We start from the raw sequence: 46,168 nt of genomic DNA, 5'->3' as shown, positions 1-46,168 counted from the left end.
TAAAGTAATCGGGCTTATGTCACAGCCCCATTTCCCACTCCCGTTTGTCTCACTCTCTCATAGTTTAGCGTTGCTGTTTGTCTTTTTGAACAGCCTGTTTGAAGGCCTGGTAGTCCATGCTGACTTGTTTAACGTACTGCAATGACCAGTTGGCCAGCCCTTCATCAAGAACTTTTTGGTGCTTGATGTAGCCGCGGATCATCGGCGAGGTCGGACTTTGGGAATGAGCCATGGCGAGCAGGAGGGCGCAGACCTGACAGTAGAGTTGGAAACTATCCAGGTCCAGCTTGCTGACGTTGATTGATTCCTTCATGTCACGGAATTGGCGAACGTAATAGCTGCGGCCGCCAAAACGGGTACTTGCCAGGAAGGGATCCGAACTCGATTGCAGGACCCGCTGGGCGGTGACGATTCGGCGCCCAGCCCGGATTCCATTGTGAATTGCTTCTTGAACCTGCAAGCTGAGGAGGTTGTAACGAAGGGGAAGGGCCTCCTTGACTTGGAGGACGATGTGGCTGCCGTCCAGCCCGGTCAGCATGATTAAGTAGCAGCGGGTCCCAAAGCTGCCAACTCCGACACTGTAACGGATAATATCGGAAATATGGAAGTTGGCAAGGAGAACTCGGACGTCTTCGCGGGCGTTTTGCCGGTAGAAATTATAGCCTGCCACCACTTGCTGGTAGAGGAGGGGACCGAGATGTTTGGCCCGCGGCGGGTTATCCTTGAAGACCAGCTGGCCGAGTTCGTTGGTGGTCCCCATCTTTTGGACGATTTCTTCGGAGTTACTGTGCTGGCTCTTCTTCATAATTTTCTCGAGCCGGTAATTCATTTCCGCGTTGCCATCACCGAGGGCGTTGATGGTATTGACCATGTCGTTGATTTCAAAGGAAGAATAAAAAATTTCGGAGAGGGTCATCCGGTTGGCCCGTTTAATAGCGTGCCGGTAGGTCTTGGTCGTTAGCTTGAGCAGTTCCTTGAGGGCGTCGCGGTTAAAGCCGTTTTCTTCCCCGACCAGTTCGGCGCTGACCAGGAGGCGTTTCAGGTCACTCTCCCAGTTGCCGATTCGGGACTCGTCAAAGTCGTTGAGGCCAAAGAGCAGTTGTCGTTCCGGTGAGGCATAGAAACCAAAGTTATTGACGTGGGCGTCCCCACTGATGACGATGGGGATGTTGCTCTGGTGCTGCTCTTTTAAATCGCGTTCCATCAATTCCGCGGTGCCCCGAAAAAAGGCAAACTGGCTTGCCAGCATCCGTTGGTGACGCAGGGGCAGCAGTTCGGGAATCATTTTAGATTCGGTCATCTGGATGGCTACGACCGGATCCCGGTCGACGGGGACGAAGGTACTCAGGTCCTGGCTGGTCACCTTTTGCTGGATGTTGCGGCCGGTGCGCTCCAGTTCCTGCTTACTCTGGTGGAGCTGCAGCCGTTTTAAGTCAAAAATATCTAAATTAGGATTAGTCATGGGTAGACTTCCTTTCCGTACTTGCGTTGGTGCTAGTAATTCTCATTTTAGCATTTTCGTTAAGTTGGTAAACAATATTTGTTTTGATAATGGTTATCTGCCACAATAAGAGTAACTATGGAAAAGGAGCTGGTAATGGTGATTATTGCAGTAGATGATTTGCTCGCCCAACACCTGCACGTTAACACGCGGGCACGGTTCAAGGGCCAGCTGGGTAATGCACAAAACTGGTCGGTCCGAGTGACGGGTGACTTCATGATTGTTATGAATAACCAACTGGCCCTGCCTGTAATTGTGCGCCACCCCCAGCGCTTTAATGATTCCCGGTCATTCATGGCGGCGTTTAAGCGCCAATTCCTCGCCCTGCTGGAGCTTTCACCGATTCCGCACGCAAAAATCAGCCTGATTCGCAACGCTCAGTTTGCCACCGTGAGCTTTGAAAGGGGCGTCAACACGGCGGCGGCCCGCTACCTCCAGAATTACGCTGACCTGCTAAACGACCATCAGGGGACGATCGACTGGAGCAAGCAGCCTAGCAATGCCGAACTCGCTTTACAGCTAGCGGAGGAGACCTGGAAGAAGGACCCGGTATCGGGAGAAAAGCTGCCAATCATGGACTTCTTTGAAGACTACGCGATGATGAACTTTCACTTGCCAGCCCATCCCGACTTTAACGAGCATAACCGCACCTACCTCTACCGCTCCTCATCCTTAAACGATATTATGAACGCGGTGGCAGTCAACCAGCAGTTCTTGACGGACTACCGCCGCCTGCTCGACCGCCACGGCAAGAGTGACCAGATTATTGACAGGGATGTTGACGTGGCCGCGGACTACTGTTCATTTTGTGAGGCGAACGGGATCTCGCCCCTGGATGACTTGGCCTTACCGTATTATTACCTCCTCCACTACGATGAACGGCAAGATGAAAACATTTCTGACACGGCCTTGAAGGGCATTGCGACCGGCTTGCGCGAGTTTGCTCGTTTTATGCGGGCGCAGCAGCTGTTTAGTGATGATGACTTCAGCCAGTTTAACCAGGCGGTGGCTCAGGGTTGGGACGCCCTCCATTCTCAGCAGCGGACCTACCACTTGCAACAGCTGCTGCGCCGGATTCAGTTGCAGTTTGACCGGCAACGGCAGAACGTGCGACGGCCCCTTGATGTAGCCCGGCAAACCTTCCGCGTGCGGGTCGAGCTAGCCGATTATTCTCCGCAAATGTGGCGGGAATTTGAGGTTAGCGGAGATACCCGCCTCGACAAGTTGTGTTTTCAAGTACTCACGCTCTTTAATGTCCGGGGCAACCACCTCTTTGACCTCTGGGCGGGGACAACTGGCTACCAGCTACCGCTTTTGGACAGCGGCTATGAGGAGACGGCCAGCCTGACAAAGCACTGGCTTGGCGAATTTAAGGCGGGTGACCAGCTGACCCTTAACTACGACTTTGGTGATTCCTGGAAATTTATCATCCGGCTGGTGGCAACCTCCGGCGTACCCCGCCGTTCTAATGGTGACCGGGCAAAACTTCTGGCGGGCTTTGGCCGGGGAATCATTGAGGATATTGGCGGCCCGACTGGTTTGACACAAGCTGCCAAGGATGATTTGACACTCAACCAGCCCCTCGATATTGCCGCGGTTCAGGAACGCTGGGGAGCGGCAATTACAAGCCTGCAGCGGCACTACGAATAGGAAAAGAAACTTAACACGACGCGTCAGTGGGGTACAATGAACTTAATTCGATGATGAAAGAGAGCGTTGTAGATGACAGAACAAAACGAAACGATTCCGAAAACGATGCGGGCGTGGGCGGTCACTACTCCGGGGCCAGTCGATGGCGACCGGGCCCCGCTTAAACTGGTGGAAAAGCCCGTCCCGACACCTGGCCGGGGGGAAGTGCTGGTCAAGGTCTTGACCTGTGGGGTCTGTCATACCGACCTCCACGTCACGGAGGGGGACCTGCCAGTTCACCGTAAACACGTGACGCCAGGGCATGAAATCGTGGGGCGGGTCGTTGCCCGGGGGCCGGAAACCCAACGCTTTGCCCTTGGTGAACGGATTGGGATTCCGTGGTTTCGGCATGCCTGCGGGGTCTGCAAGTTCTGCCGGTCTGGTCACGAAAACCTGTGCTCCCACTCCGTTTACACCGGCTGGGATCATGACGGCGGCTATGCCGAGTACGTGACCGTTCCGGAAGGCTTTGCCTACCGGATTCCGGCGCGTTTCGATTCCTTAACCGCGGCGCCGCTATTGTGCGCGGGCATCATTGGCTACCGGGCCTTCGAACGGGCGAACGTTACTGCAGGTGGGCGCTTGGGCCTGTATGGTTTTGGCGGGTCCGCACACATTACGGCCCAAATTGCCCTGGCCCAGGGGATTGAAGTCCACGTCTTTACCCGCGGTAAGGATGCCCAGAAGTTTGCACTTGAGCTAGGCTGTGCCTCGGCGCAGGGGGCCTATGACCCGTCACCAGTGCCACTGGATTCCGCAATTATGTTTGCCCCCGTTGGCGAGATGGTCCTGCCGGCGTTAGCGAGCCTTGTTCCCGGGGGAACCCTGGCCGGTATTCACATGTCGGATGTACCAACGCTGAATTACCAGGACTACCTTTTTCACGAAAAGACGTTGACCAGTGTGGAAAGCAACACGCGGCGGGACGGAGAGGAATTTTTGACCCTGGCGGACCGGCTCGACATTGAACCAGCCGTGACGGAGTACCCGTTTGAGCAGGCGGACCAGGCCCTCCGCCACGTTAAGGGTGGCAACATCAAGGGTGCCTGCGTGCTCCGGGTTAGCAAAGAATAACGATGTTTGCTAAGATAGTGATTATTAATAAGAGAAATGAGGAATAGACATGGATTATCCACAACTTGATTTAACCAAGGCGGAGGGGCCCCAGGCAACAATCAAGACTAGCTTAGGGGAGGTCAAAGTGCAGCTCTTTGCTAAGCTGGCACCGAAGACCGTTAAGAACTTTGTTGAACTTGCCAAGAAGGGCTACTACAACGGGGTGCTTTTCCACCGGGTGATTCCCGACTTTATGATTCAGGGCGGGGATCCTACTGGTACTGGCCGTGGTGGTGAAAGCATCTATGGCAAGGCCTTCGAAGACGAGTTCAGCGACCAGCTCTTCAACTTTAACGGTGCCTTGTCCATGGCTAACGCCGGCCCGAACACGAACGGCAGCCAATTTTTCATCGTGTCCGCCAGCCGGGTACCCGCAAATATGCTGGAACAGATGAAGATGGTTGGTTACCCGCAGGAGATAATTGACCACTACAAGGAAAAGGGTGGCACGCCATGGCTGGACCACCGGCACACCGTCTTTGGTCAGGTGATTTCCGGGATGGAGATCGTCGAAAAAATTAGCAAGGTCGACCGGGATGGCATGGATAAGCCAAAGGAAGACGTTGTGATGAATGAAATTACAATTGAAGAATAGTTAAGAAGGGGCTGGGAATTAACTCAACCTCTTTAATATTTTAAAGTTAGTAATGCCTCAGCGCAGTAGCTGGCTGGCAATTCAAACGCTGCTACATCAGCATTTGACCAACCCCAAATAGGCTTGCTGCGCGGCGTAGCCATAATGGCTCTTATTAGTCATTACGTGCTTATTTCGCCTGTTCCGTCAATAGCTGCCAGAGTTTTTGCTGGTCGGCTGAGAGAACCTCGGTTTCCCGGGTCGCTAGTGAAAGTCTGAAAGTCGGCTGGTCGTCATCGGTGATCGCGAGGACAACAACATCGTCACTCGGGACAATCGCCAGCTGGGTCAGAAATGAAATTCCCAGATTTTCGGCCACCATCGCCTTGATCACGTGGATGTCGGGTGTGCGGAAAAGAACCTTCGGGCGAAAATGGGCATTATGGCACATCTGCTTGAAAGCCTGTTCGTGGAAAAATTCGCTTCCTGGGACGATAAAACGTTCATTTTTAAGAGCAGCAAAAGAGACCTTCTTTTGACGGGCCAGCGGGTGGTTCTTGCCGACGATGACCTTAAAAGGATAGTGGGCAAATTCCTGGGTGTGCAGGCGGGCCTGGTGGAGGGCTTCCAGAGAGCCGAGGAGGGCAATGTCCAGCTGACCCTGTTCCAGCATCCGCAACAGCTCCTTGGAGCCGTGTTCATAGGTGTCGAGGTGGGACATCAGCTTGGCCCGCATCAGCATCGGGGTGAGCGGGGGAAAGTAGTAGTTGCCGATAATTGGCGGCAGGCCAAAGCGAATCCGGGTCGACTGGGTCCGAGCGATTTCTTCCCGGGCCACCCGGAGTTCGTTAAGGATGACCGTAACGTGGTTGGCAAACTGCTGGCCCGCTGGTGTGATGTGCAGCTGCTTATGAACGTGGTCCCGGATGAAAAAGGCACTGCCAAAGTCCTTTTCTAAGCGCTGAATGGCCATCGTGATTGTCGGCTGGCTGACTTGGAAGTGAGCAGCAACCTGGGAAAAATTTTGGTATTCGACTAATTTTTGGTAGTATTCAAGATCCTTGATCTTCATAAATAAATCCCCCTAGATCAGTAATCGAAGCCTGGTATATCAACTTTATTGATAGTGTAACATAAGTTTGACTATAAATTAGTGGCCCTCTTATGATGGGAATCGTTAATTGCATAAGAAGAAAGATTAGAGAGGGATAGTGACACTATGATGCGTAAGGGAATGCAAATCTTAAATGACCCCTTTAAGAATAAGGGAACGGCGTTTACGATGGCGGAACGCCGAGAGCTGGGGTTGCTGGGCCTGTTGCCAACCCACGTGCGGACAATCGAAGAACAGGCGGCAGAAACCTACGCTTTGTACCAGTCTAAAACGTCGGGAATTGAAAAACGCCACCTGCTGATGGAAATTTTCAATACCAACCGGACCTTGTTTTTCTACCTGATGAAGCAGCACATTACCGAATTCATGCCGATTGTTTATGACCCGGTAATTGCCGAGTCCATCGAACAGTACGATGAGCGTTACCTGCGGCCTCAGGATGCCGCCTACCTGGATGTCAACCATCCGGAGGACATTGCCACGGAGCTGGCCGCTGCTGCGGACGGTCGTGATATTCGCCTGATTGTGGTCACCGATGCGGAGGGAATCCTGGGAATTGGTGACTGGGGAGTCAACGGGGTCGATATTTCGGTCGGGAAGCTGATGGTCTACACCGCGGCCACTGGCATTGACCCGGCCCAGGTCCTGCCGGTATCGATTGACGCAGGGACTGACAACCAGCAGCTGCTGGATGATCCTAACTACCTTGGCAACCGCCAGCACCGGGTTCGTGGCGACCGGTACTTTGCCTTTATCGATCGCTTCGTCGAAGAAGTTGAGAAACTCTTCCCCAAGAGCCTGCTCCACTTCGAAGATTTCGGTCGGGGCACCGCGGCCCAGATCCTCGATAAGTACCAGGGCCAGATTTTAACCTTTAATGATGATATTCAGGGTACCGGGATCATTTCCCTCGCCGGGGTCCTGGGTGCCATGAACATCTCTAAGGAAAAGCTGACCGACCAGATCTTCCTGACCTTTGGCGCCGGAACTGCCGGTATGGGAATCGCTAAAATGTTGTACGAGGAACTGATTCGGCAGGGGATGGAGCCCGCGGAAGCGAAGAAGCGCTTCTACCTGGTTGATAAACAGGGGCTCCTCTTCGAAGACACACCGGGTTTGACCCCGAAGCAAAAACCGTTTACCCGTCAGCGGGCCGAATTTGCAAATGCGGATGAGCTGACTGACCTGCTTTCCGTAGTTCAGGCGGTGCACCCAACGGTCATGATTGGCACCTCGACCCAGCCGGGAGCCTTCAATGAAGCAGTCGTCAAGGAGATGGCGGCCCATACTAAGCGACCAGTAATTTTCCCACTATCCAACCCCACTAAGCTGGCCGAAGCCAAGGCGGCCGACCTGCTAAAGTGGACTGGAGGCCGGGCCCTGGTTGCCACCGGAATTCCGGCGGGGACGATTAATTATGACGGCGTAGATTACCACATTGGTCAGGCCAATAACGCCCTGATTTACCCGGGAGTTGGCTTTGGCGCCCTGGCCGCCCAAGCCAAGCTGTTGAATGATGAGATGATTGCAGCCGCCGCGCACGCCCTGAGTGGCATTGTCGACCCTGACCAGCCGGGGGCCGCCGTCCTTCCGCCGGTGGAGAAGCTAGCGGACTTCTCGAAGCGGGTTGCCATCACGGTTGCCCAGTCGGCAATCGACCAGGACTTGGCCGGTGAGGGAATCACAGACGCCCAAACGGCTGTGGAGAAAATGACCTGGGAAGCAAAGTATTAAATATGCCGTCACCTGATTAGCTATTTAATAAGCACTTGCAAGCAAACTGTTAATCTAGCTTGTGAAAATGAGCTTAATTGTGAAAATGCTCCAGCAACTTTTTGAAGTTAAGGGGCATTTTTTGTTTTTAAAACCTTGTGAAAAAATCACACCACCCAAATGAAAAGGCTATCACACCGGGGCAGGCGCCTAATTCCATAAGTGAAATTTATAAAATGTTAAAGGTTTGACTATTGCAGTGGCGATGAGTTAGGATAATGGCGTAATGATGTGTAACATTTCACAAGTTGTTATTGCAAGATAATCCATTGGAGGTTTTTATTATGTCTGATTACCGAACAGAAGAAGATACTTTAGGCCCAGTTAAAATCCCCGCAAGTGCATTATGGGGACCGCAAACGGAACGGAGCCGCAATAATTTCCCAACTGGTCAGTACATGCCGTTAGCAATTATTCGTGCTTTACTGAACATTAAGAAGGCAGCGGCCCAGGCGAACATGGAAACCAATGCAATTTCTGCTGACAAGGGTAACTTAATCGTGAAGGCAATCGATGAATTGCTTGCGTTAAGCGATGAAGACCTGCGCAAGGACTTCCCATTGAAGGTTTACCAGACTGGTTCTGGGACGCAGACCAACATGAACACTAATGAAGTCGTGGCCCACAAGGCTCACGAAATCAACCCGGACATCGAAATTTTGCCAAACGATGATGTCAACAAGGGGCAGAGTTCAAACGATACTTTCCCAACCGCGATGAACGTGGTGGCTTTGGAAGCCTTAGACAACCTGAAGCCAGCGGTTCAACACCTGATTGACGAATTGAAGATCAAACAGGACAAGTACTGGAAGACGGTTAAGGTTGGCCGGACCCACCTGCAAGATGCCGTGCCGTTGACGTTCGGTCAAGAAGTTTCTGGCTACGTTTCCGCACTAGAACACGACTTGGACTACATCAAGACTTTGGAACCAACCCTGAACGAATTAGCCATTGGTGGGACTGCCGTTGGTACTGGCTTGAATGCCGCCGAAGGGATGCCAGAAAAGATTGCTGAAAAGCTGTCTGAAGTTTACGGCTTGAAGCTGACTGCCAAGAGTAATAAGTTCTACGGCTTAGCTAACCACTCTGGACTGGATGTAGTCCACGGTGCTTTGAAGACTTTAGCCGCTGACATGTTCAAGATTGCCCAGGATATTCGGTTCTTGGCTTCTGGTCCCCGGGCTGGTTATGATGAATTAAACATTCCAGCTAACGAACCAGGCTCATCCATCATGCCAGGGAAGGTTAACCCAACCCAGGCGGAAGCCGTTACGATGGCAGCTATTCGGGTCTTCGGTAACGATACCGTGGTTACGATGGCTTCATCCCAAGGTAACTTTGAAATGAACGTTTACAAGCCCGTCCTGATCGACGCCTTCCTGGAATCGGCGGACCTCTTGGCCGGAACCATCACTGGCTTTGCTGACCGCTGTGTTGCTGGCATGACCGTTAACGAAAAGCGGATGGCCGAACTGGTTGACAATTCGCTGATGACGGTTACCGCACTGTCACCACACATTGGTTACCACGACAGCGCCAAGATTGCCCAAGCCGCTGACAAGGCTGGCAGCACGTTGAAGGAAGCAGCCCTGAAGTCCGGCAAGGTGACTGAAGAACAGTACGACGAATGGATGGATATGCTGAAGATGACTAACGTTGATCGTGAAGACTAATTAAAAAGGAGATCAATTAATAATGGCAGAAAAGTTTCAACCATTATCAGTTAGCAAGCTGGATGACAGCTATGATGCTGTCATCATTGGTTCTGGTGGAACCGGGCTGGCCGCTGCTATTCAGGCCCACGAGCTGGGCATGAAGGTGGCCGTGCTGGAAAAAGAAGAGGAACTGGGTGGGAACACCAACCGGGCCTCTTCCGGGATGAACGCCGCCGAGACCAACGTTCAGCTACACCACGGTGTGATTGACAACGTCGGTGACTTCTACCGTGAAACCTACAAGGATGGTGGCCGGCTCAACGATAAAGACATGCTGGGCTACTTCGTCTACCATACCGCGCCGGCAATCGACTGGTTAGCTGACCACGACATCAAGCTGGATGACATCACCGTTACCGGGGGAATGTCCAAGAAGCGGACCCACCGGCCAGCAAGTATGGCGCCGATTGGTGGCTTTCTGGTCAACAGCCTCCTCGGTGTTGTAGCCAAGGAAGATATTCCGGTCTTTAACCGCACCAAGGTCATTAAGCTCTTACAAGACGCGGAAGGCCGGGTTAACGGCGTTGAAGTCAAGTCTGGCGACCTTACGAAGCAGGTCAGTGCCAAGGCAGTGATTCTGGCAACCGGGGGCTTCGGTGCTTCTAAGGAATACATCGAACGCTTCCGCCCCGACCTCAAGGACTACAAGACGACCAACCAACCGGGGGCTACCGGTGACGGCCTGAAATTGGCCGAAAGTGTTGGTGCTGAGCTGATGCAGATGAACCTGGTTCAGGTTCACCCAACCGTTCAGCAGGACAACCCCCATGTCTACCTGATTGGGGAAGCTGTTCGTGGTGAAGGGGCTATCCTGGTTAACGCAGACGGGCAGCGGTTCGTGAATGAGCTGAATACCCGGAAGATCGTTTCCAACGCCATCACAGCCCTGCCAGAGCACAGTGCTTACCTGATTTTCGACCAGGGCATCCGTGACCGGGCCAAGGCCATTGAGTTCTACGACAAAGTAGGTCTGGTTGTTCATGGTGATACGGTTGAGGATTTGGCTGAGAAGCTGAACATGGATCCGGCAACCTTGAAGCAGACGGTTACGACCTGGAACCAGGCCGTGGAAAACCATGATGACGCCGAGTTCCACCGGACGACTGGGATGGACCGGGGCATCACCAAGCCGGGCTTCTTTGCCATCCACATTGCCCCAGCTATCCACTACACGATGGGTGGAATCCACGTTACGCCGAAGACTCAGGTTCTCGATGGCAACGGGGATATCATCCAGGGGCTCTTTGCCGCGGGTGAAGTTGCTGGTGGCCTGCACGGTAACAACCGGGTCGGCGGGAATTCCATCGCCGAAACGATTGTCTTTGGCCGGCAGGCTGGGCAGCAGGTTACCCTCTACGCCCGCAGCCTCAAGTAGGCTTGAAATTTGACCGGGACCGTGGCTGGTGCCGGTGATAAGCAATTATTTTTAACCTTATTCAGGGAGGAATTCGATATGATTAAACGTCGCCACAAGGTTCTCCTAGTCGGTGATGGTGCGGTTGGTTCGTCATTTGCATACTCGCTGCTGCAAACGACGCAGGAAGTTGATGAATTGGTGATTGTCGACCTTAACAAGGACAAGGCGGACGGGGATGCCATGGACCTGCAAGACATTACCCCTTTGGAGGCACCAACGATTATTCGTTCCGGCGAATACGCTGACGCTGCCGACGCGGATGTGGCCGTAATTACCGCTGGGGTACCCCGGAAGCCGGGCGAAACCCGGTTGGACCTGGTTAACAAGAATGCCAAAATCTTGTCGACAATTGTTCAACCAATCGTCGACAGCGGTTTCCACGGCATTTTCGTGGTTTCCAGCAACCCGGTTGATATTTTGACAACTCTGACTCAGCGGATGTCTGGGTTCCCTAAGAACCGGGTCATCGGGACGGGAACGTCACTGGATAGTACCCGCTTAAACGTGATTTTGGCAGAAAAACTGAACGTACCGGTAAGCGAGATCGACGCCCACATCATGGGCGAGCACGGGGATACATCCTTTGCAGCCTTTGATGAAGCTACGGTCAACGGCCAGCCGCTTAAAGAAGTTGCCAATTTCACCGCAACTAATTACGCTGGAATCGAGGAAATGGTGAAGGAGCGGGGCGGTAAGATTATCGCACGCAAGGGTGCCACCTTTTACGGCGTCGCCAAGTGCCTGGCCTACATCGTGAAGGCTATCTTGGAAAACCGCAACGTGACCCTGCCAATCTCCGCACCCTTAAATGGTGAATACGGTGTTTCTGACCTCTACCTGGGGGTTCCAGCGGTCATTAACACTAGCGGAATCGTGAAGGTTATCGAACATGACCTTTCAGAAGAAGAGAGTAAGAAGATGGCTCATTCGGCTGCCAAGATGAAGGAAGTTCTTGACGGCGTAGAGCTGTAACTTGATTAGAGGAAAGACTTAATATAAAGAGGAATTGAAAGATGGAATTATCAAAGTTCAAAACTAAGGCCTGGGCCTGGACACTTGCCATTGGTTTAATCCTGTGGTTCTGTGGTCCAATTCGGCCGGATGGCGTTTCATTAGCTGCTTGGCACATGTTTGCCATTTTCGTTGCCACAATCGTCGGCTGTATCACCCAGCCGCTGCCAATTGCCGGGACGACCCTAGTCGGTTTCACGGTGATGGTGCTGGTAGGTCTGGCACCAATGAAGGGGGCCCTGACCGCCTTCAGTAACTCATCTGCTTGGCTGATTGCAATGGCCTTCATGCTCTCCCGGGGCTTCATCAAGACCGGCCTGGGACGCCGGATTGCCCTGGTATTCGTCCGGAGCTTCGGTCACCGGAGTTTGGGGTTAGCGTACTCCATCATGGGGATCGACCTGGTTACTTCACCAGCCATCCCATCCAACACGGCGCGTGCCGGTGGGGTTGTTTACCCAATCGTGAAGTCACTGGCAGAAACTTACGGATCTGACCCCAAGAAGGGCACACGGAAGAAGATTGGTTCATTCCTGGTCTTCTCTGAATTCCACAGTAACCTGATTACTTCTGCAACGTTCATGACGGCCATGGCACCAAACCTAGTTATCGTGGCCCTGGCAAAGACCCTGCACATCAACATTACCTGGTTGGGCTGGTTCGTTGCCGGTGTTGTTCCAAGTGTTATCTGTCTGCTTGCTACTCCATACATTATCTACAAGATGTACCCGCCTGAGGTTAAGGAAACGCCTAACGCGAAGGAATGGGCTAACGAAGAGTTAGACAAGATGGGCAAGATGAAGATTTCTGAAAAGCTGATGGGCTTGATTTTCATCCTGACCCTGGTTCTCTGGATGTTAACTAGTTTCATCCCAGCAATTGACGCCACCTTCGTCGCCTTCTTGGCAATTTCCCTGCTGTTGATTACCGGTGTCCTGGACACAAAGGACCTGCTGCACGAAACTGGTGCTTGGAACGTTCTGATCTGGCTGTCTGTCCTGGTATACATGGCTGGTCAACTGTCAGAATTAGGCTTCATCAAGTGGTTCTCTAGTTCTAGTGGATGAAGGTTATTGGCCTCTGGTAATAACTTAATTGAATAGTTTGCTACTGAAAGAGTTGGATTGGTAAGTTGCCTTTTTGAATCATTCACTAGTAATCAAAAAAGAGGCTGAAAATTAACTCAGCCTCTTCAATATTTTAAAGTTAGTAATGCCTCAGCGCAGTAGCTGGCTGGCAGTTCAAACGCTGATAAATCAGCATTTGACCAACCTAGCCATCCTTGCGGAGGTGGGACGACGAACTAGACAAGCTAGTTCTGTCCCACTCTCTTTTAAATCCTAAATTCCGAGGGCGTCGGTAATCCGCAAGGCAACTGACTCGGTCAGAATCATGTCGGTGAAGAGCTTCCCCTCCAAAGCACCTCGGGCCGCTTGGAACTTTGATTTTCGCTGGACGATGGCAAGCCGTCGGGGCACCCGCATGATTTGGTCGAGGGGGATGGAAAGGGTTTTGTCATTTTCCGGCGACACCAGGAACCGGCCGTGAAGGTCATAGGGCCGTCCAAACGCGACACCGGCAATCTTACCCAGGTCGACTCCGGGGAAAATCCGGTCAGTGTTCTCCGCCCAGGCGGGAATACTGTTGATGGACTGGCGGGTGCCGAGCCCACAAATGATAATATCCATCCGGCGGGCCGCCGTAAACGCCGCGGTGAATGCCGGCTCCTGGTAAAGGGCCGTCCGTGCCTGGTCATTAATGATGTACAGTGGACCGGGAATCGTCTGGTAGGGAACATCGTACTTGGCCGCGGCCTTTTGGACCATCCGCATCGACGCTGCCGAGGAGTGGTAGCGCATGTTTTCGCCCATAAACTGGGTAAAGGTCAGCTGGCTGGCGGTCTGCTTGTTGAAGTGGTCGAGCATGGCGTAGATAGTCTCGCCCCAGGTCAGCCCGACCGTATGGCAGTCCCTAATCAGTGACTGGACCTGGTTGGCCGCGAAGGTCGCGATGATTTGGTCGCGGTCTTGGGGATTCGTCGGGTCCTTGATGACGATGAGGTTTTTAATCTTGAAGTGCTGCTGGAGGGTGCGTTCTAGTTTAGCGTTGCGGTCGTAATCTGTGTGGATGTTGATGCTGACAATCCCCGAGGCCAGCGCTTCATCCAGGTATTTCATAATGAGATAGCGGCTGAGGTGGTACTTTTTGGAAATATCACTGATGGCCATCTTACTGAGGTAGTAGTCCTGCGCTAAGGTTGCCAGGAGCTGGTTGTGTTCTGCGTCCATGAATCCTTCACCTGCTTTGTGGAAAGTCTATTACAGTTGATTATAGCATTTAATTTCACTCGGGTTCTTTTCAAATATTTAAAAACATTCGCTTATATTTACAATATTTAAAAAAGATAGTAAACTAGGCCTAGTGGTTGGAGGATGTTAATGATGAAAGACGAAGAAGTATTATCACTTCATGCAAAACACCACGGTGTGCTTGCCATCTCACCGGAGTTTGCGGTCCACAACAAGCAGGAATTAGGCGAGGCTTACACGCCAGGCGTGGCGATTATTTCTAAGCTGATTGAACGTTATCCGGAGTTAAAGGATAAGTACACAATGAGCGGCAAGCTGGTCGCCCTGGTCACGGATGGCTCCGCAGTGCTCGGCCTGGGAAACATCGGCCCGGCCGGCGGCTTGCCAATCGTGGAAGGAAAGGCCCTCTTATACAAGGATTTGTCCGGGGTAAATGCCCTGCCACTGACCGTCGAGCAGGTTTCACCAGATGAAGTGGTTAGTACCTTGAAGAACATGCAGGAGTCCTTTGCCGGCTTCCACCTCGAAGACATTGCGGCCCCCCGCTGCTTTGAAATTGAGGAAAAACTGGCGAAGGAAGTTAATATTCCCGTCTACCACGATGACCAGGAGGGGACGGCCATCGTAGTTCTAGCCGGTTTGATCAACGCCGCCAAGGTGGTTGGCAAGCAGCTGACCGACTTGAAGGTTGTCATCAACGGGGTGGGGGCCTCAGGGGTTGCGACCGCCCGCCTTCTCTTCGCAGCTGGTATCAAGAACATCACCTTCGTCGACATTGATGGTCCGGTTCACGCTGATAGTAAGAACTATAACCACTACCAGACGGACCTGGTTAAGCAGAGCAGTGACGAGACTGCTTATGCTGACCTGGACGAAGCCGTTCGCGACCGGGACGTCTTTATTGGCCTGTCCGACGCCGACGTTTTAAGCGCCGACCAGGTTAAGAAGATGGCAGATAACCCGATTATCTTTGCCTTGGCCAACCCGAAGCCGGAAATTGACCCGGCCGTGGCCCACGAAGCGGGGGTTCAGGTGATGGCAACTGGTTCGAGCCAGTACCCGAACCAGGTCAACAACATCTTGGTCTTCCCGGGCCTCTACAAGGGCCTGCTGGCAACCGATCTGAACAAGGTGGACTTTGGCCTGGAGAAGGCGATTGCCCAAGGGATTGCCAGTCTTGTACCCGAACCGACGGCCGACCGTTTTGTCCCCGGCGTCTTTGATGACGGGGTCGTGGATACGGTGGCCCAAGCGGTCAAGGATTACGCGGCGAGCAAGAAGTAACTAGAGGAGGAGCGACCATGCAGGTTCGTGAAATCAACATTCACATCAAGCGGAACTTTGCCAAGTGGCAGGCGTTCTTAAAAAAGACGGGAATCACGGAGTTTTCACCAAAGGAAACCCAGCAGGTTGAGCGAACCTTCGTCTGGGAGGAGGACGGCGAGATTATGGCGACCGGCTCGATTGCCGGCAACGTCCTGAAATACATCGCTGTCTGTTCCAAGGTCAAGGGCCATGGGGAAACCTTTAATGAGCTGGTCAGCAAGCTGGTCAACGAGGCGGCAACAATGGGCCGCTTCCACCTCTTCGTCTTTACCAAGCCTCAGTACGTCCAGAGCTTCGGCTACGTTGGTTTTCACGCCCTGGCGGTGGTTGACGACGGGGCCATCATGGAGAATGGGACCCCGGACGTTCACGACTACATCCAGGACCTGCCGCACTTTGCCGACCAGGACGATAGTCAAATTGCTGGTATCGTGATGAATGCCAACCCCTTTACCAACGGCCACCGCTACTTGGTGGAGCAGGCTAGCAAAGAAAACGACCACGTCTACGTTTTCGTGGTCAGCCAGGAGGCCTCGCTCTTTACCGCTGCGGAGCGTTACCAGCTAGTCCAAGCGGGGTGCGCCGACCTGGACAACGTGACGGTGGTTCCTGGCGGGGACTACATGGTTTCCTACGCCACGTTCCCGGCCTATTTCCTTAAAGACGACCAAAACGTGGCCCACTTTCAGGCCGCTTTGGACGCCACCCTCTTTAAGGAGCAAATTGCCGCGCCGTTAAACATTACGCGGCGTTACGTTGGCAGCGAGCCGTTCTCGCCGACAACTGATATTTATAACCAAGAATTAACTAGGGTTCTACCACCTGAGGTTGAGGTCAAAATCCTGGATCGGGCTGCTAATGCTAGTCAGGACGTGATTTCAGCCACGAAGGTACGAGCAGCGATTGCTAACGATGAATTAGCGGTGGTGCAAGATTACGTTCCACAAACGACGCTCTCATTTATTCAAAATCACTGGTCTGATCTCAGAGCACGCATTAAGGAAGGAAGTTTAGAATAATGGATATTAAGAAGACTGCACTTGCAGGAACTTTGGAATCATCCGATATCCAAATCACCCTGAGCAAGGGCGACAACGGAATCAATATCGACCTAGATTCCTCAGTGGAGGAGCTGTACGGCGACCAAATTCGCAAGGTCATCACTGAGACTTTGAACGCCTACGGAATTGACAACGCGAACGTCAAGGCCGTTGACAAAGGAGCCCTGGACTGTGTTGTGAAGGCACGGACCATGGCAGCCGCACAACGGGCTCTGGAAACTACGGATCAACCAGACTGGGAGGTATTTTAATAATGGAAGAACGTTTACGTCGGACCATGATGTTTGTTCCGGGGAACAACGCCGGAATGGTTAAGGATGCTGGTATTTACGGTGCGGACTCCATTATGTTCGACCTGGAAGACTCTGTTTCCATGTCGGAAAAGGATGCTGCCCGGATGCTGGTTTACGAAGCATTACAAACCCAAGACTACGGCGACTCTGAGTTGGTTGTCCGGGTCAACGGGATTGACACGCCATACTTCAAGAATGATGTTTACGCCATGGTTAAGGCCGGCATCGAAGTTGTGCGGTTGCCAAAGGTTGAATCCGCTCAAATGATGCTCGACCTGGTCAAGGTAGTGGAAGAAGCCGAAAAGAAGTTCGGCCGCGAACCTGGCTCAACCCATGTCATGGCCGCCATTGAAAGCGCGAAGGGTGTTCTAAACGCCCCAGAAATCGCCGCAAGTACCGACCGGATGATTGGTCTGGCCCTGTCTGCCGAAGACTACACGACTGACATGAAGACCCACCGTTACCCAGACGGCGCCGAACTAGAATTTGCGCGGAACATGATTCTCCACGCCGCCCGGGCTGCTGGAATTGCCGCCTTCGATACCGTCTTCACCAACATGAACGACGTGGAAGGCTTCCAGCGGGAAACTGAACACATCCACGAACTTGGCTTTGACGGCAAGTCCCTTGTTAACCCACGGCAAATTGACTGGGTTAACAAGGTTTACGAGCCAACCAAGAAAGAAATCGAAAACGCGTTGGACGTGGAAGCAGCCATTGAAGAAGCCCACCAGAAGGGTTCCGGTGTTATTTCCATGAACGGTCAAATGGTTGACCGCCCCGTTGTCCTGCGTGCACAACGGGTAATTCGCTTAGCTAAGGCTTCCAACCTGATCAATGAGGAGGGTGAATACATTGAAAAATAGTGTCGGTCGTGAAATCTCAGACGAAATCTTAAACTCAACTAACTACAAGCCATTTGAAACTACCGAAATTGGCCACCCAACGGTTCACTACACGGGCCACGATGTTCGCGTAACCAAGGGTGACGACAAGCTGGTCGACTCCTTAGACCAAGTCATCAAGGACAACCTGAAGGACGGGATGACGATTTCATTCCACCACCACTTCCGGAATGGTGACTATGTCTTCAACATGGTTATGGATAAGATCATTAAGATGGGCTACAAGGACCTGACCCTGGCGCCATCTTCTTTGACCGGTGTAATGAACGATAAGGTGGTTGAAGCCATCAAGGCCGGCACCATCACTAACATTACCAGCTCCGGAATGCGGGGCAGCCTGGGTGAAGCCGTTTCTCACGGTTTGTTGAAGAACCCGGTTATCTTCCGTTCCCACGGTAACCGTGCGCGTTCCATCGAAAATGGCAACATCAAGATTGACGTGGCTTTCCTGGGTGTTCCGAACTCCGACCGGATGGGGAACGCTAACGGGATGGAAGGTGACTCCGCCCTTGGTTCCCTTGGTTACGCCCTGGTGGATGCCCAATACGCTAACAAGGTGGTTCTCCTGACTGACACCATTGCCGACTACCCGAACACGCCTGCTTCCATCAAGCAGACCCAGGTTGACTACGTGGTTAAGGTTGACAAGGTTGGGGACCCTGACCGGATCGGTAGTGGGGCTACCCGGTTCACTAAGGACCCGAAGGAATTGAAGATTGCCAAGATGGTTAACGATGTCATCGTTAACTCACCTTACTTCAAGAACGGCTTCTCCTTCCAGACTGGTACTGGTGGTGCTTCACTGGCCGTTACCCGTTACCTGCGTCAATCTATGCTGGACAATGACGTTACGGCTGCCTTCACTTGTGGGGGAACGACTTCACCAATCGTCAAGCTGCTTGAAGAAGGCCTGGTTAAGAAGGTTATGGACGTCCAAGACTTTGACAAGGGTGCCGCTTCCAGCATGAAGTCCAACCCTGGTCAAATCGAAATTGACGGTTCCTGGTACGCCGACCCTGACAACAAGGGTGCCATGGTTGACCAACTGGATGTTGCCATCCTGTCTGCCCTGGAAATCGACACCAAGTTCAACGTTAACGTGCTGACTGGTTCCAACGGGGTTATCCGGGGTGCCGTTGGTGGTCACCAGGATGCTGGTACCGCTAAGATGACGATCATCTCCGCTCCACTGACCCGGGGCCGGATTGCCACCGTTGTTCCCGCCGTTAACTCCATCACTACGCCAGGCTCATCCATTGACGTCCTGGTTACTGAAGTCGGGGTAGCCGTTAACCCAGCACGGAAGGACCTCATTGAAGCCTTCAAGAAGGCTCCAAGCATTCCGCTGGTTTCAATCGAAGAACTGCAAAAGCGGGCAGAAGGAATCGTTGGCAAGCCAAAGTCAATCGAATACACTGACCGGACTGTGGCCCTGGTTGAATACCGTGACGGAACTTTGATTGACGAAGTAAAGCAGATTAAAGACTAATTTTAAGAATTGATAAAACGGGTGAGGTTACATGGAATCCCACCCGTTTTATAATACATATAGTAGAACACGCAAACGTGAAAGGAGCCTACAATGACAAGTATTTTTGCAACGGGCCAGCCCCAGGATATTCCAGCGGTGTTGGCAAATAAGGACCGTCGAGCGGCCCTCCAGCAACGGCTGGTAGCGGCCCACCCCGCCATGACGGTGGTGGCGGCCAAACTTAATATTCCGGGACCCATCAAAAATAACCGGGCCATTCAGCGCTTCTTCACGACGGAACTGCTGGCTTTGGAACGGGATTGGCTCACCACGGGTCAGCTCTTTTACCAGGATACGGAGTGGCTGGACGCCGGAACCGGTCCCGAGCGCTTCTACCTGGTCAAGGCAACTCCCCAGGACGTGAAGGCACAGACGACCCGCTTCGAGGAGGGACAGGCAAGCCACCGCCTCTTTGACTTGGATGTTCTGGTGCAGCGGGCTGGACAGGTCGTCCCGCTTTCACGGGCGGACAGTGGCCAGCCGGCGCGGCGGTGCTTTGTCTGTGGGCGGCCGGCAAAGGAGTGCGGGCGGTCCCGGCGGCATACGGTGGCGGAACTGCAGGCGGCGGTAAGCAGCTTGATTAGCGCGGCGCTGGCCGTCGAACAGCGGCGCCGGGTGCGTGACCGCCTAGTGGCCTTTGCCCAGCAATCACTCTTGTACGAAGTAGTGGCATGGCCCAAGCCGGGCCTGGTGGATCCGGTGGAACACAGCGCTCATCCTGACATGAGCGTCTTTACCTTTATCAATAGCTCCCTGAGTTTCCGCCGCTACCTGGAACAGGCCGCGAAACTGGGCCTGAGCGAACACCCGGCCGACTACCCGCTGATGTTTAAGGAACTCCGTGAATTTGGCAAGCGGGCCGAACAGGCAATGTTTGCGGCGACAAACGGCGTGAATACCCATAAGGGCGCTGTCTTTTCCCTTGGTATTATGACCTTGGCGGTGGCAGATAGCTGGCGGCGGAACGGTCGCGTCGATCTGGCAGACATCCAAGCAACGGTCAAACAGCTCCTCGTTGGCTTGGTTCAGGATGACTTGCAAAAACAAGCGGCAGTGGACCAGCAGACGGCCGGGGAACTCCAGTACCGCCAGTACGGTTTGACGGGGATTCGGGGCGAGGCCCAGGCCGGCTACCCAACGGTATTTGACCATGGCTTACCGGCGATGCTTGCTACCGCTGGCGAGTGGAACCGGCGGATTATCCAGACGATGCTTGCCCTTGCCCGCTACACCGAGGACTCCACCCTGGTGAAACGAGCCGGCGACCCAGCCATTTTGGAATGGAAAAACACCCAGGTGGACGCATGTCTGGCGGCGGGCGGGGTTACGACTGCGGCGGGCCGGGCAAAGTTGGCCCAGCTGGAGCAGGAGTTTACTGCTAAGCACCTGAGCCTTGGCGGAACCGCCGACCTGCTGATTGTGACGATCTTTTTGACCCTAGTAAAGGAGGGACTGGCTGATGGACTTTCAGACTAGCGATGGCGTCCAGTTAAATTACCAAGTTCAAGGTACTGGGCAGCCGGTCGTCCTCATCCATGGTTTCGGTGGCTACCAGCAAATTTGGTGTCTTCAGGTACCCGAGCTGCTGGCAAACGGTTACCAGGTGGTGAGTTATGACCAGCGCAACCATGGTGCGTCGGGACACACTGCTGGCCTGGCTTCAGTGGACCGGCTGATTGCTGACCTCCATGAATTGCTAGTTGGCTTGAACATCGAACGGCCGTTTCTGATCGGGCACTCGATGGGGGCGGCAGAAATATACGGCTTCCTCCAGCATTATCCGGATTTTCCGGTCCGGGGGGCAATCGCGATTGACCAGTCGCCCAAGATGCTAAATACAGCCAAATGGCCCTATGGCTACATGGACATCACCCGGGCATCCTACCGGCTCAAGCTCAAGGAGCATGGCAATGTCCGGGAAACGTTGAACGGGGTACCCAAGCAGGTCTTGAACCAACTGGCTCCAGAAAAGGAAATGTTTCCCTTTGTGCGGGCTGACAACTTGCCCTTACTATACGACCACGCAAAGAAGGATTGGCGAACGGCGGTTGAAGCTGCCTCGACTCCGCTTCTCCTGGTGACGGCTAACCAGAGTCCTTACTTTGACGGTCGCTTTGCCGAGATGATGGCGGCGGCTAATCCGGAGTACGTCAGCCACCAGGCGGTTGACCAGTCCGGCCACGTGGTGATGGCGGAGCAGGCCGGGACCTTTAATAAGCTGATGATGGAATTTTTGAAGGAACACTAATAAAAGGCACAGATTCGGTTGCGAGTCTGTGCCTTTTATACTTTTGAATTCTTTTATACTTCTTTATACTTTTTGCCCAGGAGCTGGCTCACACTTCCATTAACGTGTTCACCAGCACAGGGCTAGTGTCTAGGTACAGACGCTTGGCCGACGCGTGCCGCGCCAACGTACAAAGATAGTAATGCAGCAGCGCAGTAGCTGGCTGGCAGGTCAAGCACTGATTCACCAGTGCTTGACCACCCCCGCAAGGCTTGCTACGCGGCGTAGCAAGCCTTGCGGGGGTGGTAAGACGAACTAGCAAGCTAGTTCTGTACCACTCCCACTTCCTACTTAATAAACTGCACCTGTTCACTAATCTTCTTGATCTGTTCTTCCTTGCGCCGGTTGAACTCGGCCTTCTTGGCGTCAAAGAAGTTGTCGCCATTCGTGTCAATCGTGACAATCAGGGGACCGAAGTCTTTGACCTTGCATACCCAGAGCGTTTCCGGCATCCCCAGATCAGTCCACTTGGCGTCAACAATTTTTTCTACGTGCTTGGCAGCGTAGACGGCGTTTCCGGCTGGGTAAACTAGCTGGAGGGCCTTGTCATTCTTGCAGGCCCGCGCGGTTCCCGGCCCCATGCTGCCCTTACCAATGATTAGGCGGACGCCGGTCTTGTGAACGAACTCTTCTTCAAACATTTCCATCCGCATAGAGGTCGTGGGACCGACGGCAACCATCTCGTACTGGTCGTTAGGCAAGTATTTGATGATCGGCCCGGCGTGGAGGATTGCCTTGTCCTCGACGTCCACGGGCATCGCCAGCCCCTCCTTGACGACCCGCCGGTGACCGTCATCCCGGCAGGTAACCATTGTCCCGGTGAGGTAGACAATGTCGCCAATCCGAATGTCTTTAATATCGTCAGCGGAAATTGGTGTGGTTAAATGATAGGTCTTCATTTTATAGTTCAACTCCCTTGTTCATTGGTAGTTCGTAGTTTAAATCTTGGTCGAGCTTGATTAAGCCCCGCCGGTGGGACCAGCAACCGGTGCTGACCCCAACCCCAATTACCGATGGGTGGCGGGCGGTATTAATGATGTTGACGCCCATAACGGATTTCTTGCCGCCGAAGCCCTGGGGACCCAGGCCAATCGCATTAATCCCGTCTTCCAGCAGGTGTTCCATCTTGGCAGCCCGCTTATTGGTGCTGTATGAGTCAACCCGCCGGAGCAGGGCCAGCTTGGAGTTCATCGCGGCGGTTTCAACGGAGGTCCCAATTCCGACCCCGACGAGCAGTGGCGGGCAGGCATTAACCCCGTAGGTTGTCATCCGGTCCATGACAAACCGAGTGACCCCTTCGTAACCTTCGCCGGGCATTAAGACTTTAGCGACCCCAGGCAGGGTGCAGCCCCCACCGGCCATGTAAGGGTAAATTTCAATGTCGGAACTGTGGGGAACCAACTGGGTGAAAATCCCTGGGATCCCATCCCCAATGTTGATGTTGGTGTTGTATTCATCAAAGGTCTGAACGGCGTTGGTCCGCAGTGGGGCAATTTTGGTTGCCTGGTAGGTCGCATCAACCAGGATTTCGTTCAGTTCGTCAATCAGTGGAAACTTGGTGCCGACCTTGACGAAGAATTGCAGGGTCCCGGTATCCTGGCAACTCGGCACGTCCGCTTCGGCCGCCAGCCGCTGGTTCTCCATCATCGTGTCGTAAACGATCTTTTGGAGTGGATCGACCTCAATCTTAGAATACTCAACTAATTTTTTGGTAACGTCATCGGGGAGCCGGTGGCTAAAGATATCAAGGTATTTAACCAGCAGATCGCGCAGCTGGGCGCCCTTCTTGCTTAGCGTTGGTTCGGTATAGGTGTACTGCATAAGAATTCCCTCCTTAATTTCAGTTCCCATTATGTGCCAGCCGCCACAAACTAGCTATGCAGTCGTTAATGAATTTGGGGCGGTGCAAATGCGGACGGGCGGGAAACTAGAGCCGTCTTGGCAACCCCGGAGGATAAAAAAGGCCTAGCAGCCTGACCGTGAACCAGTCAACCGCTAGGCCGGGAAGATTTAATTGTTAATTGAACGGGTCAATAACTTGGTAGGTCATTTTTTATCATCGAGTAGCTTTTGTAATTCGGCCTTGAGTTGGTGATAGCGCAGGCCATCCTGCTTGAAGGTGCAATCGTCACAGGACGGAACAGCTGCTTCTCTGGGCTTGGGGGCCAAAAGCTGGCGGAGTTCCTGCTTAGCGGCCGCGGCTTGCTCCGCGGAAAGGGCCTGCTGGAAGCGGACGTCGACCGTTTTGAGCTGGGGCGAAAACTTGGCCTGGTAGGCAGAGGGGGTAATTCCAAAGTGCTTTTTGAAGGCGAGGTTGAAGGACTTGATCTCGGTAAAGCCGTTGGCGAGGGCAATCGTACTAATCTTAGCCGAAGAAGTATTTAATTCACTGAGGGCGTGCTGGAGCCGTTCGCGGGTCAGGTATTCATAGAAGCCAATCCCGAAGTGCTGTTTGAAACTCTTGGAAAAGTAAGGCTTGGAGTAGCCAACTTGGTCAGCGAGCTGACCAAGGCTAAGGGGTTCTTGGTAGTGGAGCTGGATTTCCTTCGCTAGCTGGGTAAACTGGGCGCTGCGCTGCTGGTGGGGCAGGTGATCATGAGCAGCTGGAACAAAAAAGTGGTCATACAATAAGCCGGTGAGCGCGAATGCGGCACTGTTTTTCTCAAAGGGGTTAGCTGCCAGGTCCATCCGGGCGATCGCCTGCCGTAGCTGCGAATAAAGGGGATGGTGGGGCACCAGCGCGGAGTTTAGGCGGAATTCGCCCCGGTTTAGCTGGACTCCCTGCTCCTGGTAAAAGCGGGGGTCAATGTGGGTGCGGATTGCCACCGTGTTAGGAACTGCCGCCAGAGTAGCGTGCCCCTGGTTGGCGTTCACCAGGATTAAATCATGGGGCGCCAGTTGGAACTGGTAGCCCTCGACGTTGATAGTTAACCGCCCCTGGATTACCATCAACAGTTCGCAGCTGGGATGCCAGTTGTAGTGATAGTTACCGATCGCATAGATCAGCTGGTCGAAGTAGTCAGAAATTGGTTGGGATAGGGCCATACCCGCGGGCCTCCTTTCACCTTAATTATAAGCCACTCCACCCCCTGACGGCAAATTATGATTTTTCCTTTTCTTTTCCAGCGCTTTTGGCGTAAGATTGTTAGCGTAAAGGGGATGAGAACAATGAATACCCGTGATCTCCAGTACTTTGTGGCACTGGTTAAATATAAAAACTATACCCAGGTGGCCAAGCTGTTTAAAGTTTCCCAACCGACGATCACCCAGTCGATCCAACGGCTGGAACGTGAATTCAATACCCAGCTGATTCGAAAGGACCGGGTCCACCGGGACGAGATGGTCACCCGCAGCGGGATGATGCTTTTCGAAAATGCCAAGCTGATTAACAAGAAAATCGACCTGGCCCACCAGGAAATTAGCCGGGCCAATAAGCGGCAGATTCGCTTTGGCCTGCCGCCAATCATCGGGAAAATGGCAATTTCCCAACTGGTGGAGAGTCTGCCCGATGACCTGCTGCAGCGGTTGAAAATCGTTTCGGTCGGCTCCCACGACCTCCTTAAACAGCTGCAGGACGGTAAAATCGACATTGCGGTACTCGGTTCTAACAACCTGATTGATGAACCGGGGATTTATGCCCACCTGGTGACGAGCCTGCCGTTTAACATTATTGTTAGTGACCACCATCCCCTGGCTAAACGCGGGGCAGTTTCCTTTAAGGAGCTGGCGGACGAACGCTTTGTCAACTTTGACCACCAGTACGTCCACTACGCTGCCTTGCAGGCCTACTGTACCTATGCCGGGATCAAGCCCCAGATGGTTGCCTACCGGATGCCGGACATTTCCTGGATCAAGGAGCTGGTCCGCCAAGACTTTGGTATCAGCCTGATGGTTAAAAACGCCATTCAAAACGAACCAGGGATCGTTGCCCTTGACATCCAGGACCCGATCCCAGTCAGCTTTACGATTTCCGTGGCGGTTCGGGAGGGGTACGTCCTCAGCCCAGAAGAGGAAACCCTTGTTGACCGTCTCAAAGAACTCAAGTGATTTTCTAAGCAAAGTTGACAAGGGACGTATAATGATAATTGTGAATGATAGAGGACAATTACATTAGCGGAGGGAACGCTTTTTATGAGCAAGGAAGACGAGTTGCTGTCAGACGAATTTCAACCAACACCCCACTTATCCAACAAGCACCACATGGCCATTCCTTGGCATGATTTCTTTACCAACGATAATTTTACCCCGGCAAGCGAGGCCAACCTGGTCGAACGGGCTGCCATTGTGGGCCGAATTGGCTTGATGATGTTGTCGTACGGGACCGGAGCCTGGCGAGTTCGTGATTCAATGAACATTATTGCCCGCAAGTTAAAGATGACCTGTTCGGTCGATATTGGTCTGGTGTCCCTGGAGTATACCTGCATGGACGCCCATCATAGTTACACGCAGGCCCTGTCACTACCGACGACCGGGGTCAACACGACGAAGCTGTCATATATGGAACAGTTTGTTCAGGACTTCGATGAACACGGCGACACGATGACCATTGGTGATATTCATGCCCGGCTGGAAAATATTACCCATTCGCGGGGAAAATATGCTCCCTACCAGGTGGGATTAGCGGCGGCACTGGCTTGCAGCGCCTTCGTTTTTCTCCTCGGTGGCGGCCCGGTCGAGATGATCTGCAGCTTTATCGGGGCTGGCCTGGGAAATTACGTCCGGCGGAAGATGAGCGACCGGCACATTACCATGTTTGCTGGAATCGGAGTCGCGGTCGCTGTGGCCTGCCTGAGCTACTTGCTGGCGCTGACAGTCTTGCAATTCGGTTTCCATGTTAGTTCCCGCCATGAGGCCGGCTATATCGGGGCGATGCTCTTCGTCATCCCCGGCTTTCCCTTCATTACCAGCGGCTTGGACCTGTCTAAGCTCGATATGCGGTCGGGCCTTGAGCGGTTGGCATACGCCGCGTTGATTGTTGTCGTGGCGACCCTGGTCGGCTGGGTAGTGGCGATGGCGGTAAACCTCCGGCCAGAGAACTTTCCCCACCTGGCGCTGACCCCGCTGGTCTACATGCTGCTGCGCTTGCCGGCCAGCTTTTGCGGGGTCTTCGGCTTCTCAATCATGTTTAACAGTACCCCTAAGATGGCGGCCCTAGCCGGTTTGATTGGCGCGGTGGCCAACACGACCCGCCTAGAGCTGGTCGACCTAGCCCAGATTCCGGCGGGACCAGCGGCCTTTGTCGGGGCGATGATTGCGGGGCTGTTAGCCTGGATTGTTAAACGTAAGGTTCGCTACCCGCAGATTTCGATTACCGTACCGTCGATTGTCATCATGGTGCCGGGGCTGTACATGTACCGGGCGATGTATAATATCGGCCTAACCTCCATTAGCGTGGGGGCCCTCTGGCTGACGAAGGCACTGCTGATCGTGATTTTCCTCCCGCTGGGGCTAATCACCGCCCGAATTATCACGGATACGAAATGGCGGCATAATGGCTAGAATGGTGAAACAAGGTGAGCTAGAGTGATAATTAAATACCCCCAAGAGCTACTGAAACAGGTTCGGGAACGGACTGCTGGCCGTCAGCTGGCGGGTTTTACCCCTGGGCAGGGACCGCTGCACCCGGACATAATGCTGGTCGGTGAAGCGCCGGGCCGACATGAAGAGCAGGTGAACATACCGTTCTCTGGGGCTTCAGGACAGGAGCTGATGAAGCTCCTCAACTCGATCGGCTATTCGCGGGACAATACCTACATCACCAGTGTTGTCCGCCAGCGACCGTACTCCATTAAACAGGTGCGGGATAAGAAAACCGGTGAGCTGGTCGAGAAGCGGCCGAACCGGACACCGACGAAAAAAGAGGTGCTGGCCTTTGCACCGTTATTCGACTGGGAGCTGGCAACGGTTGCGCCGCGGATTATCGTGCCGCTTGGTAATACGGCCCTGCAACGCTTGCTGGGACCGACCGCCAACATCGGTGAATTGCACGGGCAAAAGCTGGTGCGGCCGATTCAGCAGGCGGCTTCGGACGGCAAGGGCTACCAGTGGTCGACTGACGATTACACCCTAGTGCCGATGTATCATCCGGCCGCAATCCTGTATGCCCGACGGCTCCTGCCAACAGTGCAGGCAGACTGGCAGAAGCTGGGCCAAGTGGTGACTGCCGGGGTGAAGAAAGAATAATTAAGCAGAAGGGGTCTTATGTTAGGAACCCTTCTTTTTTGTAGAGAGTAAGCATTTAAGGAGGTAACAGTTTGGAAAATCACCGACGAAGATCATTAGTTACGGGGGCGCTCCTCCTTTCAAACATCATGGCGGGGATGGACGCGACGATTGTCAATACGGCTCTGCCTGCCATCACCAGTGACCTGCACGGTTTACAGTACATGGGCTGGATCGTTGCCACCTTCCTGCTCGGGATAGCGGTAGCAACCCCGCTGTGGAGTAAGATGGGGGAGCACCAGGGCAACAAGCGGGCTTACATCACCGCTACCGTCCTGTTTGTCATCGGAGCTATCTTTCAAGGGCTGGCGCCAAACATCACCTGGTTCATCATTGCCCGGACCGTGATGGGGATTGGGGCCGGGGGGATGAACACCATCCCCTTTATTGTCTACGCGGAGATTTACCAGAACCTGCGGAAACGGGCCGCGGTACTCGGAATTTCCAGCGCCTGTTTCGGAACGGCCTCGATTATTGGTCCCCTGCTCGGTGGCTGGATTGTGGATACCCTGAGCTGGCACTGGGTTTTCTACGTCAACGTCCCGATTGCTTTGCTAGCGATTACCTTAGTGGCAATTTTCTACCAGAGTCCCAAGCGGCAGGCGGCGGGGAAGCCGGTTGACTACCTCGGTGCCTGTCTGCTGGTGGTGAGCCTGGTGACGATTCTAGTGGCCGTCCAGCTGATTGGCAGTGCAAGCGGCTGGCTGGTCACCCTGCTCCTTGTCATTGGCCTGCTCCTCCTGGTTTGGATGGTGCGGGTCGATAGTCAGGCTGCCGACCCGATCGTGCCGAGCCGCCTGTTTAAAAATCGTGAACTGGTAATTGACTTCCTGCTCTTCGTGATTATCTGGGGCTCGTTCATTGCCTTTGTAACCTACATTCCGATGTGGGCGCAGGGATTGCTGGGTCTGAGCGCCCTCCTCGGGGGGATGACCCAGATTCCCGGGGCCGTGACCAACTTCATCGGCTCCGAGCTGGTTCCTTTGCTCCAGGACCGCTGGGGCAAGTACTGGCTAGTCACCTGCGGGGCAGCAACGATCTTTATCGCCTTTGTTGGCATCCTGCTGGGTGGCCAGCGGGCGCCGTTCTGGCTCCTTTTGCTGATGGGGGCCTTTGAAGGTTTTGGCGTCGGACTGGTCTTCAACATTTTGCAAATCAGCGTCCAGACCGACGCGGAACTCCGCGACGTACCGATTGCAACCTCGCTGGGCTACCTTTTGCGAATTTTGAGCCAGACCCTAATGGCGGCGGTCTACGGGGTGATTTTAAACCAGGAGCTCTTCCGGGGCGTCCAAAAGTACCACGGCGATATTACGATGCGGATGCTAAACAAGCTCTCCAACGCGGAGACGGCTAACCAGCTGCCCCACGCGCTGGTGCCAACGATGCGGCAGATTTTGTACAGCGGTTACCGGAACATCGTCATTGCGGCGGTGGTCCTGATTGTGCTATCGTTATTAATCGTTGTACCATTAGCGTTGCGGAGTCATCCACAAAAAGTTAGATAGTAAAAAACGGTCCTCATACTGGCGATAATACCGGTATAAGGACCGTTTTTTTGCTTAATCTGGATGCTGAGCGTGCCACTGCTTGATTTGGGCCAGTCGGGCTTTAAAACGCGCTTCCCGTCCAGAAGCGGTTGGCTGGTAGAAATGCTCATCCTTAATTTCCGGGGGAATCGTTGTCATGGTGGTCAGCTTATCCTTGCTATCATGGGCATATTGGTAGCCCTTGCCGTAACCCAGGTCAGCCATCAGCTTGGTGGGAGCATTGCGGATTTGCAGGGGAACGGGAAGGTTGCCCGTTTTCTTGATGACCCGTTTGGCCCGCTGACGGGCGGCGTAAACGGCGTTTGACTTGGGCGCGCAGGCAAGGTAAATCACACACTCCGTCAGGTGGACGTCACATTCGGGCATCCCCAGAAATTGGCAGGCCTGAAAGGTGTTGATAGCGACGTTTAGGGCGTTGGTATCGGCTAGACCGATGTCCTCACTGGCAAAGCGAACTAGCCGCCGGGCAATGTAGAGCGGGTCTTCACCGCCGTCCAGCATTCGGGAACACCAGTAGACCGCCGCGTCGACGTCACTGTTGCGCATCGACTTGTGGAGGGCGGAGATGATGTTATAGTGCTCCTCGTTGTGTTTGTCGTAGCGCAGGGACTTGGTGTTGATGAGCTGACTGAGGTCTTGTTCGGTGATGGTGACCTTTTTGCCCTCGCGTTTGCCATTGAGGACTGCCATCTCGAGGGTGTTCAGGGCAACCCGGGCGTCCCCGTTGGCGAACTGGGCAATCAGGTGGATGGCGTCGGGTTGACAGTCCACTTCCAGCTGGGGAAAGGCCGCGGGGTGGGCCAAGGCCCGTTTGATGACCTCCTCTAGGTCGGCGGTAGTCAGAGATTTGAGGACGAAGACCTTACACCGGCTGAGCAGGGCGGAGTTGATCTCAAAGGACGGGTTTTCGGTCGTGGCGCCAATCAGGATGATACTGCCCCGCTCGACGAAGGGCAGGAAAGCATCCTGCTGGGCCTTGTTGAAACGGTGGATTTCGTCAATGAAGCAGATGGTGCGCTCACCATATTCCCGGTTCTGCTCGGCTTCCTGCATGAGCTTGCGGATATCTTTAATGCTGCTCGTAACCGCGGAGAAGGTGACGAAATGGGCCTTGGTCTGCTGAGCAATGATTTCCGCCAGGGTGGTTTTGCCGACACCGGGTGGTCCCCAGAAGATTAACGAGGAGAGCTGGTCGTTTTCGATTAGCTCCCGGAGAACCCGGTGGGGACCAATCAGGTGCTGCTGACCGACGAATTCAGCGAGGGTGCTGGGGCGAACCCGGTTAGCGAGTGGCGTCGCTCCTGAATTGCTCTGGGCAAATAATGATTCTTGATGCATACTAGCACTTCCTTTGCCCCTATTCTAAATTAAATCTTAACAAAATTGAATAAGTAAGCGTGTTACGATTGTAAGTAAAGGACAGGAAAAAGGAGCGACAGGGTGATGGAACGATTGAAATTATGGCGGTCGGGAATTGCCGGCCGGGTTACCGACAACTTTGAATCAAGCATGAAGGAGCTGCGTCGCTGTGGTCACAACCGTTCTAACAAGTCGACCTTTGTGGAAATGGGGATCCAACTGAGCGGCTTCAAACACGCCTTAGCGGACCCCCAGGCTTTTGCTCAGCTGGTTGCTGCGTCCCGGCAGGCTAACAGCCAGGCTTACGTGATGCCGGACGTGCAGTTTACGGTACGGCTCCATCAGGCCTTACAGGATGGGATGCCAATCTATACCTTGAATGAGCAGGGAGCCGGGCAACGGACAATCGTTTATTTAGCAGGTGGGGCCTACCTCCAACAGCCCGACAAGACCCATTGGGAGTACTTGAACCGGCTGGCCCAGCGCACTGGGGCCCGCGTGATTGTGCCGCTCTACCCCCTGGCGCCTAATAACAACTTTCGGGCGGCCTACCAGCAGTTGGCTGAGCTGTATGTCAGCCTGTACGAGAACCTGCCCGCAAGTGATATTACCCTGATGGGCGATTCGGCTGGCGGGGGGCTGGCACTGGGCTTTAGTGAATACCTTGGCCGGCGGGGGCTGCCGCAGCCGGGGCACCTAATTCTCTTTTCCCCGTGGCTGGACCTGGACCTGCAAAACCCGTTGGTAGCAAAGTATGAAGAAGCCGATGTCACCCTGGCTAGCTGGGGCCTTCGGCAAATCGGCCAGTTGTGGGCTGGGGATGTCAATCACCGTGACTACCGCCTAAGCCCGCTTTATGGCAACCTGGACCAGGTCCGTGACATCCATTTAGTTGCAGGAACCCGGGAAATAATGTACCCTGATGTTAACGCGCTCGTTCAAAAGCTACGGGATGCTCAGATACCGGTGGACTACCATGTCGGCCGGCGCCTGTTTCACATTTACCCGCTCTATCAGATTCCAGAAGCGGACGCGGTAATGGAAATGGTTGTTAAAGTAGTGAACAAGTAGCTTGATGAGGTGATTATTTTGACAAAAGTAGCAGTTGTATTTGCACCTGGTTGTGAAGAAGTCGAGGGACTAACGATTGTGGATGTCCTGCGGCGAATGGGAGTCGAAGTCACAATGGTCGGCTTGGAGGGCCAAGTAGTCCCGGGTGCCCACCAGATTGAATTAACCTGTGATACGGTCTTAGATGACCACTTGCTGGACTACGACCTGGTCGCCTTTCCGGGTGGCCGCGGTGGTGCCCAAAAGTTGAGTGCCAACAAGCAGCTGGCAGACTTGATGCGGCAGCGGAACGTAGCGGGCAAGTGGAACGCGGCAATGTGTGCGGCCCCGACCGCCCTGGCTACGTATGGCCTGCTGGATCACTGCGACTACACCTGCTTCCCAGGCTTTGAGAAAGAAATTGCTCAGCTGGCAACCGATGCCCACTTCAAGGAAGACATTACGGTCGTTGACGAAGGCGGCAAGGTTGTTACCAGCCGGGGGCCAGCAACGGCCATGGCGTTCGCCTTCCGGATTGCCGAAGTGCTCGGCCTGGATACTAAGCAGATCAAGCACGAGATGCTGTATGATTATTTGATGGAACAAAAATAAAAGTGAGACTAAAGGGTCCTGCGAGAACTGAGGCGTTTTGCCTCCAATTTCCCACGGGACCCTCAATTATTTCCCGGGACATATTAATTGGCACCTCCCCAAAACTCCTTATAATAATTAAGTAAGAGGAGGGAGCGCAATGTGTACGAGTATTTACCAGGTTACTTTGGACCGAACCCACTTACTGGCTCGGACGATGGACTGGCCGGTGCTAGCCGTCTCACCGCTATTCTTACCCCGGCACTTTAAATGGGCGTCGGTTTACCACCACCGGGTTTATGAAAATAAGTATGCCCTGGTTGGTGGCGGGAGTTTGTCCGCAAGTCGGGCTGACCTTTCTGATGGCGTCAATGAGTATGGCTTAATGGCCCAGAAACTGACTTTCGATAACGGGGCCCGCCTGGTTGACGAGCCGAATCCCGCTAAGGTCCAGCTGGCGGCCTATGAATTTGTCCTCTACCTGCTGGGCAATTTCAAGTCGGTGGCGGACCTGGTCGACCACCTGGCGGAGATTGAGTTGATGAGTGACGTGCACAACGATATAAAGTTTGGCAAGTCCGAGATGCACTTCGCCCTCGCTGACTCGACTGGCCGAGTAGTGGTGGTGGAGCCAACCCGGCAACCGATGCGGGTGATTGAAAATCCCCTCGGCGTGGTGACTAATAGTCCCGACTATGATCGTCAGCTCCGCCAGATGGAGAAGTATGTTGACTTTACGCCAGCCTTCCGGGCGGGGCAGGTGCCGTTGAATACGCCCCGGGTGACAACCGGCCGGCTCTCCGGCAAGGCCAATCCGCCTGGCTATTATTCGCCAAGTGCCCGCTTCGTCCGGGCTGCTTACCTCCGTGAGCGGGCGGACGTGCCGACTGACAAGCTAGCGGGGGTGACCAGTGAGTTTCACCTGTTGGACAGCGTCACTGTTCCCCAAAACCGCCGCCACCAGCCGACTTACTCGGTGTACCGGTCCGTGACGGTGGCAGAAAGCCGGGAGTATTACTTCCAGTCCTACCACCGGGGTGATACTACCAAGTTGCAGTTAACGGACGAGATGCTGGCGTGGACCCGGCCCAAGGTCTACCACCTGCCCGACCGCTTGACGGTGCGGGAAATTAAATAACGAGGATGTAAATAGGGGCTGGGAATTAACTCAGCCTCTTCAATATTTTAAAGTTAGTAATGCCTCAGCGCAGTAGCTGGCTGGCAGGTCAAACGCTGATAAATCAGCATTTGACCAACCCCAAATAGGCTTGCTACGCGTCGTAGCCATCCTTGCGGAGGTGGGACGACGAACTAGACAAGCTAGTTCTGTCCCACTCTCCATTGTCTACTTCAACCACCACATCCAGAGGTGGTGCTTCTGCTGGTCGATGCGTTGGTTGACGACACTGACGACAATCAGCATATTTGCTACCAGCGAATTCTTCTTGCGGTAGGCAATGTAGCGGGGCGACCAGATGGACGCGTACTTATCCTTGTAGCGGCGCAAACCTTGAAAGCCGTAGAGATGGTAGCCATACTCGTAGATGAAGTGGGCGACCTTTTCTTCGATGAAGCTGAATTGGTATTCACCAACGTTGGAAAGGGGCGCCATCCCGAGGTCAAAGTAGGTATAGCCATTTTCCTGGCCGTACTGGTACATGCTGATGAAGATTTTGTCCATGATTCCAGACGGGGCGTCCTTGCTGTGCCGCATCAGGTCGATGGTCAGCACTTCCTTGCCACCCGTTGGCATGAAGGTGGCAAAGGCAACCAGCTTACCATCCTTATCCCGGACCAAGCCGACGGGGGCCTGGTTGATGTAGTAAGGGTCAAAGAAGCCCAGGGAGAAGCCCTTTTCGACCTGCTCGCCCAGCCAGCTGTCGGAAACCCGTTTGAGCTCTTGCATCAGCTGGTCATCAAACGGCGGCTGGACGACGCTAAACTGGTAGCCTTCCCGGTCAAACTTGTGCATCAGAGCCCGCTGCGAGCGCTGCTTCTTACCAGCCAGGGTGAAGTCAGCCAAGGTAACCAGACCGCTTTCCCCAATCTTGATAAAGTCAAAGCCGAATTCGTGCAACAGCAGGGTAAGGTCACTTGAAACTTCGTAAAAGACAATCTCATAGTCATACTCATCGGCGGTGCGGACAAATTCCCGGATGGCATCACGGAGAACGGCCTGGTTACCAACTGGGTCGCCCATGACCACTAGCCGGTCGTATTTTCGCCGGTACATGATGAACAGCTGGTCTTTGCCATCCTGCTGGTAGAAGTAGATACTTTTATCGCGTAAGAAGGCCAGGTGGCTGGTCTCACTCCCGCCAAACTGGTCGATGACGGCCCGGACCCGGTCGGCGTTGAAACTCCGCACGTGGTTGAAGGGGTCAAAGCCAGCAATAAAGTAGCGGATAATGATGAACATCAGGAGCAGTCCTAAACCGAGCCCCAATAGTCCGGATAACCAGACCTTTTCACCGGGGAAAAAGAGGAAGCTCGGAATGTGGTGCTTGCTCATGTACTGGGGAGCGTTGATCACGCCGACGAGGACGTACAGGATGAAACTGCCGGCAAAAATCAGGCCGTCAATGGCAAACTTACCGATGGAGTACTGCAATTTCTTCCGGTACAAAATATGACGGGACATCAGGACTAGCAGGAAGACGATTGCCAGGTAGATGGTCAGCCGGAGGGTCCCGAGGTTCCAAATAGTGTTAGCAATCCCAATCAGGAGGAGTAGCAAAGTCGGCAGGTAGGCCCGCCGTACCTTAGACTGTAATCCCCGTGCGCAGGCCAGCATGGCGATGGCAAAAAGAACCGTAGTCAGCTGGTGGATAAAGAAGAAAGTGTAGGGGTACAGCTTTTGGACAATTTTATTTTCCGCGGTGAGGTCGGGAATGGAAGCGGTCAAAAGCATCAGGATTCCAGACAGGTACATGAAGGCGGTAATTAGGTAGTAGGCCGCCTTGCGCAGCAGCATTAGCGGCAGCCCGTCAAAGAAATCGTTGACCTGGCGGGCCAGGTTATGGACGAACATCAGGCCGGCCAGTAGCAACGGAACGATGTAGTAGAAAATCCGGAAAAGCAGGAGCCAGATGACAATAGTGGTCCGCGGCACCCCTAACAAGGAGAGCTCAAAAATCATCATGACATCAAAGGACCCCAGGGCACCCGGAATCATTGACAGGACCCCCAGCACCTGGGCGACCGCGTAAAGGGGCAGGACGTTAATGAGGTTTTCCCGGACCCCCAGGCACCAGCCGACCAGGAGGAAGAAGAGGGCCACAAAGAGCCATTCCAAGGTCGAGCTGCCGACAATGAATGCTTCTAGCTTGGGGGTAACTTCCTTGAAGAGTTTATTGTTATTGATGACCGTAAAATAGAAAACGACTGGGAAGTAGAGGCCGCCACCGATGAGCCAGATTGAGTACTGGTTGAAGTGCCCGCCGTCATGAAAGCCGAACATGATGATCAAGGCAATCCAGCAGAGAATCGACAGGCCGGAGAGGAGGAAGACCGCAATTTTGGAGATTGCCAGCAGGATTTCCTTTTTACTAGCGTTTTTGCGGTAAAAGTAGGCCCGCAGCGTGGCCCCGAGGATTCCCCCGAAGCCGGCGATGTTAGTCAGGGTGTTGGTAATCCAGCCGCAGCGGATAACGTAGGACTTGTTAAACTTGCCCGGCAGAAAGTGAAGGATTGCAAAGTCATACCCGAGCATTGGAACCACGGCGACACAGCCGGCGACGAAGAGGAGGACGATGTTTGCCCAGGAGAGGTTCGCCAGGCCCGTGCCGACTTGCTGCCACTTAACGGTCTTAAAGAAGTTGCCAAGGGCGTGGATGACAAAGATGAGGACCGAAGTGACGAATAGGAGCTTGATTATTCGAGAATATTTTTCCCACCAGGTAACCAGGTGCTTACCAAGTGTTTGCATAGTTAATTACTCCCCCTTAATGTTTTAGTACAGTATTATCATTATAAGCTATTCTGAAATTAATTATGGGGAATTTCCTGATTTTTAGTTGACGGGTGCAAGAAAATTTCGTATACTTTTATTTGTTGTCAAATGGTCCGTTGGTCTAGTTGGTTTAGGACGCATCCCTGTCACGGATGAGATCACGAGTTCGAGTCTCGTACGGACCGTATATGATATGTGAGAGGTTGGGTGATTGCCCAGCCTCTTTTTTTGATTTGTCAGGAGGTTAATAATGGAAGCAACGTGGCAATATACTGGTCAGGAACCAGTGAAAATCAAGAAGTTTTTGCAGTCACTGGGGATGGGGCACCGGCTCTTCAATGAAATCAAGAAGGGGCAGGGGCAATTCCTGGTTGATCACCGGGTGGTGCGGCCGACAACCCAGATCTTACCGAACCAGCCCCTAACCATTCAGGTGGCTCCCGAAACGGCTGATCCCACGGTAGCGGTGAGCCATGAGCCGCTGAAGGTGGCTTATGAGGATGATAACTGGCTGGTGGTCGATAAGCCAGCGGGGGTGTCTTCAATTCCAGGGCCAACCACCAGCAACGGGACGATTTTAAACCGGGTCAAGGGTTATCTGGAGGAGCAGGGGAGCGAGGATTTGCGGCCCCACCTGATTACCCGTTTGGACCGGTTCACCAGCGGCCTGCTCCTGGTCGCCAAACACCACGTGGCGTCGAGTATGATCAGTCAGCAGGTCCAGCAGCACCGGATGCTCAAGGAATACACGGCAGTTGTCAGTGGAAGATTTGCTGATGACCATGGCGTTATCGACCAGCCGATTGCCCGGCGGGAGGGCCAAGTCGCCCGGGTGATTGCGCCGGATGGACAACGAGCCGTCACCGAATACTGGGTTGAGGACCAGGGCGTTGACTGGGCTCGCCTCCGCCTGCAACTGCACACCGGCCGGACCCACCAGATTCGCGTCCACATGGCTTCGGCAGGCCACCCGCTGATCGGTGACCACTTATACGGTGGTGACATGACCAGGGCCGACCACCAGCTCCTACACGCCAGCAAGATTTCCTTCCTGGATCCCTTTAGTCAAAAGCAGCTAACATTTACGTCATCGCTGCCAGAAGAATTTAATGGATTTTAAAAGCAACCACCCTATGATTACTCAGAATGAACTTGAGCAATCATAGGGTGGTTTTACTGTTACTAGGTTTACTTAGTGCTTTTCAGCATCTCTTTGACCATCTGGCCCTGCAGCCGCTGTTCGGCTTGTTGTGAAACCTGTTGAATCTGCTGGGCAGTCATGTGGGGGTTCTTTGCTAACGCCGCTTGGACGGCACTGGCAACCGCGGTCTTGCCCTGCTGTTGCGCCCTTGCCTGAGCCTGCTTAGCGGCTGGTGACTGGGCGATCTTCTTCAGTCGGTCCGCCTGTTTAACCGTCAGCTTAACGTAGGTGCGGGGGTATTCCAAGGTATTCGTCCGCTTGACCAGGGTCCCGTCCATCCCGGACCACATGTAGAGAGCGGCGAAGAAGCTATTGTTATAGCGCCAGCGGGTTTCCGTGGTTACCAGCTCGGGGGTTGCCCGGTCTGTCCACTTGATTTTACTTGTCGTGAACTCGTTGGCCTGGGTGTGGTTAGCTGTCTTTTGCCGTTCCTGAACGTTGTAAATATACACGTCGTCGCGACCACTGCTACCAACTGGCTGGTAGAGGGCTAACGGCATAGTAGAGTTAGAAGCCGAGTAAATTGACTTGCGGGTCGTGGTCGTTACCTGGTGCATTCCAAAGTGGTGGCTGTAATTGAGGGTCATTACGAGGGTTGAGCCGACAAAGAGCAGTCCACAGAGCGTAGATAAGATTAGCTGGGGAACCCGGCGTTCGATGAACATGATGCTGGCAAACATTGCGATTGCTGCGCCAAACATGATGATAATGATCATTGCTTATCAGCCCCTTCCTTAATGTCTTTGGAGTCCAGCTCAAGGTGAATTCCGTTACCGCTCGTTACCAGGAAGGTCAAGGCAAGACCGACTAGTGCAAACCCGACTGCAAACCAGAAGGCGGCGTGGTAGCCCTGCAGGGTCGCGTCAAACATCTGTGACTTGTATTGCAGTGGCGATTGTTCGAGCAGGGTGTGCGCCGGTTTGCTGTTGTTGGTAACGTTGGTCAGGACAGAAATCATAATGGCTGTTCCCACGGAAGTAGCAACTTGGCGGATCGTGTTGTTGACGGCGGTCCCGTGGGAAATCAGGTTAAATGGCAGGGAGTTCATCCCGGCGGTAGTAACCGGCATCATGACCATTGAAATCCCAAACATCCGGACGGCGTATAGGAAGATGATATAGATAGTCGGTGTTTCCCGGGTAATAAATGCGAACGGCAGGGTCCCAACGGTTAGGATGAACATCCCGGTAACTGCCAACCGCTTGGCCCCGTGGCGGTCAAAGAGGTTCCCGGTAATCGGGCTCATAATTCCCATCAGCAGGGCCCCAAATAGGAGGGTTAACCCAGAATGGAAAGCTGACATACCGTGAATAATCTGCAGGTAGAGTGGGATAACAAGTTCGACCCCCACCATGGCCATCATGACGATGGAACTTAAAATGGTGGCGAGGGTAAATTCACCACTGGCGAAAACCTTGAATTCCAGGAAGGGTTCGTCGAGCTTGTTCTGCCGCAATACCAGGAAGATGACTAAGATAGCCCCGATGATAATGGAAGCGAGGACGACCGGGTCTGTCCAGCCCTTATCACCGACACTAGAAAAGCCGTAGAGCATACTGCCGAAGCCGGCGGTGGACAGAATCACTGACAGCCAGTCCAGGTGCGGCTTATTGTTCGGAATGACGTTCTTTACCAAGAAGAAGCTGGCAACAATAACGACCCCGGCAATTGGAACAATCATTCCGAAGAGCCAGCGCCAGCTGAAATTGTCAATGACCCATCCAGAGAGAGTAGGCCCGATCGCGGGGGCCAGGCCGATGACCAGCCCGTTAATTCCCATTGCGGCCCCCCGCTTCTCCGGTGGGTAAATGGTTAGCATGATGTTTTGCATCAGGGGCATGTTGATCCCAACCCCGACGGCCTGAACCAAGCGGGCTGCCAGCAGGACGGGGAATGATGGTGCCAACCAGGCCATCACCGTTCCGACTTCAAAGATAACCATTGCGATCACAAAGAGTCCCTTGGTGTTGAAACGGCTGCTTAAAAAGGCGGAGATGGGAATCATGATTCCGTTGACCATCAAAAAGCCAGTCGTCAGCCATTGAACGGTCGACGTACTGATGTCAAAAGCATCCATCAGGGCCGGAAAGGCAGTCGAGAGAATGGTCTGGTTAAGAATTGTGCAGAAAGCACCGATGAGGAGGACGATGACCATCAGCTGCCGGTTATAGGGGCGGCCGTTGATGTCAAGGGTAGCTTGTTCAGCGTCATTCACAGATAAAACCTCTTTTCCAGGAAAGTTAACGAGTATGAATGATAAGACTATTTAGTATCTTTGTCAAATAATTTGACAAGAATGGCTGATAATCGTTAAAATATGAAAATGAATTATTACTGTATTGGAGGAGACAAAGTGCTGGGGAAACAGTTTCGACAGTTGATTACTAATGATCATTTACGGATTAGCATGACCGAACTAGCCCACGTGACGGGGGTCTCGACGAGCCAGATTCGTTACTGGGAACGAAAGGGCTATATTTCATCAAAGCAGAGTGATAAGAATAAGAACCACTACTTTAGTTTTCTGACCCTTTTTCGGGTGGCAACGATCAAATATTTTCTTGACCAGGGCTTTACCCTGGCAACCGCGGTGAAAAAGGAACGGGAGCGTCAGGAGCTGGGGAAGATTTTTCGAACTTTTATTGCCGACCAGGTCAAGGCGATTACGCAGCTGGGACCGAAGAAGGGGGAAGTTGCTCTGGGGACCTTGGCAAATGACCCTGAGAAGGAAGTTTACGCAATTGTCGATCAAGACGGAACCAGACTTTACAGCCGGCCGGTAAGTAAGGACCGCGGCTAACCAAGATCCGTTGTTTGTGGTATGGTGGATGTAAAGTTAAGAAAGGGAAGCGGTATTTGTGAGTACAGAAGGAAAGAGTTATCAGGATTTAAGCGCGGACGCCCAAGCAACGGCCTTAAAGTCATTTATTGCCTTTTACGTGGACCAGTACAAGCGGGAGAGCTTGGAAATCCTCGGGTCCGAAGTCGATAACGGCCTCATCAGTTCCATTAACGAGATTCTTGACCAGAACAGTTTTATGGGCCGGGGAGAGTTGGTAGCGGAGAGCCTACGCCTTTCTAAGCCGTACTATGAAGAAATACTAGCCAAGCTGCCGGCAATTAATTTTACTGATGATGGTGAGCCGGTCGAGGACTGGCAAACAGCTTGGGAAAGTCAGGAAGAAGAATTGCCGACGGAAGACTGATTCTAAGGCTGAAGACGGAATGGGGGATGGTACCATCTCACTCCACCCTAAAGCCAGCGATTTGGCGATACTCGCGACGGTACGAATAGGAAATATAAGTAGGGCTTCAGGGTTCGGCCTTTGCCGGGCACTGGAGCCTGTTTGCGTTTTGCGTTGCTCACGGTTATCTAGCTAAGGGGATTTCCGGCACTTGCTCTTTTACTACCCCTAACCCCAGAGATGTGTTAAAATAAACTTAGTTTTACGTACGGATTTTAAATGATAGTAATTAGCTAAATGAATACTCGTTGCCGACCTTGTGCAGACAAAGCGGCTCTTTTAGCTTACTGATTTTTCCGTTATGACAGTAACGTTAATAAAAATCGATAAAGGAAAGAAAGGTACTATGGCAAAATTAAAGATTAAGAATAATGAAGTGGCCTTTTATGCAATGGGGGGCCTAGGTGAAATTGGTAAGAACATGTACTGTGTTCAGTTTCAGGATGAAATCATCATCATTGACTGCGGGGTCCTCTTCCCAGAGGACGAACTGCTCGGGGTCGATTACGTTATCCAGAATTACGACTACCTGATTGAAAACAAGGACAAGATCAAGGGGATTTTTATCACCCACGGTCACGAAGACCACATTGGGGGTCTGCCGTTCTTCTTGCAGAAGGTCAATGCACCAATTTACGCGGGGCCGTTTGCAATGTCCTTGATCAAGGGGAAGCTGGAAGAAAAGCACCTCTTGCGGAATGCGGAGTTGCACGAAATCAACGAATTTGACGAAGTGCACTTCAAGAAGCTCTGGGTCAGCTTCTTCCGGACGACCCACTCAATTCCCGACACCCTGGGGGTTGCTGTTCACACCCCACAGGGTACCATCATCCAGACCGGGGACTTCAAGTTTGACCTGACGCCGGTTGGTGGTCTACCGGGTCCTAACCTGCAACAGATGGCTAAGCTCGGTGATGAAGGCGTTCTGCTTTTGACGTCTGATAGTACGAACGCGGAGCGGCCGCAGTTTACCAAGTCCGAGCGCTGGGTCGATATTCACATTCGGCGGATTTTTGAACGAATTAAGGGCCGGATTATTTTCGCTTCCTTCGCTTCCAATGTTTACCGGCTCCGGGAAGCCTCGGACGCCGCAATTGCTCAGGGCCGGAAGATTGCGGTCTTTGGCCGGAGTATGGAAAACGCGATTGCCGCGGGGCAGGAACTGGGCTACCTTAATATCCCGGAGGATGCCCTGATCGACCAGAATGAAATTAACAACTACCCGCCGGAGAAAGTTTTGATCATGTGTACTGGTTCCCAGGGTGAACCGATGGCTGCATTGAGCCGGATTGCCAACGGGACCCACCGGCAGATTACCATCCAGCCGGACGATACGGTGGTCTTCTCCAGTAACCCAATTCCAGGGAACACCACCAGCGTCAACGCTTTGATTAACAAACTGGAAGAAAGTGGCGCCAACGTCATCCACGGTTACGTTAATAATATCCACACTTCGGGACACGGTGGCCAGATTGATGAAGAATTCATGCTTCGCTTGATGAAGCCAAAGTTCTTTGCACCAGTCCACGGGGAATACCGGATGCAAAAGATTCACACCAAGCTGGCTGAACTGACTGGGGTGCCGCGGGAGAACAGCTTTATCCTGGCTAACGGGGATGTTTTGGCCCTGACCAAGGATAGTTGCCGGATTGCCGACCACATCGACAGCGTCAGTGATGTGTACATTGATGGTCGGGATGCTGGTGATACGGTTGGTAACCCAGAAATTCGTGAACGGCGTCTGCTGTCCGAAGAAGGGGTTGTGACGGCCATTGCGGTGGTTGACCTCAAGGACTACCAAATCGTTGCCGGTCCTGATATTGTTTCGCGGGGCTTTGTCTACATGCACGAGTCGCAAGAGCTGATTAAGGCTGCTAACCACGAAGTCTTCTGGGCGATTCTGAATACCTTCAAGAACCACAAGCACGTGGATCAGCGGGCATTAAACCGGACGATTGTCAGCCGCCTGCAGAAGCTGCTCTTTGAGCGGACTGGTCGCCGGCCCGTAATTATCCCAATGGTAACGATTCTGAACGGTAATAATCGTTCTGAGAACCATCATTACCGCCACCCCAACCATAATCGTCGTGGGAAGGAAAATGAAAAGCGGCCAGCAAACCATTCCAAGCATGAAGGAAAGGGGAATGGCCAGCAACGGAAAGAAGAAGCTGTGAAGGCTTAAATTGTAAAAAACTTCCAGAGTCAATATGGCGCTGGAAGTTTTTTTATGGTTAGGGATGGTGCTTTTATTAATTTCTGCTTAAAACCGGTTAAAAACTCTGTTATCATCAATACTAGCAATTATTTTCGAGATCTAAGCTGAAAGGAAGAAACCTATATGACCGGAAGAGATTATTTGAGGATCTGGTATCGGGTGCAGATTGGCACAACCCTATTAGTGTTGGCCATGATGATGGTCCGTAATTTTGAAATGGGCCGACAGCGAGTTGCGAGTGGATTGTTCCTGTTGGTCATCATCCTTTTGATTGGCCTGTTAGTAGAATTGATCCCGCAGCTGCCGGCGGTGGTTCAACGGGGGAACGCCTGGTTGCAAGGGGTCCCGCAGCCCTTCATTTTAGTGATTGCCTGGGATGTTATTACCCGGGAAATAATTACCCTGCTGCGGCTACCGTCGCGCGGCGTTGTCTCCTTAATGATTATCTACTACCTGCTAATGTTTGCGCCCTTTGCCAGTGTTATTGGTGGGCAGCTGAAATTGAGCATAGAACGTTTTGTTTTCGCGTTACTGACCTTTCAGGTTGTCTTGATTCCGCTGATTGCTTTGCCGACTGACTTAATCAATAATCATTTCTTATTGCAAACACTGTCGACGGGGGCGGTGGGCGCGGGAGCCTACTTTATTTTAATTATGACGGCAATGCGGGCCTGGCACCTATCCTGGCCGGGTTTAAAGCCTCATTGGAGCGGTGACTTTAATTGGTGGCTGTTCCTTGGCCTAGTAGTGCTTGACTTATTCATAACGATGGTAAATGCTGGCGGAATGCCGTCCTTGCGCCGCCTCAACTGGTCGGTTCTTCTTATGGCCTTTAGGGCTGCTGTTGCCGAGGAAACTCTTTTTCGCTTTGCAATTCTGGGGATTCTATTTTATGCCTGGCGTCATTATCAACACCGCCTTCCGCTTGCGTTGGCTACCAGTAGTGTTTTGTTTGGCTTGGCACACTTGGCAAATGTGGCTGAACAAGCCTGGAGTGTGACCGTCTTTCAAGTGGTCGCTGCCGGAGGATTAGGACTCTTTTTCGCAGTTGTTTATGTCTACACTGGACAGTTGTGGTTAACGATGGTAATGCATGGCCTTTTTGACCTGCTGAGTTTTATGGCAACGGGGACGACAACTATAAAGGGGAGTCAAGTTACCCTAGCTGACTGGTCGTTTGTTGCCGGCGAACTGGTCATCTTTATCCTGGTGACTGCTTTGATGATGTTTGGGCAGCGTCGTCGCGTAATGGAACGCCACGTTGCCCGGTTAACCGGGGATAAGCAGCGGTTTGGCTTTCAGATTCGATATTAAGAAGGAAAAAGTATGGTAAAAGTGCAAACGGGTTATATGCCCTTTGGAAAGTATCAAACATACTATCGAATCGTTGGCGAGGCCACCACGAAAGCACCGTTAGTGTTAATCCATGGTGGGCCAGGCTCAACGCATAATTATTTTGAAGTATTAGATGAATTGGCGGAAACTAATCAGCGTCAGTTAATTATGTATGACCAGATTGGCTGTGGTCAATCATCCTGTCCTGATAATCATGCGGCGGAAATTTATCGGGCCCAAATATGGTTGGAGGAGTTAGTTGCGTTACGGCATTTCCTGCAATTAGACAGGATTCACCTTCTTGGTCAGTCCTGGGGTGGAATGTTAGAAATTATGTATTTATGTGATCTCCACCCACGAGGAGTGCTGTCGGGAATCTTGGCAAGTACGCTTCCTGCTTCTTGGTTGTGGAGCAAGGAGCTTCACCGGTTGATCAAGTTTATGCCTGATAATGAACAGGCTGCAATTAGGCGGGCTGAAAAGACAAAAGACTTCACAAATGGTGATTATCAAAGTGCCAATCACCATTTCATGGCAATGCATTGTAATGCACCACTATCATCAACGGATCCCGAACCGCTTCTGCGACCCAAGCGTGAGGGAAAGCAAGCATATTTGACAGCTTGGGGGCCAAATGAGTATACGCCAATTGGTAATTTACAATCCTTTGATTATCTTGAACAGCTGCATAAAATTAAAATTCCGATGTTGATTACCAGTGGGACAGATGATCTTTGTACACCCTATGTAGCTAAAACGATGTATGATCGTTTACCCAATGCGAAGTGGGAGCTTTTTGAAGGCTGCCGGCATATGTCGTTTGTTGAAAAACGTGAGCAGTATTTACACGTTTTGGCTTCTTGGCTGGATATGAATGATAAGAAAAATGTTAGTTAGGAGAGAGGAAGATGAATGCGGAATTAATAACTATCCTCATATTAGGGATACTAACGGTTTATCAGATCGTTATTTTTGGTCATGATTTGATTGTTAATAGGAATCAAATCAAGGACGGCAATTTCTTGGTAACTGGGGTCATCGGTTTTTTTACTAATTTTTGTGATTCTTTAGGAATTGGTTCTTATGCACCGACGACAATGCTATTAAAATTAACCAAGTCGTTAAAAAACGATAAGCTCCTTCCGGGGACACTAAATGTTGCGTGTGCACTACCGGTAATGACCGAAGCATTTTTATATATTGGCAACTTTAAGGTTGATGGTACGACGCTATTGTCAATGGTAATTGCTGCTATGATTGGTTCGTTCGCAGGTGCTAAGATTGTTTCACGTTTGGATGAAAAAAAGATTGAAATTATTGTTGGAATTGCCTTAGCAGTAACTGCGGTCTTAATGATTTTATCTGCCACGGGGGTAATTACTAAATTAGGTGCTAATAACGTTGCTACTGGCTTTCATGGCTGGAAATTGGTAGTAGCTTGTGCTGTTAACTGTATTTTGGGTGCATTAATGTCGGCAGGGATTGGACTATATGCGCCGTGCATGGCATTGGTTTATCTTCTAGGAATGAATCCAATTGTTGCGTTCCCAATCATGATGTCTTCATGTGCTTCGACTATGCCAATTGCTGCAGCTGAATTTATTAAGAAGAATGAATATGCTCGGATGCCTTCAATTGCTATTACCCTTTTTGGTTGTGTTGGTGTTGTGATTGCCGTAACGTTTGTTAAGTCGCTTAATCTGACGGTATTGATGTGGCTTGTCATTGCAGTAATGATATACACTTCCGTGCTGATGCTGATTGAGGGAAGTAAGAAGTTTAGAATGTAAAAAAAGAGGTTGGGAATTAACTCAACCTCTTTAATA

38 protein-coding genes, 1 tRNA gene and 1 pseudogene are annotated in these 46,168 nt (G+C 52.7%); 30 read left to right on the top strand and 10 right to left on the bottom strand.

The window, feature by feature from the left end; translation table 11 throughout:
• Nucleotides 1–64: 64 nt before the first annotated feature.
• Complete coding sequence (locus FC49_RS05775; RefSeq protein WP_056984499.1) at nt 65–1,462, bottom strand: DUF2252 domain-containing protein; 1,398 nt, start codon at nt 1,460–1,462, stop codon at nt 65–67.
• Between the two features lie 135 nt (nt 1,463–1,597).
• Here FC49_RS05775 and FC49_RS05770 point away from each other — a divergent pair, with 135 nt between their 5' ends.
• The 3 genes from FC49_RS05770 (at nt 1,598) to FC49_RS05760 (ending at nt 4,901) form a co-directional block, all read left to right on the top strand.
• Entirely contained in the window at nt 1,598–3,151 is a 1,554-nt protein-coding gene (locus FC49_RS05770; RefSeq protein ID WP_225349539.1) for a plasmid pRiA4b ORF-3 family protein, read from the top strand.
• A 72-nt stretch (nt 3,152–3,223) separates the two neighbouring features.
• Nucleotides 3,224–4,264 carry a zinc-dependent alcohol dehydrogenase family protein gene (locus FC49_RS05765; RefSeq protein WP_056984498.1) on the top strand — a complete coding sequence of 347 codons (1,041 nt, stop codon included), beginning with the start codon at nt 3,224–3,226 and terminating at the stop codon, nt 4,262–4,264.
• A gap of 49 nt (nt 4,265–4,313) precedes the next feature.
• Nucleotides 4,314–4,901 (top strand): peptidylprolyl isomerase, encoded by a 588-nt coding sequence (locus FC49_RS05760; RefSeq protein WP_003713682.1) that lies wholly within the window; start codon nt 4,314–4,316, stop codon nt 4,899–4,901.
• Nucleotides 4,902–5,070: 169 nt separating this feature from the next.
• Here the strand turns inward: FC49_RS05760 and FC49_RS05755 are convergent, their stop codons facing one another.
• Complete coding sequence (locus FC49_RS05755) at nt 5,071–5,952, bottom strand: LysR substrate-binding domain-containing protein (protein ID WP_003715459.1); 882 nt, start codon at nt 5,950–5,952, stop codon at nt 5,071–5,073.
• A 147-nt stretch (nt 5,953–6,099) separates the two neighbouring features.
• On the opposite strand from FC49_RS05755, the gene FC49_RS05750 reads away from it, so the two are divergent.
• From FC49_RS05750 to FC49_RS05730, 5 genes and pseudogenes are all read left to right on the top strand, one after another.
• Nucleotides 6,100–7,728 carry a malolactic enzyme gene (locus FC49_RS05750; protein WP_056984497.1) on the top strand — a complete coding sequence of 543 codons (1,629 nt, stop codon included), beginning with the start codon at nt 6,100–6,102 and terminating at the stop codon, nt 7,726–7,728.
• Nucleotides 7,729–8,051: 323 nt separating this feature from the next.
• On the top strand, nt 8,052–9,440 hold the full coding sequence (locus FC49_RS05745; RefSeq protein ID WP_003713717.1) for a class II fumarate hydratase: 1,389 nt from the start codon (nt 8,052–8,054) through the stop codon (nt 9,438–9,440).
• Between the two features lie 22 nt (nt 9,441–9,462).
• Entirely contained in the window at nt 9,463–10,857 is a 1,395-nt protein-coding gene (locus FC49_RS05740) for a flavocytochrome c (RefSeq protein WP_003715447.1), read from the top strand.
• 78 nt (nt 10,858–10,935) lie between these two features.
• Nucleotides 10,936–11,871 (top strand): L-lactate dehydrogenase, encoded by a 936-nt coding sequence (locus FC49_RS05735; protein WP_056984496.1) that lies wholly within the window; start codon nt 10,936–10,938, stop codon nt 11,869–11,871.
• 41 nt (nt 11,872–11,912) lie between these two features.
• Nucleotides 11,913–12,974 (top strand): annotated as a pseudogene (locus FC49_RS05730) (DASS family sodium-coupled anion symporter); the annotation flags it as partial.
• 276 nt (nt 12,975–13,250) lie between these two features.
• Here FC49_RS05730 and FC49_RS05725 read toward each other — a convergent pair.
• Entirely contained in the window at nt 13,251–14,198 is a 948-nt protein-coding gene (locus FC49_RS05725) for a sugar-binding transcriptional regulator (RefSeq protein ID WP_003713672.1), read from the bottom strand.
• A gap of 153 nt (nt 14,199–14,351) precedes the next feature.
• Here FC49_RS05725 and FC49_RS05720 point away from each other — a divergent pair, with 153 nt between their 5' ends.
• The 7 genes from FC49_RS05720 to FC49_RS05690 all read left to right on the top strand — a co-directional run bounded on the left by FC49_RS05720 (nt 14,352) and on the right by FC49_RS05690 (nt 21,583).
• Complete coding sequence (locus FC49_RS05720; RefSeq protein ID WP_176605841.1) at nt 14,352–15,503, top strand: NAD(P)-dependent malic enzyme; 1,152 nt, start codon at nt 14,352–14,354, stop codon at nt 15,501–15,503.
• 17 nt (nt 15,504–15,520) lie between these two features.
• Nucleotides 15,521–16,564, top strand: a complete 1,044-nt coding sequence (citC, locus tag FC49_RS05715; RefSeq protein ID WP_015639430.1) for a [citrate (pro-3S)-lyase] ligase — start codon at nt 15,521–15,523, stop codon at nt 16,562–16,564.
• Nucleotides 16,564–16,857, top strand: a complete 294-nt coding sequence (gene citD / locus FC49_RS05710) for a citrate lyase acyl carrier protein (protein WP_056984495.1) — start codon at nt 16,564–16,566, stop codon at nt 16,855–16,857. Before citC ends, citD begins: the two co-directional genes overlap by 1 nt.
• Nucleotides 16,858–16,859: 2 nt before the next feature.
• The gene (citE, locus tag FC49_RS05705; RefSeq protein ID WP_003713714.1) at nt 16,860–17,765 is read left to right on the top strand and encodes a citrate (pro-3S)-lyase subunit beta; all 906 of its coding nucleotides are present in this window, start codon (nt 16,860–16,862) and stop codon (nt 17,763–17,765) included.
• A complete protein-coding gene (gene citF / locus FC49_RS05700) occupies nt 17,755–19,293 on the top strand; it encodes a citrate lyase subunit alpha (protein WP_056984494.1) in 1,539 nt (512 codons plus the stop codon). The genes citE and citF overlap by 11 nt, the downstream gene beginning before the upstream one ends.
• A gap of 93 nt (nt 19,294–19,386) precedes the next feature.
• On the top strand, nt 19,387–20,811 hold the full coding sequence (citG, locus tag FC49_RS05695; RefSeq protein ID WP_056984493.1) for a triphosphoribosyl-dephospho-CoA synthase CitG: 1,425 nt from the start codon (nt 19,387–19,389) through the stop codon (nt 20,809–20,811).
• On the top strand, nt 20,795–21,583 hold the full coding sequence (locus FC49_RS05690; RefSeq protein ID WP_056984492.1) for an alpha/beta fold hydrolase: 789 nt from the start codon (nt 20,795–20,797) through the stop codon (nt 21,581–21,583). The genes citG and FC49_RS05690 overlap by 17 nt, the downstream gene beginning before the upstream one ends.
• 326 nt (nt 21,584–21,909) lie before the next feature.
• Here FC49_RS05690 and ttdB read toward each other — a convergent pair whose 3' ends face one another.
• From ttdB to FC49_RS05675, 3 genes are all read right to left on the bottom strand, one after another.
• Complete coding sequence (gene ttdB, locus FC49_RS05685; protein WP_056984491.1) at nt 21,910–22,521, bottom strand: L(+)-tartrate dehydratase subunit beta; 612 nt, start codon at nt 22,519–22,521, stop codon at nt 21,910–21,912.
• A 1-nt stretch (nt 22,522) separates the two neighbouring features.
• Nucleotides 22,523–23,443: a L(+)-tartrate dehydratase subunit alpha gene (gene ttdA / locus FC49_RS05680; RefSeq protein ID WP_056984490.1), complete on the bottom strand. Its 921-nt coding sequence runs from the start codon at nt 23,441–23,443 to the stop codon at nt 22,523–22,525.
• Nucleotides 23,444–23,668: 225 nt separating this feature from the next.
• Nucleotides 23,669–24,667 carry a helix-turn-helix transcriptional regulator gene (locus FC49_RS05675; protein WP_056984489.1) on the bottom strand — a complete coding sequence of 333 codons (999 nt, stop codon included), beginning with the start codon at nt 24,665–24,667 and terminating at the stop codon, nt 23,669–23,671.
• Between the two features lie 123 nt (nt 24,668–24,790).
• Between FC49_RS05675 and FC49_RS05670 the strand changes: the two genes are divergently transcribed.
• The 4 genes from FC49_RS05670 (at nt 24,791) to FC49_RS05655 (ending at nt 29,352) form a co-directional block, all read left to right on the top strand.
• A complete protein-coding gene (locus tag FC49_RS05670) occupies nt 24,791–25,669 on the top strand; it encodes a LysR family transcriptional regulator (protein WP_056984488.1) in 879 nt (292 codons plus the stop codon).
• Nucleotides 25,670–25,753: 84 nt separating this feature from the next.
• A complete protein-coding gene (locus FC49_RS05665) occupies nt 25,754–27,121 on the top strand; it encodes a threonine/serine exporter family protein (protein ID WP_003713691.1) in 1,368 nt (455 codons plus the stop codon).
• A 24-nt stretch (nt 27,122–27,145) separates the two neighbouring features.
• Nucleotides 27,146–27,805 carry a uracil-DNA glycosylase gene (locus FC49_RS05660; RefSeq protein WP_082603559.1) on the top strand — a complete coding sequence of 220 codons (660 nt, stop codon included), beginning with the start codon at nt 27,146–27,148 and terminating at the stop codon, nt 27,803–27,805.
• A 71-nt stretch (nt 27,806–27,876) separates the two neighbouring features.
• On the top strand, nt 27,877–29,352 hold the full coding sequence (locus FC49_RS05655) for an MFS transporter (RefSeq protein ID WP_056984487.1): 1,476 nt from the start codon (nt 27,877–27,879) through the stop codon (nt 29,350–29,352).
• Nucleotides 29,353–29,406: 54 nt separating this feature from the next.
• Here FC49_RS05655 and FC49_RS05650 read toward each other — a convergent pair whose 3' ends face one another.
• Nucleotides 29,407–30,732: a replication-associated recombination protein A gene (locus tag FC49_RS05650; RefSeq protein ID WP_056984486.1), complete on the bottom strand. Its 1,326-nt coding sequence runs from the start codon at nt 30,730–30,732 to the stop codon at nt 29,407–29,409.
• 105 nt (nt 30,733–30,837) lie between these two features.
• Between FC49_RS05650 and FC49_RS05645 the strand changes: the two genes are divergently transcribed.
• The 3 genes from FC49_RS05645 to FC49_RS05635 all read left to right on the top strand — a co-directional run bounded on the left by FC49_RS05645 (nt 30,838) and on the right by FC49_RS05635 (nt 33,532).
• Nucleotides 30,838–31,824: an alpha/beta hydrolase fold domain-containing protein gene (locus FC49_RS05645; protein ID WP_056984485.1), complete on the top strand. Its 987-nt coding sequence runs from the start codon at nt 30,838–30,840 to the stop codon at nt 31,822–31,824.
• Nucleotides 31,825–31,842: 18 nt separating this feature from the next.
• Nucleotides 31,843–32,415, top strand: coding sequence for a DJ-1 family glyoxalase III (locus FC49_RS05640; RefSeq protein WP_003713722.1), 573 nt, complete (start codon nt 31,843–31,845; stop codon nt 32,413–32,415).
• 139 nt (nt 32,416–32,554) lie between these two features.
• Complete coding sequence (locus FC49_RS05635; RefSeq protein WP_056984484.1) at nt 32,555–33,532, top strand: linear amide C-N hydrolase; 978 nt, start codon at nt 32,555–32,557, stop codon at nt 33,530–33,532.
• A gap of 207 nt (nt 33,533–33,739) precedes the next feature.
• Here the strand turns inward: FC49_RS05635 and mprF are convergent, their stop codons facing one another.
• Nucleotides 33,740–36,322, bottom strand: a complete 2,583-nt coding sequence (gene mprF / locus FC49_RS05630; protein ID WP_056984483.1) for a bifunctional lysylphosphatidylglycerol flippase/synthetase MprF — start codon at nt 36,320–36,322, stop codon at nt 33,740–33,742.
• Between the two features lie 134 nt (nt 36,323–36,456).
• Here mprF and FC49_RS05625 point away from each other — a divergent pair.
• Nucleotides 36,457–36,531 (top strand) — tRNA-Asp (locus tag FC49_RS05625).
• 65 nt (nt 36,532–36,596) lie between these two features.
• Nucleotides 36,597–37,466, top strand: a complete 870-nt coding sequence (locus FC49_RS05620) for an RluA family pseudouridine synthase (protein ID WP_003713697.1) — start codon at nt 36,597–36,599, stop codon at nt 37,464–37,466.
• Nucleotides 37,467–37,534: 68 nt separating this feature from the next.
• Here FC49_RS05620 and FC49_RS05615 read toward each other — a convergent pair whose 3' ends face one another.
• Together FC49_RS05615 and FC49_RS05610 are read right to left on the bottom strand one after the other, a co-directional pair.
• Nucleotides 37,535–38,263 carry a DUF4811 domain-containing protein gene (locus FC49_RS05615; RefSeq protein ID WP_003713711.1) on the bottom strand — a complete coding sequence of 243 codons (729 nt, stop codon included), beginning with the start codon at nt 38,261–38,263 and terminating at the stop codon, nt 37,535–37,537.
• The gene (locus tag FC49_RS05610; RefSeq protein ID WP_176605840.1) at nt 38,260–39,702 is read right to left on the bottom strand and encodes an MDR family MFS transporter; all 1,443 of its coding nucleotides are present in this window, start codon (nt 39,700–39,702) and stop codon (nt 38,260–38,262) included. The genes FC49_RS05615 and FC49_RS05610 overlap by 4 nt, the downstream gene beginning before the upstream one ends.
• A 198-nt stretch (nt 39,703–39,900) precedes the next feature.
• On the opposite strand from FC49_RS05610, the gene FC49_RS05605 reads away from it, so the two are divergent.
• From FC49_RS05605 to FC49_RS05580, 6 genes are all read left to right on the top strand, one after another.
• Complete coding sequence (locus FC49_RS05605) at nt 39,901–40,347, top strand: MerR family transcriptional regulator (protein ID WP_003713715.1); 447 nt, start codon at nt 39,901–39,903, stop codon at nt 40,345–40,347.
• 58 nt (nt 40,348–40,405) lie between these two features.
• Entirely contained in the window at nt 40,406–40,753 is a 348-nt protein-coding gene (locus FC49_RS05600) for a hypothetical protein (RefSeq protein WP_003713686.1), read from the top strand.
• Between the two features lie 385 nt (nt 40,754–41,138).
• Nucleotides 41,139–42,974: a ribonuclease J1 gene (gene rnjA / locus FC49_RS05595; RefSeq protein WP_056984482.1), complete on the top strand. Its 1,836-nt coding sequence runs from the start codon at nt 41,139–41,141 to the stop codon at nt 42,972–42,974.
• A 156-nt stretch (nt 42,975–43,130) separates the two neighbouring features.
• Nucleotides 43,131–44,321: a CPBP family intramembrane glutamic endopeptidase gene (locus FC49_RS05590; protein ID WP_056984481.1), complete on the top strand. Its 1,191-nt coding sequence runs from the start codon at nt 43,131–43,133 to the stop codon at nt 44,319–44,321.
• A gap of 12 nt (nt 44,322–44,333) precedes the next feature.
• Complete coding sequence (pepI, locus tag FC49_RS05585) at nt 44,334–45,239, top strand: proline iminopeptidase (RefSeq protein ID WP_056984480.1); 906 nt, start codon at nt 44,334–44,336, stop codon at nt 45,237–45,239.
• Nucleotides 45,240–45,250: 11 nt separating this feature from the next.
• Nucleotides 45,251–46,132, top strand: a complete 882-nt coding sequence (locus FC49_RS05580; protein WP_056984479.1) for a sulfite exporter TauE/SafE family protein — start codon at nt 45,251–45,253, stop codon at nt 46,130–46,132.
• Nucleotides 46,133–46,168 lie beyond the last annotated feature (36 nt).

The sequence above is a fragment of the Limosilactobacillus oris DSM 4864 genome, assembly GCF_001434465.1.
In the GTDB taxonomy this organism is placed as follows: Bacteria; Bacillota; Bacilli; order Lactobacillales; family Lactobacillaceae; genus Limosilactobacillus; species Limosilactobacillus oris.
Note: the sequence above shows the minus strand (reverse complement) of the source record. Positions and strands in the feature narration are given on the sequence as shown.

Bases quoted from the DNA above. Each gene is read 5' to 3' on its own strand.
- FC49_RS05745 (WP_003713717.1), top strand. From the start codon at position 8,052: ATGTCTGATTACCGAACAGAAGAAGATACTTTAGGCCCAGTTAAAATC.
- FC49_RS05765 (WP_056984498.1), top strand. From the start codon at position 3,224: ATGACAGAACAAAACGAAACGATTCCGAAAACGATGCGGGCGTGGGCG.
- FC49_RS05750 (WP_056984497.1), top strand. From the start codon at position 6,100: ATGATGCGTAAGGGAATGCAAATCTTAAATGACCCCTTTAAGAATAAG.
- mprF (WP_056984483.1), bottom strand. From the start codon at position 36,322: ATGCAAACACTTGGTAAGCACCTGGTTACCTGGTGGGAAAAATATTCT.
- FC49_RS05735 (WP_056984496.1), top strand. From the start codon at position 10,936: ATGATTAAACGTCGCCACAAGGTTCTCCTAGTCGGTGATGGTGCGGTT.
- FC49_RS05590 (WP_056984481.1), top strand. From the start codon at position 43,131: ATGACCGGAAGAGATTATTTGAGGATCTGGTATCGGGTGCAGATTGGC.
- FC49_RS05610 (WP_176605840.1), bottom strand. From the start codon at position 39,702: ATGGTCATCGTCCTCCTCATCGGTGCTTTCTGCACAATTCTTAACCAG.
- FC49_RS05620 (WP_003713697.1), top strand. From the start codon at position 36,597: ATGGAAGCAACGTGGCAATATACTGGTCAGGAACCAGTGAAAATCAAG.
- FC49_RS05775 (WP_056984499.1), bottom strand. From the start codon at position 1,462: ATGACTAATCCTAATTTAGATATTTTTGACTTAAAACGGCTGCAGCTC.
- citG (WP_056984493.1), top strand. From the start codon at position 19,387: ATGACAAGTATTTTTGCAACGGGCCAGCCCCAGGATATTCCAGCGGTG.
- ttdA (WP_056984490.1), bottom strand. From the start codon at position 23,443: ATGCAGTACACCTATACCGAACCAACGCTAAGCAAGAAGGGCGCCCAG.
- FC49_RS05665 (WP_003713691.1), top strand. From the start codon at position 25,754: ATGAGCAAGGAAGACGAGTTGCTGTCAGACGAATTTCAACCAACACCC.
- FC49_RS05615 (WP_003713711.1), bottom strand. From the start codon at position 38,263: ATGATCATTATCATCATGTTTGGCGCAGCAATCGCAATGTTTGCCAGC.
- FC49_RS05650 (WP_056984486.1), bottom strand. From the start codon at position 30,732: ATGCATCAAGAATCATTATTTGCCCAGAGCAATTCAGGAGCGACGCCA.
- FC49_RS05760 (WP_003713682.1), top strand. From the start codon at position 4,314: ATGGATTATCCACAACTTGATTTAACCAAGGCGGAGGGGCCCCAGGCA.
- rnjA (WP_056984482.1), top strand. From the start codon at position 41,139: ATGGCAAAATTAAAGATTAAGAATAATGAAGTGGCCTTTTATGCAATG.
- pepI (WP_056984480.1), top strand. From the start codon at position 44,334: ATGGTAAAAGTGCAAACGGGTTATATGCCCTTTGGAAAGTATCAAACA.
- FC49_RS05720 (WP_176605841.1), top strand. From the start codon at position 14,352: ATGAAAGACGAAGAAGTATTATCACTTCATGCAAAACACCACGGTGTG.
- citC (WP_015639430.1), top strand. From the start codon at position 15,521: ATGCAGGTTCGTGAAATCAACATTCACATCAAGCGGAACTTTGCCAAG.
- FC49_RS05755 (WP_003715459.1), bottom strand. From the start codon at position 5,952: ATGAAGATCAAGGATCTTGAATACTACCAAAAATTAGTCGAATACCAA.
- FC49_RS05635 (WP_056984484.1), top strand. From the start codon at position 32,555: ATGTGTACGAGTATTTACCAGGTTACTTTGGACCGAACCCACTTACTG.
- citD (WP_056984495.1), top strand. From the start codon at position 16,564: ATGGATATTAAGAAGACTGCACTTGCAGGAACTTTGGAATCATCCGAT.
- FC49_RS05725 (WP_003713672.1), bottom strand. From the start codon at position 14,198: ATGGACGCAGAACACAACCAGCTCCTGGCAACCTTAGCGCAGGACTAC.
- FC49_RS05675 (WP_056984489.1), bottom strand. From the start codon at position 24,667: ATGGCCCTATCCCAACCAATTTCTGACTACTTCGACCAGCTGATCTAT.
- FC49_RS05580 (WP_056984479.1), top strand. From the start codon at position 45,251: ATGAATGCGGAATTAATAACTATCCTCATATTAGGGATACTAACGGTT.
- FC49_RS05770 (WP_225349539.1), top strand. From the start codon at position 1,598: ATGGTGATTATTGCAGTAGATGATTTGCTCGCCCAACACCTGCACGTT.
- citE (WP_003713714.1), top strand. From the start codon at position 16,860: ATGGAAGAACGTTTACGTCGGACCATGATGTTTGTTCCGGGGAACAAC.
- FC49_RS05690 (WP_056984492.1), top strand. From the start codon at position 20,795: ATGGACTTTCAGACTAGCGATGGCGTCCAGTTAAATTACCAAGTTCAA.
- FC49_RS05740 (WP_003715447.1), top strand. From the start codon at position 9,463: ATGGCAGAAAAGTTTCAACCATTATCAGTTAGCAAGCTGGATGACAGC.
- ttdB (WP_056984491.1), bottom strand. From the start codon at position 22,521: ATGAAGACCTATCATTTAACCACACCAATTTCCGCTGACGATATTAAA.
- FC49_RS05645 (WP_056984485.1), top strand. From the start codon at position 30,838: ATGGAACGATTGAAATTATGGCGGTCGGGAATTGCCGGCCGGGTTACC.
- FC49_RS05670 (WP_056984488.1), top strand. From the start codon at position 24,791: ATGAATACCCGTGATCTCCAGTACTTTGTGGCACTGGTTAAATATAAA.